At 32.5% G+C, this 57,671-nt stretch carries 44 protein-coding genes and 2 tRNA genes (1 of these 46 running past the window's edge); 19 read left to right on the top strand and 27 right to left on the bottom strand.

Annotated features, from left to right (window positions below; all coding sequences use genetic code 11):
- Positions 1–376: 376 nt before the first annotated feature.
- Positions 377–2,029: an alpha/beta fold hydrolase gene (locus tag F0000_RS13860; RefSeq protein ID WP_149625321.1), complete on the top strand. Its 1,653-nt coding sequence runs from the start codon at positions 377–379 to the stop codon at positions 2,027–2,029.
- A gap of 371 nt (positions 2,030–2,400) precedes the next feature.
- On the opposite strand, the gene F0000_RS13865 is transcribed toward F0000_RS13860, so the two are convergent.
- The 3 genes from F0000_RS13865 to F0000_RS27765 form a co-directional block, all read right to left on the bottom strand.
- Complete coding sequence (locus tag F0000_RS13865) at positions 2,401–3,723, bottom strand: serine hydrolase (protein WP_149625322.1); 1,323 nt, start codon at positions 3,721–3,723, stop codon at positions 2,401–2,403.
- 55 nt (positions 3,724–3,778) lie between these two features.
- Entirely contained in the window at positions 3,779–4,978 is a 1,200-nt protein-coding gene (locus tag F0000_RS13870; RefSeq protein ID WP_149625323.1) for a leucine-rich repeat domain-containing protein, read from the bottom strand.
- Between the two features lie 81 nt (positions 4,979–5,059).
- The gene (locus F0000_RS27765; protein ID WP_188112124.1) at positions 5,060–5,722 is read right to left on the bottom strand and encodes an AraC family transcriptional regulator; all 663 of its coding nucleotides are present in this window, start codon (positions 5,720–5,722) and stop codon (positions 5,060–5,062) included.
- Between the two features lie 1,174 nt (positions 5,723–6,896).
- On the opposite strand from F0000_RS27765, the gene F0000_RS13880 reads away from it, so the two are divergent.
- Together F0000_RS13880 and F0000_RS13885 are read left to right on the top strand one after the other, a co-directional pair.
- Positions 6,897–8,087 carry a histidinol-phosphate transaminase gene (locus F0000_RS13880; protein WP_149625325.1) on the top strand — a complete coding sequence of 397 codons (1,191 nt, stop codon included), beginning with the start codon at positions 6,897–6,899 and terminating at the stop codon, positions 8,085–8,087.
- A 4-nt stretch (positions 8,088–8,091) separates the two neighbouring features.
- Entirely contained in the window at positions 8,092–9,231 is a 1,140-nt protein-coding gene (locus F0000_RS13885; protein WP_149625326.1) for an AEC family transporter, read from the top strand.
- 602 nt (positions 9,232–9,833) lie between these two features.
- On the opposite strand, the gene bshB1 is transcribed toward F0000_RS13885, so the two are convergent.
- From bshB1 to F0000_RS13920, 7 genes are all read right to left on the bottom strand, one after another.
- A complete protein-coding gene (bshB1, locus tag F0000_RS13890) occupies positions 9,834–10,550 on the bottom strand; it encodes a bacillithiol biosynthesis deacetylase BshB1 (RefSeq protein WP_149625327.1) in 717 nt (238 codons plus the stop codon).
- A gap of 61 nt (positions 10,551–10,611) precedes the next feature.
- Positions 10,612–11,055, bottom strand: a complete 444-nt coding sequence (locus tag F0000_RS13895) for a hypothetical protein (protein ID WP_149625328.1) — start codon at positions 11,053–11,055, stop codon at positions 10,612–10,614.
- A gap of 34 nt (positions 11,056–11,089) precedes the next feature.
- Positions 11,090–12,343 carry a hypothetical protein gene (locus F0000_RS13900; RefSeq protein ID WP_149625329.1) on the bottom strand — a complete coding sequence of 418 codons (1,254 nt, stop codon included), beginning with the start codon at positions 12,341–12,343 and terminating at the stop codon, positions 11,090–11,092.
- 828 nt (positions 12,344–13,171) lie between these two features.
- A complete protein-coding gene (locus tag F0000_RS13905) occupies positions 13,172–13,609 on the bottom strand; it encodes a hypothetical protein (RefSeq protein WP_149625330.1) in 438 nt (145 codons plus the stop codon).
- 37 nt (positions 13,610–13,646) lie between these two features.
- Positions 13,647–14,912 (bottom strand): hypothetical protein, encoded by a 1,266-nt coding sequence (locus F0000_RS13910; protein ID WP_149625331.1) that lies wholly within the window; start codon positions 14,910–14,912, stop codon positions 13,647–13,649.
- A gap of 294 nt (positions 14,913–15,206) precedes the next feature.
- A complete protein-coding gene (locus F0000_RS13915; RefSeq protein ID WP_255452752.1) occupies positions 15,207–17,843 on the bottom strand; it encodes an AsmA-like C-terminal region-containing protein in 2,637 nt (878 codons plus the stop codon).
- 61 nt (positions 17,844–17,904) lie between these two features.
- Complete coding sequence (locus F0000_RS13920) at positions 17,905–18,627, bottom strand: queuosine precursor transporter (protein ID WP_149625332.1); 723 nt, start codon at positions 18,625–18,627, stop codon at positions 17,905–17,907.
- Between the two features lie 108 nt (positions 18,628–18,735).
- Between F0000_RS13920 and folK the strand changes: the two genes are divergently transcribed.
- Complete coding sequence (gene folK, locus F0000_RS13925; RefSeq protein ID WP_149625333.1) at positions 18,736–19,863, top strand: 2-amino-4-hydroxy-6-hydroxymethyldihydropteridine diphosphokinase; 1,128 nt, start codon at positions 18,736–18,738, stop codon at positions 19,861–19,863.
- Positions 19,864–19,943: 80 nt separating this feature from the next.
- On the opposite strand, the gene F0000_RS13930 is transcribed toward folK, so the two are convergent.
- Both F0000_RS13930 and F0000_RS13935 read right to left on the bottom strand, forming a co-directional pair.
- On the bottom strand, positions 19,944–20,498 hold the full coding sequence (locus tag F0000_RS13930; protein ID WP_149625334.1) for a hypothetical protein: 555 nt from the start codon (positions 20,496–20,498) through the stop codon (positions 19,944–19,946).
- Between the two features lie 294 nt (positions 20,499–20,792).
- Positions 20,793–21,332: an RNA methyltransferase gene (locus F0000_RS13935; protein ID WP_149625335.1), complete on the bottom strand. Its 540-nt coding sequence runs from the start codon at positions 21,330–21,332 to the stop codon at positions 20,793–20,795.
- 383 nt (positions 21,333–21,715) lie between these two features.
- Here F0000_RS13935 and mutS point away from each other — a divergent pair, with 383 nt between their 5' ends.
- From mutS to F0000_RS13970, 6 genes are all read left to right on the top strand, one after another.
- On the top strand, positions 21,716–24,307 hold the full coding sequence (mutS, locus tag F0000_RS13940; RefSeq protein WP_149625385.1) for a DNA mismatch repair protein MutS: 2,592 nt from the start codon (positions 21,716–21,718) through the stop codon (positions 24,305–24,307).
- Positions 24,308–24,404: 97 nt separating this feature from the next.
- A tRNA-Gly gene (locus F0000_RS13945) sits at positions 24,405–24,476 on the top strand.
- A gap of 19 nt (positions 24,477–24,495) precedes the next feature.
- A tRNA-Leu gene (locus F0000_RS13950) sits at positions 24,496–24,579 on the top strand.
- A 332-nt stretch (positions 24,580–24,911) separates the two neighbouring features.
- Positions 24,912–25,088 (top strand): transposase, encoded by a 177-nt coding sequence (locus F0000_RS28285; RefSeq protein ID WP_255452753.1) that lies wholly within the window; start codon positions 24,912–24,914, stop codon positions 25,086–25,088.
- Positions 25,089–26,313: 1,225 nt separating this feature from the next.
- A complete protein-coding gene (locus F0000_RS13965; protein ID WP_149625336.1) occupies positions 26,314–27,300 on the top strand; it encodes a ThuA domain-containing protein in 987 nt (328 codons plus the stop codon).
- 353 nt (positions 27,301–27,653) lie between these two features.
- A complete protein-coding gene (locus F0000_RS13970; RefSeq protein ID WP_149625337.1) occupies positions 27,654–30,908 on the top strand; it encodes a M4 family metallopeptidase in 3,255 nt (1,084 codons plus the stop codon).
- A 380-nt stretch (positions 30,909–31,288) separates the two neighbouring features.
- Here the strand turns inward: F0000_RS13970 and F0000_RS13975 are convergent, their stop codons facing one another.
- The 4 genes from F0000_RS13975 to F0000_RS13990 are packed head-to-tail and all read right to left on the bottom strand — an operon-like array spanning position 31,289 to position 37,855.
- Positions 31,289–33,073, bottom strand: coding sequence for a hypothetical protein (locus F0000_RS13975; protein ID WP_149625338.1), 1,785 nt, complete (start codon positions 33,071–33,073; stop codon positions 31,289–31,291).
- Between the two features lie 45 nt (positions 33,074–33,118).
- Entirely contained in the window at positions 33,119–34,342 is a 1,224-nt protein-coding gene (locus F0000_RS13980) for a DUF4249 domain-containing protein (protein WP_149625340.1), read from the bottom strand.
- 5 nt (positions 34,343–34,347) lie between these two features.
- Positions 34,348–37,098: a carboxypeptidase-like regulatory domain-containing protein gene (locus tag F0000_RS13985; protein ID WP_149625341.1), complete on the bottom strand. Its 2,751-nt coding sequence runs from the start codon at positions 37,096–37,098 to the stop codon at positions 34,348–34,350.
- A 4-nt stretch (positions 37,099–37,102) separates the two neighbouring features.
- Positions 37,103–37,855 (bottom strand): hypothetical protein, encoded by a 753-nt coding sequence (locus F0000_RS13990; protein ID WP_149625342.1) that lies wholly within the window; start codon positions 37,853–37,855, stop codon positions 37,103–37,105.
- A gap of 758 nt (positions 37,856–38,613) precedes the next feature.
- On the opposite strand from F0000_RS13990, the gene F0000_RS13995 reads away from it, so the two are divergent.
- Positions 38,614–38,835 carry a hypothetical protein gene (locus F0000_RS13995; protein WP_149625343.1) on the top strand — a complete coding sequence of 74 codons (222 nt, stop codon included), beginning with the start codon at positions 38,614–38,616 and terminating at the stop codon, positions 38,833–38,835.
- Positions 38,836–38,958: 123 nt separating this feature from the next.
- The gene (locus F0000_RS14000) at positions 38,959–40,083 is read left to right on the top strand and encodes a pentapeptide repeat-containing protein (protein WP_149625345.1); all 1,125 of its coding nucleotides are present in this window, start codon (positions 38,959–38,961) and stop codon (positions 40,081–40,083) included.
- Here F0000_RS14000 and F0000_RS14005 read toward each other — a convergent pair.
- A complete protein-coding gene (locus F0000_RS14005) occupies positions 40,064–40,525 on the bottom strand; it encodes a hypothetical protein (RefSeq protein ID WP_149625346.1) in 462 nt (153 codons plus the stop codon). The two genes, F0000_RS14000 and F0000_RS14005, sit on opposite strands and share 20 nt — an antisense overlap.
- Before the next feature lie 2 nt (positions 40,526–40,527).
- Positions 40,528–41,223, bottom strand: coding sequence for a methyltransferase domain-containing protein (locus tag F0000_RS14010; RefSeq protein ID WP_188112125.1), 696 nt, complete (start codon positions 41,221–41,223; stop codon positions 40,528–40,530).
- A 75-nt stretch (positions 41,224–41,298) separates the two neighbouring features.
- Between F0000_RS14010 and F0000_RS14015 the strand changes: the two genes are divergently transcribed.
- Positions 41,299–41,874, top strand: a complete 576-nt coding sequence (locus F0000_RS14015; RefSeq protein WP_149625349.1) for a nitroreductase — start codon at positions 41,299–41,301, stop codon at positions 41,872–41,874.
- 52 nt (positions 41,875–41,926) lie between these two features.
- Here F0000_RS14015 and F0000_RS14020 read toward each other — a convergent pair whose 3' ends face one another.
- From F0000_RS14020 to F0000_RS14035, 4 genes are read right to left on the bottom strand one after another with little or no spacing between them, the layout of a single operon-like run.
- Complete coding sequence (locus F0000_RS14020) at positions 41,927–42,283, bottom strand: hypothetical protein (protein WP_149625350.1); 357 nt, start codon at positions 42,281–42,283, stop codon at positions 41,927–41,929.
- A 49-nt stretch (positions 42,284–42,332) separates the two neighbouring features.
- On the bottom strand, positions 42,333–43,109 hold the full coding sequence (locus F0000_RS14025) for a TIGR03915 family putative DNA repair protein (RefSeq protein WP_149625351.1): 777 nt from the start codon (positions 43,107–43,109) through the stop codon (positions 42,333–42,335).
- Positions 43,110–43,123: 14 nt separating this feature from the next.
- Positions 43,124–44,386, bottom strand: coding sequence for a putative DNA modification/repair radical SAM protein (locus F0000_RS14030; RefSeq protein ID WP_149625352.1), 1,263 nt, complete (start codon positions 44,384–44,386; stop codon positions 43,124–43,126).
- Entirely contained in the window at positions 44,376–44,753 is a 378-nt protein-coding gene (locus tag F0000_RS14035; protein WP_149625353.1) for an endonuclease domain-containing protein, read from the bottom strand. The genes F0000_RS14030 and F0000_RS14035 overlap by 11 nt, the downstream gene beginning before the upstream one ends.
- Before the next feature lie 162 nt (positions 44,754–44,915).
- On the opposite strand from F0000_RS14035, the gene F0000_RS14040 reads away from it, so the two are divergent.
- On the top strand, positions 44,916–45,692 hold the full coding sequence (locus tag F0000_RS14040) for a LexA family transcriptional regulator (protein WP_149625354.1): 777 nt from the start codon (positions 44,916–44,918) through the stop codon (positions 45,690–45,692).
- 634 nt (positions 45,693–46,326) lie between these two features.
- Complete coding sequence (locus F0000_RS14045) at positions 46,327–46,932, top strand: hypothetical protein (RefSeq protein ID WP_149625355.1); 606 nt, start codon at positions 46,327–46,329, stop codon at positions 46,930–46,932.
- Between the two features lie 99 nt (positions 46,933–47,031).
- Here F0000_RS14045 and F0000_RS14050 read toward each other — a convergent pair whose 3' ends face one another.
- From F0000_RS14050 to F0000_RS14070, 5 genes are all read right to left on the bottom strand, one after another.
- Positions 47,032–48,027 carry an App1 family protein gene (locus F0000_RS14050; RefSeq protein WP_255452754.1) on the bottom strand — a complete coding sequence of 332 codons (996 nt, stop codon included), beginning with the start codon at positions 48,025–48,027 and terminating at the stop codon, positions 47,032–47,034.
- Positions 48,028–48,114: 87 nt separating this feature from the next.
- Positions 48,115–50,415 (bottom strand): sodium-translocating pyrophosphatase, encoded by a 2,301-nt coding sequence (locus F0000_RS14055; RefSeq protein WP_255452755.1) that lies wholly within the window; start codon positions 50,413–50,415, stop codon positions 48,115–48,117.
- Positions 50,416–50,525: 110 nt separating this feature from the next.
- Positions 50,526–51,056, bottom strand: coding sequence for an inorganic diphosphatase (locus F0000_RS14060; RefSeq protein ID WP_149625357.1), 531 nt, complete (start codon positions 51,054–51,056; stop codon positions 50,526–50,528).
- A gap of 222 nt (positions 51,057–51,278) precedes the next feature.
- Positions 51,279–53,774 (bottom strand): DUF5686 and carboxypeptidase-like regulatory domain-containing protein, encoded by a 2,496-nt coding sequence (locus tag F0000_RS14065; RefSeq protein ID WP_149625358.1) that lies wholly within the window; start codon positions 53,772–53,774, stop codon positions 51,279–51,281.
- Positions 53,775–53,906: 132 nt separating this feature from the next.
- Positions 53,907–54,884, bottom strand: a complete 978-nt coding sequence (locus tag F0000_RS14070) for a pyruvate dehydrogenase complex E1 component subunit beta (RefSeq protein ID WP_149625359.1) — start codon at positions 54,882–54,884, stop codon at positions 53,907–53,909.
- A 163-nt stretch (positions 54,885–55,047) separates the two neighbouring features.
- Here F0000_RS14070 and F0000_RS14075 point away from each other — a divergent pair, with 163 nt between their 5' ends.
- The 4 genes from F0000_RS14075 to F0000_RS14090 all read left to right on the top strand — a co-directional run.
- A complete protein-coding gene (locus F0000_RS14075; RefSeq protein ID WP_149625360.1) occupies positions 55,048–55,794 on the top strand; it encodes an electron transfer flavoprotein subunit beta/FixA family protein in 747 nt (248 codons plus the stop codon).
- A 54-nt stretch (positions 55,795–55,848) separates the two neighbouring features.
- On the top strand, positions 55,849–56,817 hold the full coding sequence (locus F0000_RS14080) for an electron transfer flavoprotein subunit alpha/FixB family protein (protein ID WP_149625361.1): 969 nt from the start codon (positions 55,849–55,851) through the stop codon (positions 56,815–56,817).
- A gap of 86 nt (positions 56,818–56,903) precedes the next feature.
- Positions 56,904–57,521: a bifunctional nuclease family protein gene (locus F0000_RS14085; RefSeq protein WP_149625362.1), complete on the top strand. Its 618-nt coding sequence runs from the start codon at positions 56,904–56,906 to the stop codon at positions 57,519–57,521.
- A 50-nt stretch (positions 57,522–57,571) separates the two neighbouring features.
- On the top strand, positions 57,572–57,671 hold the start of the coding sequence (locus F0000_RS14090) for a NupC/NupG family nucleoside CNT transporter (protein ID WP_149625363.1). It continues 1,607 nt past the right edge of the window; 100 of the gene's 1,707 nt are visible here — the first part of the coding sequence; its start codon is at positions 57,572–57,574; its stop codon lies beyond the right edge, outside the window.

Below are 57,671 nucleotides of genomic sequence, written 5' to 3' on the forward strand. Positions count from 1 at the left end.
TTTTCCTTTCTACTTCGTTTAAAAAATAAACCGTAGCTATAGCTATGCTTGATTTTTTTGCCTTGCATAAAGAAAAAATAATTCAATGAATTTATACGAATTTTTTAATCACAAATCGTATAATATCTTATTATCATCTTAAGATGATAAATAGAATTTAATAAATCAAAATTATATTTAAATGTTTGATATTAAGTATTTTGTAATTTTTGATACTCTTTTGCTACCCTCTTTTTTTTGCAATGTGGACTCCTTATACATTTCTTTGTTTAAGAAGGAGACGTCTAACTTTAGATAAGATTATTTACTATTTATAATTTTTACTCAAAAAAAGCATGATACTGTTTTATCAAATTAAAATAATAGGATATATTTTATGAAACCTGAAACCAAATATACTAAGAGTGGTCTGGTTAATATCGCTTATCAAGTTTTTGGTTCTGGTCCAGTAGACATTGTGTATATTCCTGGATGGGTATCTAATATCGATTGGATGTGGTTATGTCCTGAATTGGTTGATTTTTTTACGGAACTAGGTAAGTTTGCAAGGGTAATCCTTTTTGATAAAAGAGGAACAGGGCTTTCGGATAGGGTTGTAGAATTTGCTACTCTAGAAGAGCGAATGGAAGATATTACGGCAGTTATGGATGCTGTGGATTCTGAAAGAGCAGTTCTTTTTGGACACTCCGAGGGTGGAAGTGTCTCGGCGTTATTTAGCGCAACTTATCCTGATCGTGTTATTTCTTTAATCACCTTTGGTATTTTTGCAAAGAGGAGATATTCTAAAGACTATCCTTGGGCACCAACCGATCAGGAGCGTCAGGTGGTTTATGATATGATTGAGAATGATTGGGGCAGTGGAGAGATGAATTTAGCATCACTTGCGCCTTCTAAAGCAAAAGATAAAACTTTTATGGATTGGTTAGCTAGTTACTTTCGTTTAGGTGCTAGTCCCAGTGCGGCTTTGAAATTAACAAAAATGAATACTCAGGTTGATATCATAGACATTTTGGGATCTATAAAAGTACCTACTTTGTTATTACAACGTACAGATGATATTGATGTAAAAATTCAGGAAGGGCAATTTATTTCTGAACGTATTCCCGGATCAAAATTTTTAGAACTAGAAGGAAATGATCATCTATTTTGGGTAGGAGACACCGATGTTATTCTAGAAGCAATGGGAGCTTTTATACATAACATAGAGCCCGCACCGGTTTATGAGAAAAAACTATTTACTGTTATGGTTGGTCGTATTATTTCTTCTGGTATTAATAGTTCAGAACATCAGGAAATTATTAAAAAATACCTAAAACAATATAAAGGAAGCATCGCCGAATATACTCCACAAACATTTATAGCCACTTTTGAAGGCCCAAGTAAAGCTGTTTTTTGCGGCTCTGATTTAGTAAAAGCAATGAGAGATATTAATGCTCCATTATCACTTGGTATAGATATCAAGGAGTGTTTTGTACAGCATTGTATTTGTGAACAGACTGAAGATTTTGAAGCAACAATTTTTCAAAAACCGGTACCTAATCAAATAATACTAACGCAAACTGTAAAAAATTTGTTATTAGGATCAGGAGTAAGTCTTGCTCCACATAAAGCAAATTTTAAAACAGCATCTGATGAATGTATTTCGTTGTATACAGTCGTCGAAAATCTAAAATTGGATACGCTTCAAAATGCGGATCAACAGAGACTAGCGAAACACAATTCTTTTTTAGAAAAAGTACTTCAAAATATTTATAATCATTTGAGCAATGATTGTTTTGGTGTTACGACCTTATGTAGAGAGATAGGTGTTAGTGAACGTCAATTACAACGTAAACTTAAAGCGATCACCAATAAATCTCCTAATCAACTCATTTCTTCTGTGCGTTTACATCACGCAAAAGAATTACTCTTAGATCAGGAAAACACAGTAGCTGAGATAGCTTTTCAAACAGGCTTTTCTAGTCCTTCGTATTTTTCTAAATGTTTTAAAAAGGAATTTTTAGTAAGTCCATCAGAACTAGTGGGTTAAGTTGTGTTTGTGCCCGAGTCAATTATCAATCTATTTTAATTACTTAAGAAATCAAAACAAAAATTCTTTAACAGAATCAATGTAATCCAAAAAAACTTCTCAGAGACGAGAAGCTTTTTTTGTTGCAGCAGTAGAAACTTGAACTCTCATACGATTTGTGATTAAAAAATTCGTATAAATTCATTGAATTATTTTTTCTTTATGCAAGGCAAAAAAATCAAGCATAGCTATAGCTACGGTTTATTTTTTAAACGAAGTAGAAAGGAAAAAGAAACGATGAATATGCGAAATTTTTAGTTATAAATCGTATCACACCTCGTAATGCTACATATTATGTCCATAATCAGATATCTTATTTATCAAAGTTAATTCTATTTTACTCTTCTACCTTCATAAGACTTAACACAATATTGATAAAGAATAACGGTATTAAAGTTGTGTTCATAATCTTTCACAAATTCGACTTTCAATTCTTCATCAACTAAAAATACTTTTTCCGACTGTGCTACCAACTTAGTAGATTTTTGTCCTGGAATAACAAGTTTGAGTTTCCCGTTTTCCTCTTCGATATTGAAGGTGACATTTTCTTTTATTTCGAAAGTACCCGTATAGTTTTTTAGAAGGTCAGCCGAAATCTTATATTTCTCGGTAGGGACTAGTTTTTTACTTTTGATTTCGAAAATTTCTTCACCTTCATCTAAATAAGATGTTACTATTTTTTGATATACTTTAAAACCCTCGTCTGCATTGGTAAAAATGACCATTCCTTTTTTGGATTTGGGTAGCAGTACTACAAAGGTTTTGATACCATTTTCATTACCTGAATGCATAATAACCGACTCACCGTTAGATAATTCTGGTATAACTTCCCATCCTAAGCCATAAAAAAGATTTTCTTTGACCTTTACTTGAGGTGTCATCATATCGTTGAATAGTGATTCCGATATACTTGCTCCGTTCAAAATATAGGAGCAAACCTTAGTGTAATCTTCTATGGTGGTTAGCAATCCTGCTGCAGCGTTTAACTCTGTTCTTGGAGCATATTTGTATTCTTCATAATTTTTGTTGTGCGGATATACTACTTTATCCGTATCCCAACTGGGATTCCAAGTGAATGAAATATTTTTGAGCCCTAAAGGCTCAAAAAGTAAACCTTCTGCCAATTTTGGCAGACCTTCACCTGTTTTGTTTGTTATCGCTTTTCTAAGGTATTCATAACCTTCACCAGAATACAAATACTGACTACCAGGTTCAAAATTAAATGCCAATTTTTTTGATAGAGTCATATTTCTCCAATTCACAAAACCGGATTGATGGCTCAACACAAATCTGGCATTCAATTTTTTGAGATTGGTATCCACTTTTAAATCTGGGTCGAGATGATATTTATAAAGTGGTTCATCTAAAGACAAATCTCCTTGGGATATTATATTTAGGACTACGGTAGCAAATATAGGTTTGGTGAGAGAGGCTACGGTAAAAATACTCTCACGATTAGCGGGTACTCCGATTCTTTGCTCACCAAAAACTTTGGCGTATGAGACTTTTCCGTTTTTAATAATACCTACCGCAACGGCAGGAACTTTATACTCTTGTTGCCAGGTAGGTAATATTTTTTCTAAATCAAATGATATTTCTTTTTGTCCGAATGAGCAAATTGTAAACAAAAGAAAAAGATACGACGGTATTCTCATGGTAAGATATTTGGTTTTAATTAAGACGATTGATTTTAGATCGATTACGTGTATATTATTTTATTAATTTTTTACTTGGCGCTACTTGATAGATGGAATTTATCTCTATTTCCTTTGTTAGGATATTCTTGCGTTTTGATTTAATATTTTGGATTATTTTCTTATTCATATTGGCCAATTCAGTATTATTATCCAATGGATTGTTATGTAAGGAAACATCCGTGATACCTTCTAAATTGTGCAATGGCCATAGGTTATCTATATTATTGTAATCAAACATAACCCAATCAAGATTTCCCAAAGATGTAATAGGAACAATTGACTTTATTTGGTTCCTTGATAAGAATAATTTTTTTAGTTGACTCAGGTTTTTCAGCTCGTCAATATTGTCGATTTGATTTTCCCTTAAATCGAGCCATTCGATGTTGGTTAAGCCTTCAAGAAATTTCAATTCTTTAATTTGATTTTGTCTCAATACCAATACACCTATATTTTTGAGATTTGATAAAGGTTCAAATTTTTTTATCTTGGTATTCATAAGATTTACCTGAATGAGCTTAGTGAGGCTTTCGATAGCTGAAATATCCGAAATAGGGTTTTTTTCCAATATGAGAACCTCAAGTTTTTTTAGCTTCGATACAGCTTTTATATCTGCTACATTATTATCAGGTATCCAAATGCCTTTAAGCTGGACTAAGTCTTTTAATGGCTCTAAAGTCTCCAATTTATTGAAGGCCATATTAAAATGGGTTAATTTCTTCCAATTTTTTATTGCTGATATATCTCTAATTTGATTGAAATTTCCTGTTACGTTCTTGATGTTTTTTAATGTGTAAAGTGCATCAATATTGGAAACATTATTTCTGTCAAAGGAAAGTGTGTTTAAATTGATTAGACCGCTTATTGGCTTTATATCCTCAACTTTATTACCATTAATATTTAATATCTCCAGTTTGATAAGATTTGCAATCGGCTCTAAATTTGTGATGCTATTGTTATCCAACCTCAGATATGTGAGGTTTGTGGCATTTTCTATACCAACCAATGAAGTAATTCCTTTTTCTACTGCAACAAAACGAGTTAATGACTCCAGGTCAGACTGCAAAAGTTTGCCTGTGGGTTTATCCAAATAATTGCGTATTGCTAAATCGAGATAGAAATCCTCGATTGAGATTTGCTCATTTTTATTTTGCGCATAAACCAATGTTGTTAAACCTAATAACAGGCATATCAATAGTATTTTTGAAAATTGCATAAGTAACTGTTTTACCTCAAAAATCAACAATTGTTATGGTAAGTAAACACTAAGTTCTGGTAAAAAAAGTTTCAAATTATATTATGAAACTTTTTTCTCCTTTTCCAATTGTTTGATATATTCTTTGGGGGTCTGTGAGGAAAACTTGGAGAATGCTCTATAAAAGGTGGTTTTAGATTTAAAACCAGAATCTTCTGCAATGTATTCTAGTGTAAGACTCTTATGTAATCCTTTTCTAAGTTTATCTTTTACTTCTTCAATTCTATATTTATTAGTAAAATCATTAAAAGAAGTATCCAAATAACTGTTGAGTAATTTAGATAAAATACTAGGAGTGGTTTCCATTAGTTCTGCAAATGTTGATAAAGAAAAGTCAGCGCTTAGAAAAGGTTTTTTAGCCTTCATTATATGTAAGATTGATTTTACTTGCTCATCAGCGACAGCTTTGCTTACAGGCTGCTTTTTCAATTTAGGATTTGAATATGATAAATAACCTACCAAAGAAATGATATACAATACAACGCCATTATATATTTTAACCATCATGGTTAACGAAAAGCCCAACCAATCATCTACGGGTGAACTCTTCCAGTAGCCATAGATCTTACCCAGAAGAGTGGTAATTAATTCGAATAGCACTCCGACAAAAAATAGACCTAGCAAAGTCAGCATCCAGGTACGATATTTACCAGCTTCTTTTGAAATATTGATCGCTTCATAATTCCTTACTTGTAAGTATGACATAATTGTGTAACTAAAAAGCAATAGCAAAAGGATAATGTTATGTAGTAATTGAATCTCGAAATACCCATATCGCAAGATCCATACTCCCTTCATTTCAGGAGAAACAGTCAAACTGCCTATCCAAATCAGAATGTAGTACACCGTGAAAACAAGAGGTAAAATTAAATGGAGGAAACTTTTAAAATCAAACCGAAAAGAGTAACTCAAAAGAGATTTAAGATATAGATATAATAAAGGAAAGATAAAAATCACCAAATTGAATGGTAAAAATCTTAAATGATCATTTTTTTCCAATAATCCAGAATTCCCCAAGAAAGTAGGAACTAGAGAAATACCAACTACTAATAAAAGCCCTATAAGCAACTTATTTGGTGTTTGTTTCCAATTTCTGTTTCTGATTATGAGAAATATCATTATTGTACTCTGGAATAAACCAAAAAGGATTAAAGTAGCTGTAAGGTTTAAGTTCATAAAATTTCAACTTAATGTGATTAGGTTTTAACCGATACATCGGTTTTAATTACTTTTCATATGTTATAAAAATAACAGAATTTATAACATTAATATGTATATGAGATGAATAAGCGTATAATACGTTCATATAGTAGGGGTTTAAATTAAAAGTTGATGAAGTTCAAAAAAGGCACAGGACATAAACAAAAAAAGTCTCTTGTTTCCAAGAAGCTTTTTTTTACAGTGCGGGCAGGGAGACTCGAACTCCCACACCTCGAGGCGCTAGATTCTAAGTCTTGTATATATTGTACTAACGAAACATAAAATATCTCATTATGTGGTATCCTTGGCGAATCATAAACCCGAAAAGTCATTTAGTAATAAATCCTTGTCGTATGCTATGAAAAAAAGTGATGACTTAAAAGTTTTTCTAAGACAATAAAACCATTTTTGAACAATCTCTTTTAAGCATTACAAAATAAAATCTTAAAACTTCTTTTAGTTTATTGTAAATAATATAATCAAAAAGGTGTTTAGCTGTAAAAAATATATTATAAAAGTTAATTTAGTGTAAAAAATAAAGGCATTAATCGGTTTTATTTTTTTATGTTAATTCTTGTACATTACTCAAAATAAAAGCCTGATTTTTGAAATTTTAATCCTTTTATTATTAGAACTAATTAGTAATTTACCATAGCTAATTGTAATAAAAAAAGGTGCTATGACAACTACACAAATCGACAGAAGGGAATGGCTTAAAAAAGGATTTTTAACTTTTGGAGCAATGGCGTTGGTACCTTCAGAAATATGGTCAGATACAGTGACTGATGCGCAGAAAAATAATCGTAAGTTTCTATATCAAAATCCTGTGTTTGATGAGTTCACTCCTCCAGAGTTTCCTGATTTAAGTACGATAAAAGCACGTTTAGTATGGAATGAAAATCCATATGGTCCTTCTAAGAAAGCAGCGAAGGCTTTTCAGGAGAAAGTGTTCAAGGGTAATCACTATTCTTGGATGTCTTTAGGTGAATTAATAGAGAAAATTGCTAAGAGAGAAGGAGTTAAATCCAACCAAATCATGATGGGACCAGGTTCTTCTGATTTATTAGAAAAAACAGCATTGGTTCTTTTTCAAAACGGAGGGAATGTCGTGAGTGCGGATCCAAGTTATATGTCACTGGTAAGTGTAGCCAAGGCATTTGGAGGAAACTGGAAAGCTATAAAACTTACCAAAGATTATCAGCACGATTTGGAAGCTATGGAAGCTGCTATAGACGATCAAACTAAATTGGTATATATTACCAATCCTAATAATCCAACAGCAACCATTACAGATGTTGAAAAACTAAAGAATTTTTGCGCGCGTGTATCTGACAAAGTTCCGGTTTTTATAGATGAAGCTTATATAGAACTTACAAATAGTGGAGCAGCCAATAGTATGGCTTCTTTAGTTACAGAAGGTAAAAACATTTTAATTTCCAGAACATTTTCTAAAATTCATGGGATGGCGGGTTTACGAATTGGCTATATGTTAGGTTCTACTGCCTTACTAGAGAAAATTCAAAAAATCACTCGTGCCGGGATGGGAATCTCCGGTCCTACTATTGCTGCTGCAAATGCTAGTATGGATGATGCCGAATTTTTGGCTTCTACAAAACAAAAAATCATAGATGCAAAAACATATACCACTAATGTTCTCAAAGAAATGGGGATTACCCCTATGCCATCAGAAACCAATTTCTTGATATTTCCGATACAAATGGATGGTAATGAGTTCTTAAAAAAAATTTATGATAAAAAAGTAGTAGTACGTGCTTTTACATTTTGGGATCAAAACTGGTGCAGAGTAAGCATAGGTACTATGGAAGAAATGAAAATTTTTAGCGAATCAATTTCCGAAATCCTGGCATAAATTTATGGACGCAACGATTCAAAAAACAATATTATTTGGAATTTTTATCGTTATAGGATTCTTCTTAAAACGCAAATTCAATTCGAAAGCAGAAATACAAGGTTTAAAAAAAATAATTCTTAATCTTGCACTACCCGCTACCATTTTTATCGCCTTAATGGGGATAGACATAGATCCGGGATTAGTAGGATTTCCTTTGATGGCTTTAGGAATCAACCTACTTTTATTTTATATATTTCCACTTATTTTATTACTTGTTGGTTTTAAAAAAGATAGTTCTGATTACAGAACGATGCGCTTGATGATTCCATCACTGGCGCCAGGTTTATCTTGTTTCCCATTCATTTCAGAAATTTTAGGACAAGAATATCTTGCCAAAGCCGCAATGGCCGATTTAGGCAACAAAGTCTTTGTTTTAATTATACTGTATAGTATTGCAACACAATGGTATTTTAAACAAACTTCTAATAATAATAATAAAAAGGAAAAGGGTAAATTAAAAACCTTATTAATTACATTATTTTCGGAACCCGTAACCTTATTAATATTAGTAGCTTTAGCCTTGATGACTTTTGGATTTTCTTTTGAAACTTTACCCGCCATCGCCCAAGATACGATACAGAAATTAAGTCTATTAATGACACCATTGGTAATGATATTTATCGGTTTAGCTGTAAAAATTCGTAAAGATCAATGTATCAAACTACTTTCTATACTTATAATACGTGCAGGAGTTGTTATGCTTATAAGTGCAGGAGTCATATGGGTAATGCAGATTTCTGTTCGAGAAGATATTCTTTGGATGTTAGCTTTTTCATTGAGTGCTTGTAGCTTTTGGCCATATGCCCATATCGCTGGCATTAGTGAAAAAGAGAAAAAAGAACTTGGAAAAGAAAAAACATTTAAGAGTTCTACAGCTATCAATCTACTTGCTTTATCGTTTCCACTATCCACATTGATAATTATGACAGTGATGCTTAATCCTGATTTTATGATGATACCTTCTCATATTGTAGCTGTTGCCGTTGCGTGTCTGGGAATCGGTTCTGTTCTAGTTATATGGATTCGATTAAAAGAGATCAAAGGAATGCGTTCTAATAGCAAAGCAATCCGATTTAAATGGATGGATTATAAGAAGGTGTAATCAGTACAGTGCCATGTATTGATAAAACTTGATTTTTGAGAATTCACCAAAGACGAAGAACTCAAAATTTGTAAGTTGAACCTAGCTGTTTTTTATGAAATAGAAAACGATAAGATGAGGTTCATTCAATAATTCTGAGTGAAAACATCTCGCTACCTTACATATAGGATGGATAGCTAAAAATCATATACTTCTTATCAATCATACTATCTCTATATAATTTTACAACTAATTTGTAGTACATAAAAAAATTGACTCGATGACGCCGGACTATATTTATATAAATAAAATTAAAATTCCTATAGGCTCTAAACACAAAAGTATATTAACGAGAAAAATAAAACCTTGAAAAAAGTTAACATTTAACTGCCTATTTTTAGGATTTTATACGATTTACGGATGAGAATTTCGTAAAAAGAATGTCATTAGATGCGAAATTTTTATTCGTAAATCGTATTACTCGATAATCGAGATTTAAATGCTCCGAGGCTTGCCTCGAAATCAAAATGTTTTTTTTAATAAATGCCAGGCTTGCCCCGAGGTAATTTGCCAAGAAGAGTAATTAGAAAAGCCATGAAATACTTAAACTAAAATAGATAGTATCAAATTAAATCAAAAATAGAATCTACGGCAATATATCGTTCTGTAGTAAAAGCTTCTGCATATTGTATGCTCGCAACTCTTGCTAAATCATATGCTTTGAATTTGATACTTTCTTTATAGATCTCACTAGAGATAGGAATTTCAGGTTCTTTACTGTTGGGGTCATAGAATTGAGAACGATATGCTAAAATACTCTCCATCTTTTTATCCATATGAGCGCTAATATCTACTATAAAATCTGGTTTTATATCATACCATTGAATATAGTGATATACCTGCTTAGGTCTCCATGCTTTTTGTTTTACTCCATTAACTGTAGTTTCTATCTTATTTAACCCAGATAAAAAACAGGAATCACTTGCCAATTTACTACCTTTACCATGATCTACATGTCGATCATGTATTGCATTGCAGAGGACTATTTCTGGTCTGTATTTTCTGATGATTTTAATGACGTCAACTTGGTGTTTTTCATCATTGCTAAAAAAACCATCTCTAAAACCAAGATTTTCGCGTGTAGCGACATTTAATATTTCTGCTGCTCTTCTGGCTTCTGCATCTCTTATTTCCGGTGTTCCTCTTGTGCCCAATTCTCCTCTGGTTAAATCAAGAATCCCTACTTTTTTACCTAGAGAAACCTCCTTTGCTATAGTACCGCCACAGGCTAATTCTACATCATCAGGATGCGCACCTATAGCTAACATATCTAATTTCATTTACATTTTGTTTTTCTAATTGTTTACAGAAATAGGTAGTATAGTCCTAAACACTGGATGGTTATATATTTCCGTTGGCTCCCAGACGCATTTTTTTTATCATTTCTTCTAAGTAGAGGATGGTCCATATGATTTTATCAGTATCAGAATAGGGGGTAAGTTCTTTTATGGTGTTTGTAGTGTATTCAAAAGCTCTATCCGCAATTTCATTATTCTTTTCAACTATTTTTAAATTATCCGAATCTTCTTTAATACCTATGTCACTAAGGCTTGTTCCTGGTTTGTTTGATAAAGAAAGGTAGGGTAGTACTACAAAAATTTCACGTGTTCGCTCCAGATATAATTCAATTAGTTTTCCTTTATTAAGTTCTTGTAATTCATCAATGGTGTGAAATTGAGTAACTAACTTATCATTGCCAAATAGGATTCCTTTTTTCTTTCCCTGAGCATTCATAGTGCTTATTGAGAATATTAATAAGGTATATAGTAGTATAATTTTCTTCATGTGATTGATGTTTTTGATTGTTTAATTCTTTATTTTATTGCAGAACCATATAGTTGTTTCGTGCATTTTTTAAAGTAAAATCTGGATTTGATTTATTTAATGGATCATTAAAAAGCTCCTCTGATTGTTGAAATTCTTTAGTAAATCGATTGTATTTCAGTAGATTAAATGTGCTTCCTGTAATATTGTTTTTGGTAATTACGCCTTCTCCGTGAATATTAAAAAAGCTATTATCAAGTTTAAATGCCATATCTATCATTTTGATTGTAGAAAAAGACTTGTCTAATTGTACAACATCAGAGAAACCGGATATATTAGAATTATTTAAGTATAACTCACCTAGATTATTTATGGATATTGCAGCTCTGGAGTGGGTGTAGTTACTTTCGTCTACCAGGCTTATCAGTGTTGCTCCTGTGATATCGATGCCAGAAAGTTTTTCAGATTGTTTAAAACCAATTTTTTTATTATAACCATCTACTTCAATGGCATAGGAACCATTATTACTTGTGATATAAGGGTGTTTGATAGCTATGATATTAGTAAGTTCACCTTTAAATCCTTGTGTGAAATCAAAATCATCATCTCGTGATTTTAAGGATATTAAATTTTTTGAAGTAAACTCTCCCGCATGCCATTCAAAAGAATCATCTGCAGAATAGCTAATCATAATATTTTCAACTACCGATTTGTTTCCGAAGGCATACATAGAAAGGCCGTTGGTAGATTTACCGGCATACTCAATTCTAACATATCTTAAAACAGCAGTTTCTTCGTCTGGTTTGTCACCTCCAAAATTGGTATATAATGGATTAAACGCTCCTTTTATAATTGCAGCAGCTTCTTTGGTATTTGCTTTTCCGGATCCTATGATTGTTATTCCTCCCCAGTCACCACTTTTTCTAGCATTGGCAGATTTATTGGAGGTAAACACAATCGGAGATGTCTTACTACCATTTGCAATAAGTTTGGCTCCTTTGGTAATAATTAAATTGGTAGATTTTTCAGTATCTGCTTTTATTAGCGTTCCTTCCTGTATCGTTAATGAAGCTCCATTAATGACATACGTGTCACCAGACATCAAGTAGACAGTCTCATTTTTTAGATACGTATCTTCTTCGATAATATTAGGTAATATTTCATCGTGATTAGGATAGTTATTGCTATTTGGTTCAAAATTAGTCCAACCTCTGGCCCATTTAGTGTTATTGGTATTAAAAGCGGTTTGTGCTAATCCCGAAAATGAAACTATTAATAAAATTAAGGGAAGTATATTTTTCTTTCTCATGACTTTTATCTTTAGCTTATACGTGTGAATAAACTTTTATCATTTTATATGAAATATTATATTTTGAAAATATTATTTCTAATATAATAACACTAAATATGTCGATAATGTAAGAGAGAGATTACACTAGTAACTGTTTATTAACTTTTTTTTACTCAATAATCGAAATTTAAATGCTCCGTATTGCCTCGAAATCAAAATGCATTTTTCAATAAATGCCTTGTGTGCTTGCCCCGAGGTTTACTCAGTGAAATGCTGTAAGAATGAGTTATGAAGTTAATATTTATCCATTTTTGGGATTGTAATAATTGCAGAGAATCAATTGTGAGAATTTATTATCTAGTTAAAGATTAAAACCCTGCAATTTCATTGCAGTTACTTCGGGTTCTATAAATGTTTTAGTTTTGTTGCATGTCAAATTATCGTAAGAATTCACATTCAATAAGCAATTTGAGTTGTCATATCGTTTGGGTGGATATTAGAATAATGTGAATAAAGAATTTCATTCTTTTGTTTAAAGCTATGGTTTTCAGATCCATAGTGGTTTATTGTTTTGCTTGGTAAACTACTGATGTTACTATGACATATAGGTTTTTATACCGATATATCAGTTAATCATAATACCGAATGATTTACTCGATAATCGAGATTTAAATGCTCCGAGGCTTGCCTCGAGATCGAAATGATTTTTTTCTAATAAATGCCTCGTGGGCTTGCCCCGAGGTAGTTTATTTTTGTGTCATAATTGCGACAGCAAAACCTTATAAAAAAGATCGATATCTATGAAAAACATAATTTCTTAATGGAAATTTTTAAAATACAATCATTTTAAAAATTTCCATTTACTCCTATTCTTATCTTTTTAATGATTTCTTCAAAATATAAAATGGACCATATTATTTTTTCTGTATCTGCATATGGGATGAATTCTGAAATAAGGTTACTAGTGCTTTCAAACGCTTCTGTCGTAACTTCATGATGTTTATCTAATACTTTTAAGTTATCAGAACTTTCTTTAATTCCGATATCAGAAAGACTTACACCAGATTCATTGGTCAATGCCAAATATGGTAATAATGTAATAATTTCATTTGTTCTCTCTGTGTAGAGTTGAACGAGCTCTCCTTTTTTTAAGTCCTCTAATTCATCAATTGTATGGAATTTATCTGTCAATGTACTTTGATCAAAGAATACATTTTTTTTTGATTGTGCAAAACTAATGCTCATTATAAATACGGAGAATAGCGCTATAGTAATATATTTCATTTTAGAAGTATTAATTAATAAAAAGTGAATACCAAATTTACTGCATTACAGTATAACTATCAAGGGATTGTTTTAAAGTAAATGTTGGATTCTTTTTGTCCAGAGGGTCTGTGAATAAGTCTTCTGCACTTTTAAATTGTATTGTGAACATATTGTATTTAAGAATATTTCTAGTTCCTGTTTTTGGTTCATATTTAACCAAAACAGCTGTGTCATGAACATTGAAAATACTATTTTCTAATGAAAAAGATTTTTGGATATCCAGATATGTTTTAAAAGATTTATCAAATTTTACAACATTGGCAAAACCAGATATTCTGGAGTTGCTAAAATTTATCTTAGCTAAGTTTTTTGATGAAATAGCTGCATGTGTATGTTGGTAATTACTATGATCTGATAAATTGATCAGGGTAGCGTCTTTAACGATTACCTGTGACACAGATTCTTTGGAGAGCAACCCGGATTTTTTGTCATAACCATCTATTTCGATTGCATATGAACCGCTTATGTCTGTTATATATGGATGTCTGATAGCAATAATATTGTATAGCACACCTTTATACCCCAGGCTAAAATCAAAATCGTCATCTTTTGCCTTATACGAAATAAGATTATTCATATTTAAATTACCACCAATGCATTCAAAAGAATCATCCCCAGAATAACTAACCATTATATTGTTGATAATAGAACCTGATCCCAAAGCATAAAGGGACAATCCACTTAATTCTTTGGACGAACTATGTTTTTGTCCTGCATATTCAATTCGGACATACGTCATAATGGCAGTGCTTTCTTCACTGTTATTACCACCATATACAGAATATTGAGGGTTATAATCTCCTTCTATCACTCCAGTTCCTGATGGCGAATTGACCTTAGCAGATCCTGCTATTATAATTCCGCCCCAGTCTCCACTTTTTCTTCCTTTTGGAGAATTGTTAGAAGTAAATACAATTGGCTGACCTCTTAATCCTCTGGCTATAAGTTTGGATTCTTTAGCGATTACCAAACTAGTAGCTGTTTTATGATCACATCGTATAATTGATCCTTCCTGGATCGAGAGTGTGGCTCCGTTAGTTACATATACAATGCCTGATAGAAGATACACGGTATCATTTCTTAGGTATGTGTCTGTATCTATGATTGCAGGGAGTTGTTCTTCTGCAATTGGATAGGCTTCATGATTAGAATCATACTTTGTCCAGTCCATTGCCCATTTCATTTTGCCTTCATTATTTTGAGAAAATAATAGTATGGGTAAAAACAATAAAAGTGTTAGAGGAAAAACAGCTGATTTCATAATTATTTGATGACGAGGTTAATATTTCTGCAAACGAAATTATAGGTTATTAAGATTGTTTTTAATCAGTTGTAATTTTACGCAATAGTCGATCTAGTTTTAACGACGTTATTGAGTTAAAATTGTAGTTTTAATACAAAGAAAATTACAAGTAATATTTTTGTTGTTTTTTGAAATGGATAAACATTCTGATTTTAATATAATTACAGTTAGTTCCAATTGAATTCCATTTCTTTTAAGAAGTTTTTCCCCAGACTAATGTAATAAAAAAAATACACTTTTTATAAAACCACCTTAATTCTTAGGGTCTTTCGTGTCTTTTTTCTTCTTTTTTTTCAGAAATCCTCCTAAGATATCTTTTGCAGCGTCTTTAATTTTATCTTCAGGTTTCTCGGTATTTGTTTTTGTAGAATCTTTGTCTTTTTTAGATCCTCCTAATAAATCAGTTAGCACTTTGGTTCCTTCATTGACAATTTTGTCTTTGGCTTTACCTTTCTGTTTACTGATAATTTGTTGCGTTAATTGTTTTACAGCCTGTCCTGTGTTTAGGTTTATTTTAGGATTCGAAAAATTTCCTGAGATGCCTACAGGCATGGCAACAGTCATATCGTTGGCTTCTTTGTCACTAAGTTGAGAGAGAAGTCCGCTTACATCCTTTCCTAAATATTTTGCAGGAACATCTAATGCAACATTATAATCCATATTCATGTCAAAACTATGGCTACCACCTGCTTTGATTTTTATACCCTTAACATCAAACTCAAATGGTTTTACATTAATTTTCCCATCATCAAAACTAAGGGATGTTTTGATATTCTTTAGGTTTAATTTGTCTAGATTAATAAAATTAAGTTGCCCATCTAATTTGGATAATAGCGGGGTTTGCGATGTACTTACTTTGGCATTGAGTATTTCTGCTAAAGCATTTCCTTTAAGAGAAGTAAGTGCAGGAGTTAAGTCATCATTTAGATTTCCATTTAGATTTATTTGTGTCGTTAACGCTCCAGCCAGAGCTTTTGCAATAGGAGCAAGGCTCTGTAACAATTCTAAACTAGCAAAAGATTTTACAATGTTAATCTTGCTTAGATCTAAGTTCATACCAAAAGTAGGTGTTTCGGATTTGGTAGAAACTTTACCATTAAATGCGAGTCCACCATCAAATAGTTGAGAAGTTACGTTTTGTAAATAGGCAGTTTCATCATTTATTTTTACACTTCCTTTGGTGTTCCTTAGTTCCAGATTATCGTAGAGTACTTTTTTTGCATTAAAATTGAGAGTAGCGTCAAGAAATGAAGGGATTTTCAAAGCTTGCTCTTCAGTATGAGACTCATTGGTATTCTGTTCTTCATTTCCACTATCGGCAACCATAAAGTCAGCAACAGCAAATACATCAGAACTAACATCAAAATCTCCTTTGAGATCCTGTTTTGCAAAGAGGAATCCCATAAGGTTGCTAATTGTTCCGCCAGCCGTAAGATCTGATTTGCCTGTAGTAACAGTCATTTTATCCAGTGTGATAGTTTCTGGTTTAAAACTAACATTGGCCGTTGAAATTTCTATTTCATTGGGCAATTCGGGCGATGCATATTTGAACTGATCTAGACTAACCACTCCTGAGCTTTTTACATTTTGATATTGCTCTTTTTCTAAAGATTGCATATCAAAATGAGTGTTTATATCTGCTTTCAGAATTCCATTGAGTTTCTGTTCGAGTTCCAGAGGGTATGCCTTATCCAGATTTTCCAGATTTAGGGCTCCTTTTACGGCCATATCTACAATCATGTTTTTTGTGATATTACGTAGACTTCCTTTGGCAGCAAAAGTGTCCTGATCTATTCTAAAAGTTAAGTTTCCGATATTGATATACGTATCATCTATCAGACCTGTTTCATTCTTTATTTGGGTGTCTATAGTAATATTCTGTACACTTTTAGGAAGATCGGGATACTTAAAAGAAGCATTGCTAGAAGCAATTTGAATATCCATTTTTGGGATATAGGTATCATCTACTTTTCCTTTTATAATTCCATTAATAGAGAATTCTCCAGAGGTCTTAACACCACTAAGATTTTTGGCATATACTTCGGGAATTACCGCTAAGAAATTTTTGAAATCAGAGTCTGGCGTCTTAAAACTAATATCTACATCCGTGAATTTTTCATCTAATTGTACATAGCCGGCAAATGCCAGAGGTAATTGATTGATCAATGCTTTATTTTCTTTGAACGTATAGCGCTGATTTTCCAGATCAAGTTCTAATGCTGCGTCTAAATGTAGTGAGTGTTTGTCTAAGTATTTGGTATTGTCAAGGCTAAAAGATACCTCTGAGTGAGATTGTGTGTCAAGGATTATTTTATCTCCTGATAAAGAGCCGTCTCCACTATGATTAATATTGGTCATTGCCAGTATCGTTTTACTGATATCGTCCTGGAATAGTAATTTGCTATTATTAATTTCATAATGGCTTAATTCAAAAGTAAAAGAACCTCCTTCATCTTTTGTTACAGGCTCTGGAGTACTTGTATCTTTTTTTGTAATGTCAAAATTAGAATTGTTCAGAGAATCAGTCTTGATCGCAATGGTCGCTTCATCAACAATGAATTTTTTAACGCGAATAGGTTCTGATGCACCTTTAAACAATTCATTTATAGACATATCAAGGGATATCTTTTTTGCGTAGGCTAATGTGTCACCTTCAAAAGGAGTGTAATTGAGGAGAGAAAGCTCATTGATAACTACAGATGCTTGAGGAAAGCTTCTGATAAGGCTTATGTCAACATCGGCAAAATCTACTTTAGCATTTACGTGTTCATTCGCTAAGTATTTAATTTTTTCTTTTATGGTTCCTCCAAATAATAGAGGTATAGAAATAAGCGCGATTAGTAATACTAAAATCAGAATACCCAGTATTTTAAGGACTTTTTTGATCATGATGTGTGCTTTTATACAAAGTAACGATATACAGCGATAGATGTTACTATTGTTGAGTTAACTATTTGTTAGGTTTTAATTGTTCGAGTATTAGTTCCTCTCCTTGCATAAGTCTAAATCTGCGTCTTATTATAAAAACGCCCAGATATAACAAAGGAGTGTCTAGTGCCGCAATAAGTATTTTGAATAAAAAACCATTTTCTAATAATGTACCAAAACGTTGCCACTCTATAATACCTGTAACACATAATAACAAAAGTACGGTAGCAGTATCTATAAATTGCGAAAAAAAAGTAGAAAAATTATTTCTGATCCAGAGGTGTTTTCCTTTAGTGAGTCGTTTCCAGAAATGAAATACCTGAATATCTATATATTGAGCAAAAAGATAGGCTAGCATAGATGCTAGTACAGCAATAGCGGTAGCTCCAAAAACATTCTCGAATATTTCATCATTTACTGGTGACCAGCTGGTGGCTGGTACTATTGATGAAACGTAAATAATCAATAAAGAGAAGAGCGATGCAAAAATACCTGCTGTGACCACTTGATTTGCTTTTTGTTTTCCATATACTTCACTAATGAGATCAGTAATTAAGAACGTAATTGGATATGGAAGTATCCCAACAGAAATCTCAAAGGTATAGATCCCAAAAAAATCCCAGCGAAAAAATTTCTGAAAAATAAGATTAGATACTACTAATGAAGCAATAAATAGTGCGCCAAGGATAAAATAGAAACGATATGCAGTTATTTTATCGTTAAGGTTTAATGGAGTTTTATTCAAAATATATTAGTTAATAATACTTCATATAAAAACAGGATGAAGTGGTTTTGTTTTATTTAATTTGCTTTTAAAAATAAGTAGTTCTTTTCAGAATATAAATACCTAACATTGAAAACACCAAATCTTATACACATCTCATTAGGAAGCAATATAGGTAATCGCCTTGATTTTTTGCAAAAAGCGGTAGATGCAATATACAACACTTTAGGAGATGTTGTAAAGATTTCTGAAGTATATCAAACGCCAGCCTGGGGTTTTAGTAGTGACGATTTTTATAATGCGTGTATCCTTGTAAAAACATTCTATACCTCATTAGAAGTATTGGATCAACTTCTGACTATAGAAAATTCTTTGGGCAGAGATAGAGGTGATAAAAAGGGATATAAGGCAAGAACGATTGATCTGGATATCATTTTTTCATCAGAAGGAATCATCAAGACAGAAAAATTGATAGTTCCGCATCCAAGGATTCAGGAACGTATTTTTGTTTTGGCACCGTTAGCAGAGATTGCAGGAGAGGTCGTGCACCCAATATTAGGCGCTACGATACATAATTTGTTGCAAAACACATCGGATAGATCAAAATTTAATACGCTTGATGTTACAATATGCAACCCAAAAGAAAAGTATTCTTTTTCATCAATTCAGTATATAACGATAGAAGGTAATATAGGGGCAGGAAAAACAAGTTTATCAAAGCTTATAGCACAAGAGTTTAATGCTAAGTTGGTATTAGAGCGTTTTGCAGATAATCCTTTTTTACCCAAGTTTTATGAGGATATGGAGCGATATGCTTTTCCTCTGGAAATGTCATTTCTAGCGGATCGCTATCAACGATTACAAGATGATATTGCTCAGTTTGATTTATTTAAAGACTTTGTGATTAGTGATTATGATGTTTTCAAATCTTTGATTTTTGCCCAGGTAACACTACAGGAAGAAGAATATATATTGTATAAAAAAGTTTTTGATATTATGTATAGAGATCTACCTAAACCTGGATTATATGTCTATCTGTATCAAAACACAGAGCGCTTATTACAAAACATAAAAAAAAGAGGACGAGATTATGAACAGAAAATTCCTGCGTCATATCTGGATAACATCAATAAGGGATATCTGCAGTTTATCAAATCTCAAGCTCAGCTACGGGTAAAAATTATTGATATTTCTGAGAAGGATTTTATCGCTAATCGCTCTGATTATCTTTGGGTATTAGATCAAATTATTGTGTAAATAGAGTATTGCTGTTTTTTATTTGAATGTCTTTAAATAAAAAAAATTATACTTCTCATGACCTAATTTCTATACTGTTTTTATAACTCAAATGTTGTCGAAATTTGTTTCTCGAATTGCAAGCCATCTGAAGACTCTATGTATAAAGTGAAAGTGTATTCTTGATTCTCAAATTCTGCGATATTTAAAAAATCATTTAAAAAAGAAACTTCTATAATGTCATAGAAAAAAATGATATTGTCATTAATTGCTATAATCTCTGTTAAATTAGAATTAGCAGCAATTGTATCTCCGTTGTATATAAAACCTTTGTCCAGACTGATGCTAAAACTTTCTTCGTTTAACTCGTTTAAAAAAGTATCATTATCACAAGATGTAGCATAAGCAGATGTAGTTATGTCGAAATGAAAATTAGAAATAGGTGCATTTTCCGAGCTAAATGTTGCTATTATCACAAATTCATCAGTTACTATATCTGGATTTTCTTGGGGAGATTGTGTGTTAAGATCAAAAATTTGTAGTTGATTAAAACTTCGTATTTGAAAGACTTGCTCAGGACAACAACTATACAAAACAACGGACAACAACATAAATGATAGGTATATTTTTACAAAAACAGATGCATTATTTTTCATTATTTTTCATTTTTAAAATTCAATATTTTCTTACCGATCATCTGTTTTTTATTTTTTCACACTTTATTTAAATAATCTTTTCAAGGTATGTTTACCTGGTGATAGTGTATACAAAAAAACACATATATTAAGTGAAGATGTTCTTTATAAGTAATAATTACTCAGTTTTCGAAATGTATTATAAACTTGAAAACGATTCCCTTTGAAAAAAGTATACTAAGCAATCATAACGAATTGTAAATAGTTAAACTTTTAATAAAAAGATGTGTAAAAAAGAAAAAGGTTGCGTGGTAGTTATGATTTTAGTTTACAAAACAAATCCCAGATGACCACACCGGCACTTACCGAAATATTTAATGAATGCTTGCTTCCGTATTGAGGTATTTCGATAACATGATCACTGGCAGAAACAACTTCTTGTTGTACACCTTTTACTTCATTGCCAAAAATAATCGCATAGGTCTGATCGGGTTCTGGATCAAAATGGTCTAACATTATGGCGTTTTCAGCTTGTTCTAGAGAGATAGTTTTAATAGAATTAGATAGGAGTCTATTAACAAGAGTCAATGTATCTTCCTGATATTCCCAATCGACAGTATCTGTTGCGCCAAGTGCAGTTTTCTGAATGTCTTTATGAGGAGGAGTGGCAGTAATGCCACAGAGGTATATTTTTTTGATTAAAAAAGCATCAGCTGTTCTAAAAACAGCTCCAATATTATTCAGGCTGCGGATATTGTCTAGTATAATAATCAAAGGTGTTTTTTTTGCATCTTTAAATTCTGCAATGGTTTTGCGATCCAGTTCGCTGTTTTTTAGTTTTCTGTTTTTTTTCATCGCAACAAAAATATTATTTATTCATTCATTAAAAAAGAGTAATACGATTTGTGATTAAAAAATTCGTATAAATTCATTGAATTATTTTTTCTTTATGCAAGGCAAAAAAATCAAGCATAGCTATAGCTACGGTTTATTTTTTAAACGAAGTAGAAAGGAAAAAGAAACGATGAATATGCGAAATTTTTAGTTATAAATCGTATAAACCACTTCATTTTCATTGTATGATTCCTGACTTTTTTGACTAAAAATAGAATTGTGAATAAAAATGAATAACTACCATAATTCACATTTCAGAAAAAAATAGAGAATACTTACTTTAGCCATATTCGTAAAAAACTATCCCATTGGCAGCAAAGAAAGAAAAAAAAGTAACCCCATTAATGAAACAGTACAATGCTATTAAGGCTAAGTATCCTGATGCGTTGTTGTTGTTTAGAGTTGGAGATTTTTATGAGACTTTTGGAAAAGATGCTATTAGAACTGCTGCAATTCTTAATATTGTTCAGACAAAAAGAGGGAATGGTACAGATCAGGAAACAGCATTGGCAGGATTTCCTCATCATTCACTAAATACTTATTTGCCAAAACTAGTCAAAGCAGGAGAACGCGTAGCTATCTGTGATCAATTAGAAGATCCTAAGCAAACAAAAACTATTGTAAAAAGAGGAGTTACAGAATTAGTAACGCCTGGTGTGGCTCTTAATGACGAAGTATTACAGAGTAAAACGAATAATTTTTTATGTGCATTGCATTATGGAAAAAGAGAATTAGGAGTTGCGTTTTTGGATGTGTCTACAGGTGAGTTCTTAACTGCTCAAGGAGATATTGCTCATATGGATAAGCTGTTACGTAACTTTAGTCCAAGTGAAGTGCTGATCACAAAAGCTAAGAAAAAAGGTTTTCAGGATGATTTTGGTATGGATTTTCATACATTCTTTCTGGAAGATTGGGCTTTTAAAACAGATTATGCTCATGAAACATTAAATACGCATTTTGGGACTACTTCTTTAAAAGGTTTTGGTATTGATCATCTGGCAGAAGGTGTTATTGCTGCTGGAGTGATTCTTCATTACTTAGGAGAAACACAACATCATAAACTACAACATATTACCGGTATTCAGCGAATAGCAGAAGATCAATATATCTGGATGGATCGCTTTACAATTCGTAATCTGGAGCTTTATAATCCTAATGCTGCAAACGCAGTTACGTTACTGGATGTTATTGATAAAACAATATCTCCTATGGGAGGGCGAACCCTAAAACGATGGCTGGCATTGCCTCTTAAGAATATTAGTAATATTCAGAAGCGTCATGAGGTAGTACAATATTTTATCGATGATGAAACTTTACATCAAAAAATGCAACATCAGATAAAGCAAATTGGAGATATCGAACGTCTTATTTCTAAAATAGCTACGGGTAAAGTAAATCCAAGAGAAGTAATCCAGCTTAAAAATTCTTTGGAAGCAATTGTGCCTATAAAAGCGCAAGCAATCTCTAGTAATAATGAGGCATTAAAAGTGATAGGAGACACCTTGCATGATTGTGAGTTGTTACGAAATAAAATTAAAGAGACACTCAATGAAGAAGCTCCTGTAAATATTCTAAAAGGAAATACAATTGCCAATGGATATCTCGATGAACTGGATGAATTGAGATCCATCGCTTTTTCTGGGAAAGACTATTTGGATAAAATGTTGGAGCGAGAAACAGAAGCAACTGGGATTTCATCGTTAAAAATAGCATCTAATAATGTCTTTGGATATTACATAGAAGTGCGTAATACACATAAAGATAAAGTTCCAGATACTTGGGTGAGAAAACAGACATTGGTCAATGCAGAACGATATATTACCGAGGAATTAAAAGAATATGAGGCTAAAATATTAGGAGCAGAAGAGAAGATCCTTTTGTTGGAACAGCAATTATTTAGTGATTTAATTGTATGGATGAGCGAATACATCAAACCTGTACAGTTAAATGCAAGCCTGATAGGACAATTGGATTGTTTGTGTTCTTTTAGTCAGTTGGCTCAGGATAATCAATATGTGAGACCGGTTGTTGATGACACGCAGGATATAGAGATCAAAAATGGTCGCCATCCTGTAATAGAAAAACAATTACCTCCCGGAGAGCCTTATATAGCTAATGATGTTTCTTTGGATAGAGAACAACAACAGATTATAATGATCACTGGGCCTAATATGAGTGGTAAGTCTGCAATATTGAGACAAACAGCGTTGATTGTACTACTTGCCCAGATGGGGAGTTTTGTTCCGGCTGATCAGGCAAAAATTGGAGTCGTTGATAAAATATTTACAAGAGTAGGAGCAAGTGATAATATTTCTATGGGAGAATCTACCTTTATGGTAGAGATGAATGAAACAGCAAGTATCCTGAATAATATATCAGATCGCAGTCTGGTGTTATTAGATGAAATAGGTAGAGGAACGAGTACATATGATGGTATTTCGATTGCCTGGGCAATAAGTGAATTTTTACACGAACACCCAGCAAGACCTAAGACATTATTTGCTACACATTATCATGAACTTAATGAAATGTGTGAGACTTTTTATAGAATTAAAAACTATAATGTAGCTGTCAAAGAGCTAAAAGATAATGTGCTTTTCTTAAGAAAACTTGTTCCCGGAGGGAGTGAACATAGTTTTGGGATTCATGTGGCTAAAATGGCAGGAATGCCGCAACAAGTATTATATAGAGCAAATAAGATGCTTAAAAAACTCGAAAAGTCCCATAGTAGTGAAGAGTTAACAGATAAGATTAAAGGAATCCAGGAAGAGGATGAATTGCAGTTAAGTTTCTTTAATTTAGATGATCCTTTACTGGAGGGGATAAAAGAAGAAATATTACATATTGACATAGATACCTTAACACCGGTAGAAGCTTTGATGAAATTAAATGAGATTAAGCGTATGTTAACCAGGAAGAAAGCGCCTCATGTATAAAGTTTTTAATTCTTTTTTTAAAAAAGACTTTGCTATTACTAGAAATGTTTTAAATTTGCATCCGCAATAGCAATATTGTAACGTTCATATTACAACTGCGAAAGTAGCTCAGGGGTAGAGCATCACCTTGCCAAGGTGGGGGTCGCGGGTTCAAATCCCGTCTTTCGCTCTGAGATAAAATATACCAAGCTGAAGTGGTGGAATTGGTAGACACGTTGGACTTAAAATCCAATGTCCATTAGGACGTACGGGTTCAAGTCCCGTCTTCAGTACTAAACGGGATGATTCTATTTTTTAGGAATCGTCCCGTTTTTGTTTTATTTCGTTTTGTATAATAACAAAAGGATTACAGCAAACAATGAATGTGGATCAAGAGTATTTGTTGTGTTTATTCAAATGTTCTTGTGTTAGTCTAAAGAGGAAAAATTCTACATTTTTGACACCTCTAAACTGTGCTCTAAAGACTTTTATCTTTACATTAAAGAATTCTGCGAATGCATTTGTACTTCTTTATCGTTTTCAGATCCTTGAAGGTATGATCAAATCATTAGTTGAACACGATTTGCAAGTTATTAGTACTTGAAAAGATGTCCAGATTCTGGAAATGAATGTTCAAAAAGGCCATATTTACTTGGTCTGTTCAGTTCCTTCTAAAGTGTCCATTTCAGAATATATGGGTATTTTGAAGGGTAAAATAGCGATAAAGCTATTTAAGACTTATCCAAACCTTAAACAGAAACCTTATTGGGGTAATCATTTTTGGTCAAGAGGTTATTTGTGAGTACAGTTGGATTAGATGAAGATATGATTAAACGATATGCGAAGTATCAAGAACATCATGAATGAGTCTTATTACCCTTTGGGTCTAATCTGAAAATCAATGTAATAATTAATTCTCTTATGAAGGTTGTTAAGTTCAATATTTTCTTCTGATTTTGAAAATACCTGTATTGCATAAGAACTCTTGATATCTATGCTAACTAAAATTCATGAATCATATGGGATATAGATCACGATCAGACAAAAGTGCTATAAAATCAGGAAATGACTCTACTAGTATTTTTAATTCACTTTTGCATATTTTGTGGCTTAAAGAAATAGAATAATAAGATTACTAAGAGCGTTTTTTACACAAAGCATTATTGTTACCTTTTCGCTCATTGGTTATAATTATTTGTATTTATCTTGAATTTAATAAAGCTTGACAAGAATTTGATAATTCTAATTCATCCCAAGATAACATGCTGTGATGTTCAGTATTAATTACTGATTACCTGTTTTTTTCTTTCCAATCTTCAATTGTAAAATAGAATATTTTTATAGTGAATTAAAAAAAGTTCAAATCACTTCGATGAACTTATCTTGAGTAGTCGTTTTCAACCAAAAAGTTTGGCTTTTGTACTATAATGAAGTAGGTTTTTTTCAGCATAGCCATATGGTTAAAAAAACAAAATTAGCGTGCAACATGTAAATTTTGTAAGTCAAAGCATTACTCAAGATAAGTTCGATGAGAAAACTACTTCGAAGCAAGCCCAAGAGTATTTAAATCTCGATTATCGAGTAAAAACCAGAAAGAAAACCGATTGATCACTTTCCTAAAACCATTTTCTATATTCATTCTAAGTGAGCTCTATAGTTATGTTAATATAATTGTTAATTAAAGCTAATTTTATGTTAATTAATTTATCATTGCTTAAAGATTTTTAGCTCTTTTTTGTTTAGTTAATTTTAGTTAATTAAACTGTTAAAAATTCTAAAATGGAAATCGTAGTTTTAGATTAAATTTACTTTTGCCGCCAAATAACAATGGGGAATTTTTGTCTTAATAATATCTGTAATGTCCTATTTTTATTATTAAAACTTTAAAAAACACAATTATTAAATTCATTTATTTTGAATGCTTAAAATATGATAATACTCAATTTTATCCCAGAAAAATATTAGTATTTTAAAAACAATATTCTAAAAAAAACTTTAATAAATAGTAAACTATAAAATTTTATAAAATGATCAAAAAATTAACATTTTTAACAACATTTGTGTTATTTGCGATTTTATCACAAGCTCAGGATCGAGTGCTAATATTTCATAAAACAAATGGATTTAGGCATTCTGGAGGTATTAATGGAGCAATTGAATTAATTACAGATCTAGGAAATAGAAATGGTTGGGAAACAGATAATTCTAAAAATGCTTCTGTATTTACTGATGCCAATTTGAGAAAGTATGATGTAGTTGTTTGGGCCAATACTTCTGGAAATAATTTATTGAATGGTTCTCAACGTAGAGCTTTTGAAAAATTTATTTCTAATGGTGGAGGTTTTGTAGGAATCCATGCTGCAACAGATACTTATAGGAATAGAAGCTGGCCATTTTATAATGAATTAGTGGGAGCCATCGTTCAGAACAGACCTAATCATACAAGAAATAATTTGCAAGGAGAGATGAAAAAAATTGGAAGACATCCTATTACGGCGCATCTTGGGGCTTCCTGGACAAAGAAGGAAGAATGGTACTATTGGGACCTGAATGGAGGAAAGCTTTTCCCAGGAAACAACGTCCTTTTAGAAGTAAAGAAAACTGGTAATAAGTCATATGATAGAAAACGACCTATTACCTGGTATAAAAATTTTAGAGGAGGGCGATCATTTTATACTGCACTCGGACATAATAATTCAGACTATAAAATAAATAGTCCTTTTGGAATAATGTTAAAAAATGCAATTATATGGACAGGAAATCTGACTACAAACAAAGAAAATCTTAACATGTTCCATTCTGATAGTAAAAAAGACCTAAAGATAAATTCTGCATTTCCAAATCCTACCAAGAATTATATAAATATAAATGAATCGAATGATTGGGATCTTATGGATTTAAAAGGAACAATTATTAATTCAGGGTCTGGAGATCGTATTGATTTGTCAGGATATAAGTCAGGGATGTATTTATTGAAGTCTGATGAAACAATATTAAAAATAATAAAGGAATAATTTATATAACCAGCAGTAACTGTCATATCAATTACATACGAATTAATAATTGTAAAATTTTTACAATAAATCCTATTGTGATTTATAGAATTAGAATATAAAATAACCACTAATATTTCTAAAAATGATATACATAGAATTTTGAATTCTATTGGAGTGTATACATAGTTTATTTCTGCAGAGTATTTTGTAGATAATTAATTGTTTAAAAAAATAATGCTTTACAGAAATAAACTGATAGTTGCACAATTTATACATTTTACTTTTAGGGTGAAAGTGTTTTAAATTGTTTATTAAGTATTGAAAAAAGCCAAGCTCATTATGAGTTTTTAACCAACCGAAATTATTCAATTATGAAAAGAAAACTAACTCACAAAAACGTAATTACCAGTGCTATTATACTTGGTGTCATCCTGCTGATTGTACCAAAAACCTATGGACAGCATAAACAAGCTGTTAGGAATCAACTTTCAGCAAATTCGGGTATTCCCAGGTTTATCAATTTTGATGTTTCTCAAAAAAATAGTACAAATAGGATACAGGTTAGCGATACTGAGGTGTTAAAGCAGTATTTGCCACTCAATGAATCTGATTCCTATAAACTTGTAAGAACTTTTACCGATGCCTTAGGAATAACGCACAGTGTTTTTCAGCAGTATTATAATCAGATGGAAGTAGCTTTTGCTACCTATACAGTGCATAAAAAAGGAAAAATGTTGCAGAGTCTTACGGGTAATTTTGTTGAGGTAAGCCAGCAGACAATAAAATCACCATTGCTTACAGAAAAAAAAGCATTAGAGAAAGCGCTAAAGTTTATAGGAGCCAACACGTACAGCTGGGAGAGTGATAATGATTTTTTTAAAGAAGATGATTTAAAAAGAGTCCCCAAAGGTACACTTGTGATTTGTAAAGATTTTAATACCTCTAATGATGATACAGGATACCTTTCATATAAGTTCCGCATTGCTACAATAGAACCTATCGCTATGATAGATATATTTATTAATGCTGCTAATGGAAAATTACTATTATACAACTCACTCATAAACAATCATACTTGTAATGCTTTAGAATCAAATACTAAGGAGTCTGATAATATATCAAAAGTCGATGAGATTATTCCTGGTAATGCCGCTACGAGATATTATGGTGAGCAAAGTATAGAAACAGAGCAGGTATCAGATGGGTATCGTCTTTTTGATACTACTCGAGGAAATGGGATACATACAAAAAATGCAAATAAAACAACACAGCAAGAAATATTAGGAGGTTACAATTTTAGTGATGCTACAGATTTTATAGACAATGATAATCATTGGACGGCTGCAGAGTGGGATAATACGAATCTTGATAATGCGGCATTAGATGCGCATTGGGCAATGTCAAAAATCTATGATTATTATAAAGAGACTCACAATAGAAAAAGTTATGATAATAATGATTCACCTTTACAAAGTTTAGTACACGTAGGAGATGAATACAGAAATGCATTCTGGTACAATCAAACCATGTATTATGGTGATAGTGATGATCAGTCACCATTGACTACGATTGATATTGCTGCTCATGAGATGACCCACGGAGTTACTACCAATAGTGCTAATCTGATTTATTATTCAGAATCAGGAGCTTTGAATGAGGCAATGAGTGATATTTTTTCTGCTGCTGTACGTGTAAGTAAAACACCTGATGTATATCCCTGGAATCTGGTTATTGGTAGTTCTACAATAAGAGATATGTCGAATCCCAATAGTAAACAAGATCCGGACACTTATAAAGGAACTTATTGGGCAGGAGAAAGATTTCAAATAATAAATGGAGATAACAGAGGAGTACATACCAATAGTGGAGTCTTAAATTATTGGTTTTACCTTTTGTCTGAGGGAGGTCAGGGAACCAATGATGATGGTACTGCATATGATGTGAAAGCTATCGGAATAGCCAAAGCAGAAAAAATAGCATATCGTATGCTTACTGTCTATCTGGAGCCTACATCTGATTATATATTTGCAAAATCCGCTGGAATAAAATCTTCTGAAGATCTTTTTGGAATAAATACTTTTGAAACTCAACAGGTAAAAGAAGCCTTTAAGGCAGTAGGAGTGGATGAGTCTAAAGTAATAATTTGTGATCCCGTAAGTGCAGTTACACTTGATTTTGTTTCGGTAAGTGAGATATCTTGTAGTTGGAAATATCCTGGGAGTGAAATAAATGATTTTGATAATTTTGTAAATATACGATACCGCCCCGTTGGAGAAACAGCGTATTCATATAGTATTGTTGAATTTGGCTCATCATTTACCATTAAAAAGACGAATCCAGGAGATTATGAAATAGGGGTAAAAAGATCTTGTAATCCTGATTGGTTTACTGTTTTTGTAGATAAAGTAATACCCTGCGAAAATGTGTCTAATATTAATGTTCTCAATATAGAAGATAGAAAAGCGACGATATCCTGGGATGCCGTCTCTGGAGCAGAAAATTACGCTGTTTATGATGGGGAGGTAACCACAATAACTAAAGAAACCCATGCTGCCGTTTCCTATTTTCCACATACAGGGGAGCAAAAAATAACTGTACAAGCTAATTGTAGTCCTCAAACCACATCACTTTTCTTTGCGGCTATAGATCCGCCAGTTATAAAAATTACTTCACCAATTAATAATGAAGAGGTAAGAGGTTCATTTGATGTAGCATTCAGTTTAGAAAATATAAATTTTGATTTCGGAACGAATAACTCACAAAATAAAAAATCAGGAATTAACTATTATATAGATGATGAAATAGTTGGATTTTGGGATTCTAAAGAAGAACCAATTACACTATCCTCTTTAACTCCTGGAAGGCATACAATTAGACTTGTGTTGATTAGTTTTGATGAAGAATATCACAATACTCCTCAAGCTACCGATTCTGTGGATGTTACTGTTCTCGAGGAAAATAATTGTGATTTTTCTCCTCAAATAACACCACTGGCATCTGTTAATGAGCAGTATGAGAATGCATTTGTTATCGGTAACGGACCAGCGTTTAATAACCTTAAAGACTTTACAATCAATTGGGACTTAATCAACAAAAAATTGTATCAGTTTTCTATATTGACTACAGACGGAGTTCCTAATTGGTGGAATGATCTACTACCTAATATAACACACTCCTTAGATCTTTCAAACCCCAAAATTAACATCCAAAATTCTGGGATAGAAAAACTAGATGGAGAATATACTATTACAAAAGATGATGACTATCTTATTTTGATTTCCGAAACGGATAATTTCACTATTGTTTTTAGTAATAGTAATGAATTACCCTGTAATGAAGAGCGTAGTTTATTATCTGCAGTTAATCATACAAAAAAAGATGTAGAATTAATAGTTACCACCTATCCGAACCCTGTAGGTACAGTCCTTAATATTCTGCCACCGTCAGGAATTACTGAAGGCGTGATCAATATTTATGATATACAGGGAAGAAAGGTAAAAACAAAACCTTTTAAAAATGAATCAATAATTACTATTGATGTAAATGGGCGCATGAAAAATGGAGTTTATTATCTGGAAGTAGTTTCTGAAAAAAATAAGTTTACTTCATTAGTCATTAAGAAGTAATACCAGTTCTTTGATGAAATTTGTCCAGATGAGACTTTTGTAGGAAATAGAAAAAGTCAAGATGAGTTCATGGTAGGCATAAAGGAATAGATTAAATAGAAGACCGCCTAAAAGTTTTTTTAGGTGGTCTTTTGCTTTGATACTATTTCTAATTTAAAACTACTCATTCAGATTTCTCTTTTTCATTCCCTTTTATTTCACATATAGGGAAATAATAAATGTGAACCCATCATTATACCGGTTCTTAGATGAAATTACCATAAAGTGAATCAAATTATTTCTTAATTCGAAGTATGAAATAAAAACAAATGATTTTGGACAGTAATTTCATTGGAGGATGGTATTATTAGATAATATCGGTTCGTAAAATGATAGGATCATTACTCAACCTTAAAATATTTTCTCATAGAAATAGGCAAACCACTATCCGTAAAACCTTCTAAAGAGATTTCATACTCGCCGATAATATCCGAAGTAAAAAAGCGTACAGTTTTTTTATCATTTTCTAATGTGATGGCCGGCTCCCATAATAGTTGATATCTATAATCAGGAATGCGATCATAAGACGTATCATTTGCGTTATATATTTGTTGAAAATACTTTTTCTCAGCTTTGGGACTGGATAATTTAGTGTTGAAAAAATAATCTTTATTTAAGTTCTTCTGATAGATTCTGTCTATTGTTTCGATACTTAAAATACCTTCAAAGATCATAGATCCTAAAAAATATCGATCTCTTATAAAATGTATACTCTTTACTTTTCTGGCGTCATACTCCATAATCTGCTCGTGTTCTTGTATAAGGATACCATCAACAATCAGTAAAGGAGTAAGATCTTTATTTTTTAAACTTGGATAATTTCCATTAATGATAAATATCTGATCTCCGTTTTTATTTTTTCTAGTACCTACACCATTCACGATTTCTGTTACGGTTTCCTTTATGGTAGGAAATCTAGTGAAATCGTCTAATTCATAACTTTCTTTTTGAGCACCATAAAAAGCTTTGTAGATTTTGGGTTCCTGAATAGAATCCGGTTTTAGATTAAAAAAAATATTATCGATTTGATTATAGATGCTTTTAGAGATGATAGTTTCTTTTTGTTGTCTGGTAATTTTAAAGTTGTAAAAATCAAGGCTTGGATATTCAATTTTCGGGAATTGATGTATTTTGATACGATATTCTTTTTTATGCTTCCCTAATACTTGGATAAGAGCACTAGTAGTGTTGTGTCTTTTATCTAAATTAAAAATGAATTTTCCGTTTTTATCTGTAGATACTATTTTTACATCATCCGCGGTGCCTGGTACTGATAAGGCAATTTTTACAGAGGATACAGGAAATGTAGTGTCTCTGGGAGTTATAGTGCCGTAGATCAATTCTCCTCTCATCTCTGGTAAAAAAAATGAAGAGCCTACCGTTTTTTTTTGGTTTAAAGGAATGTTTTCTAATTGAAAAAAATCAATCGATGTTATCATATTTGAAGTAGAAAAATCACTTTTTTTTCTGACAGAAATAGATAAGTTTCCAGTTATGGGAGTGGATAAAGTATTGAAGATTTCTATAGATACCGGACTTCTTTTTTTGTAGATCTCTTTATGTAAGGTTAATGCAATGCCGTTTTTTGGTTTCCTGATAACTGTTTGCTCAATATGTATAGGGTTTTGGGCTATTGCGCCAATAGAATCTAAAGTTTTGTTTTCTAATAGGATAGGTTTTTGATTGCCTTGATAAGGGTTTAAAATACTTATATCTCCCTGAAAAAACATGCTGTTTGGAGCATTGAGCATCCATTGGGTGTATCCAATTAATTTATAATTCCCGGATGGAACATCGACCGGTAGAAAAAAATCGCCTTGTGCTAAACCGTTTTTAAGCTGAACCTTATGTTTGAATATGGATTGTTTCTTTTGATCTATAAGTTCTATATAGGCAATTTTGCTAATATCGCTTAAGAGATTGTTTTTGTTATTAAAACAGTAAACACGATAATATAAATAGGAACCCGAAAATAGAAGAGAGGTATTATAATGAATAAAAATTTTTTCCTTAGGTATAGTGAGATATCCAGCAACTTCTTTTTCATTTTTAAAAGTAGATTGACGCTGTCCCCAAAGACTGGTAATGAAAAAAAATAACGAGTAAATTAAGAATTTTTTAAACATTGAGATATGTTGTTATAACTGTAAATTGTTTATCATAAGAAAAAATTAATCAACCCAATACACTGGTGGAGTACTTTCTCCAAGTGCTGTACAGTCACCACATTGACGACTTACAAAAGCTATCGGTCCAAAGGGTGATGGTTCACGTAATAATACAAATGTATCAAGCTCAAATAATATTAATTGTAATCGTTCAAAAATATCTCTTGGTGGAAGCAGGAGGTCAGAAGGTATAATCTCAGCACAAGTTGGTTCATATTTTGGCGCAAACCTGTCAAAAATGTCAGAGCGATCCAGGAAAATTCTTTTTGATGATACCGAGGAAATATCAAAAATACCTAACACCAGTTCATTGGGGTTGTTTTCTGACCGAATATTCCCAGTGATAAACCCTGGCTGTATTTGCTGGAATAAGCTTTCTGATTCAGAAAAATCTTCTAGTGTTTGATAAAACCCGTGAGCAGCTCTGGATTGCACAAATTGTCTAAGCAGAATACTATAGCGTTCTGCAATTTCAATGTTATCCGCAGGAATAAAACGTACCTGAAAGCCTGTTAATCTATCCTCATCAAGTGAAGCAGTGTTAGTAATCTGTAATGTTTTAGATATAATCTCCTTATAACATACACGTGTGCCCAAGGGTCTGTAACCGAATTCATATTGCGTTTTATTATTAATAAATTCAACTCCAATCACGTCTTTATGGATCCATAATGGTGCGGTGATCCTGTATGTCTCTTCATACTCATATCCATAGAATATAGCACTAGCTGTTGGGTCAAAAGTATCTACAAAAATAGCCAGACCATCAATACCGTCTTCATTAGTAATATGCTTGCCATAGACATTATCAATAGGAGATTGGTTGGGAACTGTTGTTTTTTCTGATCGATAAGACCGACCATCTGTAGTAGTAATAAGTAATTCATATTCTACGCCTAGAGCAGCACTAAATTCATTTTCAGAAATATAAATTCCTGCTTCATTTTGTGTAAAAATATAGTCATTACCCATATTGTCTCTAATGACAACAGTAGCTCCCATTTCTATAGAGGGCCCTTCTTCTTCAAACCGAAAGGTTCTGCTTAATAGAATTTCCTGATGTTTTAATTCATCCGTTATTCTGGCATTGATGACTAAAATGCTTTCAAACCCTTCGGTTTCAAATTCAATTTCTTCAACACAACTGGAAACTACAATAGCTGATAATAGTGCTAAAAGAATATGGGTTATTTTTTTGCCGAGAAGAGAGAACTTAATATACTTCATAGCTCTTAGAATTTAAAATTATAAGTAATCGATGGAACAGGTACAGAAAATATAGAGCTTTGAAAAGCCTTGACTTCTCCATCGGTAGTTACAAAAAATACAGAAAGAGGATTGTTACGCCCTAGTACATTATAAACCGATATGGTAACAAAACTATGTGCTAATTTCTTGCGCTTATGAGTTCCTTCTATATTCAGTCCTATATCTAATCTATAAAAATCAGGAATTCTAAATTCATTTCTATTACTAAATACAGTAAATTCTGAATCATTGAAATCAAAATTGCCTATGGGAACGGTAACAGGTCTACCGGTTTGATATACAAAATTAGTAGATAGACTAAAACGTTTGGTGAATTTATAATTAGTAACCAGACTAAAATCGTGTGGTTTGTCGAAATTAGAAGGAAAAAAATTACCACCATTCACTCTTTCTTCATTAAAAGGACTGTCTAATTGTATCAGTGAGCGTGCATAGGTATACCCCAGCCATCCATATAATTTTCCTTTCTGCTTTTTGAGCAAAAATTCTACTCCGTAGGATTTTCCGTTTCCCTGTAAAACTTCGGTTTCTATATTTTCGTTAAGTAATATATCAGCACCGGTCTTAAAATCGAGAATATTTTTAGATTTTTTATAAAAACCTTCAAGACTTACTTCATAGGCAGCATCATCCAGATTTTTATAGAGTCCTAAAGAATACTGCTGAGCACTTTGAGGTTTAATGTTAAGATCCGAAAGTTTCCAGGTGTCTACGGGAGAAGCAGTGGTATTATTGGATAATACGTGGATGTATTGAAAAGTCTTGTTATAAGCGGCTTTTAGTGAAAAATCTTGTCCAAGTAAATAACGCCCGGATATTCTATATTCCGGCCCTCCATATGTTTTGATTACCTCATTTTTGTCAAAAGATAAAGTTTCCCTAATCGTGCTTTCATCTCTAGGAACGCCATCTTCATATATATTCTGTGTGCCTTCTCCCAAAGTATTGAAAACAGAAAACCGAATACCAGCATCAAAAGTTAATTTTTTATTGAGATCCATTTTTCCTGAAAGAAAAGCTGCCGATTCCAGACCACGTTCTTTTTCTATAGTTCGAGGGGTTAAAATAGATTCATTTATTGGTAGAATTTCTCCAGGTTCTACTGTATACAATTTACTCGATAGCCCATAATCAAATTTAAGGCGGTCACTATAATTGTACTTGAATTGCAATTTCAACAAAGTTTCGTTAATACGATATCCAAGTTTGAAATCATCATCTGATTGACCATCAAATTCTATATCAAATGTATATTCACTATTTGTTATAGCTATTTTTCCCGTATTTTTATCGTTGAATCTGTACTTCCATATAAGAGATAATGCGCGATTATTATAGATGTACAAAGAATCTGAAGTGATACTAAAATCATCTCTACTTACATATGCTGTTGCCTCGATTTTTGATTTCTTACTGATCTGATGATTGTATTTTGCGATGGCATCATAAAAGGAGGCTTCACTGTTTTTTAAAGATTCTTCATCCAGAGAGTTTAAAACCCAATTTGCATATGCTGCTCTTCCCCCGATCATTAGTCCAGATTTTCCCTTGACTATCGGTGTTTCCAGAAGTAAATTTCCTGTAATAGGACCTATCGAAGCTTCTCCTTTAAATTTATTAATATTCGCACTTTTGGTCTTTAAGTCAAAAACAGAGGATAATCGCCCGCCATATGATGCCGGGATACCATTTTTATAAATACTTACATCCCCTATAGCAAATGGATTTAGTGCAGAAAATATTCCAAAAAAGTGCTGAGGATTGTACACCACAGCGTCATCTAATAAGATGAGGTTCTGGTCAGATTTACCACCTCTTACATTGTATCCCAGTGCTCCTTCTCCAGCAGTTGTAATACCCGGTATAGAAGCGGCGACTTTTAGAACATCACGTTCTCCAAGGACTAATGGGATGTTCTTGGATTCTTCAACATCTACTGTTATTTTAGTGACAACATCTTCGATGTTTTTTTTAGCTTCTGCATTCAGGATAACTTCGTCTAATAATTGTATGTTTTCGATGAGATTAAAATCTAACGAACCTTTGTTGTAGATAATGACTCTTTTTTTTTGGCGTTCCATTCTTTCAGAAACAACTTCTATAAGGTAAGTGCCTGCTGTTAACTGAATTTCATAAAAGCCTTTGCTGCTGCTCTTTATACCTGCATCATTCCCATTAACTACAATTATTGCATTAGCAATAGGCTTATTGGTTTGTAGGTTTTTAATATTCCCAGACAAAGCAAAAGATTGACCAGAAGTTTTTTCAGAAGCTTTTCCGATACGAATCGTTTGTATATTAGGGGATTTTTTATGATTTCTAAAAACAGGAGAAATATTCTTGTTAATTTTTGTGACGGATGTATCGTTCTCCGGATCTTTCCCAAAAAAACCTTCAGGGAGTTTGTCATAAATAATAGTATTGGGAGATAGTATTATAGCATTCTTGTCTAAAACATGAAAATTGAGGACTGTGTTTTTTAACAGATCTTCTAGTAAAGCTTTGATTGTAATATCCTGATGATTTCCAGAGATATTTTGGTAAGGGGTCAGCCATGATTTCTGAAAATAAAATGTATATGTTGTTTTTTCTTCGATTTGATATAAAATAGATTCTAAATCAGATGTGTCATAAGATATACTTATGAGCGATTCGTTTTCTTGTGCCGTTACAATTTGAATGCAAAAGAAAAAAAAGAGTATATATCTGATCATAGTATTAAAATTCATTTTTTGATACTGATGGTGTAATGATTTGATCGAATAATCTTATCAGGAAAAGGTCGTGTTCTTTTTTTAGTAACCTCTTATGAGTTTTATAAAACTTTCTGATTTTCTCTTTTGCTTCAGGAAAAATTTTAATGATATCTGATTTTGACTTGATGTTTTTATACATTCCTTCATAAAATAAGATATATTTTGTGACACCCAGATATTCATAGTATAATCGATTACTTTCGGATGTCTCAATATGCTTTGATTTTGATTTCTTTTGCCTTTTTAATACCATCAACTCATCTGATTCCAGAAGGACTTGATGAAATCCAGAGACAAAGTGGGTGTTGGTTTTTATACTTTCGAGCCTAATGAACTTAAAATTATTGATTACAAATGACTCAACTTTGTCAGAAACTAATTGTATTATCGATGGAGCCGAAGGCGAATTTAGTTTTACTATTAATGCATCGATTTCCTGATTATATTTCATATTTATATCATAATATGTCTGCCCATCATAAGTGATAGAACCTTTTAACGGGTCATTTGAATAAAAATAAGGGTGCTTGTCTTCAAAAATTTTGTTAGCATCTAGATTTACAAATTGCTTTCCATTGTTTAGCCCTGTATGTTCTAGTCCAATTACCTGATCAAACCAGACATAGAACATTGAGTCATTCTCTCTTGTTTGACCAGCTAGAATACTAGGTGCTACCGAAAAAACAAAGATGATTTTTTTTAAAAAGCTTTTCATTCCTTACCTTAAAATATAGAATTTGATAAACATTAGGGTTTTCTAAAAACCTAACATTTATTTATTAGTTATATATATTCAATGGATTCAGTATATAATTCTGAATATTGAATTTTTCTTGTTCAATAGTTGTTTTTTTTAATATAATCATTTATAAGTTTTGAATATATAAAAACGGAAATTTCAATAATCTACTTAAAAAATATTTGAAAATGGTTTTTCCCTAATTTTGAGCAACGTTTAATTAAAATATCTAAAAGAATTATAATTAAATACTTTATTTTTTTAAAATTATCCACTTGTTCCATGGATGCCATTATGCTTCTTAACATATTGACTGTTTAGTTTATCTGTATGAAAATTCTTCAAATCACTCAAAAAAAAGCATGTTTTTATTTTTTAGGCACTTTTTTGTAGACCACAACCTTACTTTAATTAGATATTTCTTAAACTTAGTTAGGATTAAAATAAAATATAATTAAATTTTTGTTAAATTAAATTTTATGACTTTATTATCTCTGAAAGAATGAAAATAATTAATGAAGTAAAAACTCAAAAGGAGTAAAAATTTATAATAGTAATGGGTTTTACTTAAAAAAAACGCTCTTTAATTTTATAAAAACTCATTACGGGATTAAAATCGATTAAAGTTGCTTTTAGTCGAAAACTAATGATTTAAATAGATCCTATTTTCCTTTATGAAAATGTAGAATTCTAATTTCAATGTAAGTTATAGAACTATACCTAAAATTGAAGATATGAATGATGAATTAAATATTGAGGATTTAAGACTGATTATACATAATCTTATTACTTTTATAGTAGTTGAGGGTAAGGTATATGTAAAAAACAATAAGAAGCACGAATATGTAACTAAATATGTATACTTATTGGCAAAAGTTATACATCAAATCGATGAAGAAGAGCAGATATCTATTGTCAAAGAAATTGCAGATGATATTTCTAAATATATCGAGTAAGAGATCTCAAAATTTCTATTGTATATAAAGGCTTTTTAAAACTAAAAAGACTTTCTTTTTTTATTTGGGTTTAGTTATATACTTTTAATATCTTAAAATGTAAAAAAACCAAATCTTTATATAGTGACTGAGCAAGAGCATATTAAGCAATTAGAATTAGAGAATAAGAAACTTCAGGAGCAGTTAGCATTAATAAAAAAAAAGAAAGAGAAAAGAAAGAGTGTTGGTTTTTGGCTGCTTAAGAAATCAAGTATTCCTTTATTGGGTATTCGGTTAAAAAAAAGTATAAGTAATGCTATTCAGGAATACAAGACAACAAAATCCGTCTCTGTAGATACTGTCTCTGATGTTTCTTCTAATATTATCTGGCGTATCACCAGAATTGGTGTTTTTGGATTCTTTATTACATTAATACCATCATTAATTCTATTTGTTCAGACTTGGCTGGTTATTAATCAAAATGTTTTAGTAGGAAATCAGAATACTTTAATCGAAGCAGAACGTCGGTCTTCATTAGTTTTTATTATGGATAATCTACTTTCTGATCTTAGTGAAGAATTAAAGTATAAAGGATCTAGCGAACGAAATATAAGTCCGGTTCTGGAAGCCAGAATAGCAACACTGTCAAGAGCGATGAAGCCTTATAAATATGAAGAAGATGGAGAACTTATTGATAAAGAAATAAGTCCGGAGAAGGGGCAGCTCTTATTTAGTTTAATTCGGAGCGATTTGGCAGATCAGTCATATCGGGAAATTCTGGATGCTTCTGATTTTAGTTATACATATTTTAAAGATATATTTTTAGGAAGAGGTGTCAATCTAAAATATATAAACTTAAACCATTCGAATCTATACGAAGTAAATTTGCCGGCAGTAAACTTAGAAAGAAGTGAACTAAAAAATGCGAATATGCAAAAAATCAATCTCTCTGATGGAATACTTATACGCGCTAATCTTACCCATGCCAATCTTACCCATGCAGAATTATTAAGTATTAACCTTACCAATGCCAATTTGTTCGGGGCAAATTTAACCGAAGCTGATCTCACAGAAGCTACCTTATGGGGAACCAAATTAGAAGAAGCAATATTGACAGATGTTATATTAGATAATGCAATTGTACATAGAGAAGATTGGATATCTTATGTTGCTGATTCTTTAGATTTAAAAGGAGCAGAGGTGCTAGGAGATAAGTATTATATTAAGAAACAGGGAAAACAGCAGTTCATTATTGTTGCAAAGAAGTGATTTTTTTTGCTTTTTGTTTCTTAAAAATAAGGCTATGTATTTTTTCAACCAACCAATTACCTGCCGGAAAATACAATGCAAAAAATAATGCCATTCCCAAACTAAAATTCTGCGGATTGAACAGTTTATCTAACATATTATCAGGATATACATATGAGGTTTGTAACCAATATCCGAGGAATTCCAGAATCCCCATGGCGACCAATCCATATGCATATTGATTAAAGAATGTATTCCCTCGTAACAAAAGAGAAATTGGAACCATATATAATATATAGCAAGTAATCACCTGCCACCAATATGTGAATTTGGCAATTTCCATGGTTGCTCCGAACTGATTCATTCCTAATCCCCATAAAAAATATACAATTATGTATATTAGTATCAAATTGGCAGGAGTGTTTTTTAGTTTCCTTACAAGTGGTAGTAGGATTTTCTTCATAATTACAGATCAATTTTTGTTACGGTTCTAAACCAGGGTTTTTTTAAAACAACAAATTTTTTAACCTCACTTTTCAGTAAAATATCTTTCAATTCCTGTATAGAAAAGGCTCTTTTTATGGCTAATAAACCATCTTTTTTTGCTGTTTGTGAAATGGGCAAGATAAAACTAGAAAATTTAAATAAATAATAAGCCATCTTACTTCTATATAGTTCACTAAATATTATATGATCTACTTTTTTTGTTTTTTTTAGAAAATGGATAAGCGCATCATCCCTAAAATGATACATAAAGTGGCTACTAATTAATATGTCACATTGAGGAACCGTGAAATTTTCATCAAGAATATTTTTTGCAATAAAATGAATATTCTCATAATGGTTGTATTTTGATGTAGCATACTTTATACTTTGTTTATTACCATCAATACCTGTAAACGAAGCTTTAATGCCTTTTTTATGAAGTTTATAGGCTATTGTATGGATACTGTCTCCGCCTCCACAACCCAGATCTACAATATGAACAGATGCTTTTTCTGAATGGAGGCAATACGCTAGTATACTTTTATATAATTGCTTATGATTACCAAAAAGTTTGTTAATCAATCGCAGACTGGAAAGAGTTTTTTGTAATGTAATACCAGATAATGAAAGATCATCCAGCTGTTCTTTTGTATGTAATCTTATTTGTGAATTCAAAAACCTGTAGTTAAAGATTAATTAGTCTCAATATTAATAATAACTTTACAGTGAAAAGTAAATTACATGATTTGTATGGGTGAAGAATATTTGAATAAAATTATAAAAAACAGAAGATCTGTTTTTCCGTCACAGTATAATAATACTCCTGTTTCTAAAAAATTTATTGAACTTTTATTAGAAAATGCAAACTACGCGCCTACACATCGATTAACAGAGCCGTGGCGTTTTAAGATTGTTAGAGGAGAAACAAAGAATAACTTAGGTGATTTTTTGTCTGATACCTACACAGATATTACTCCAGAGGATCATTTTTCTCCTTTTAAACATAAAAAGATTCAGGATAAATGTAATTCTGCTGATGTGATAATTGTTATTTGTTTTCAGAAAGATCTTAAAGAGCGGGTTCCAGAATGGGAAGAAATCGCTGCTACAGCCATGGCAGTACAAAATATGTGGCTAACATGTAGTGTCCATCAGATTGGGTGTTATTGGAGTAGTCCACTACTTATAAAGTATATGGGTGATTTTTTTGATTTTGAAGAAGGCGAGCGATGTTTAGGCTTTTTTTATATCGGAAATTACAATAAAGAGGAAGAATTGACGGCTAAAAGAAAGCCTATAAATGAAAAGGTACAATGGTTGGATTAAAAAAAGCCATCAATATTGATGGCTTTTACATATTCTAGAGATAGTATCTCCATTAGTGTTTCTTCTTCAATGCGTCCTTAGCGGCATCTGTAACTTTTTCTGCACCTTCTTTAGCCGCATCTACAGCATCACCAGCAGTTTCTTTAACAGCTTCCACTGCTTCTCCTGTTGCTTCTTTAGCCGCATCTACTGCATCACCTGTAGCTTCTACTGCGTCGTCAGCAGCTTCTTTAGCCGCATCTACAGCTTCATTGGTAGCTTCTGCAGCTTCATTGCCAGCTTCTTTTAATGCTTCTCCAACTTCTTCTACAGCTTCAGAAGCAGTGTCTTCTTCTTTTTTGGTATCTCTACAAGAAGTAACAGATACAGCGAGCGTTAGAGCAATTGCTCCTAAAAATAATTTTTTCATAATTGATAGTTATTTGGTTGTTTTTAAACGACAAATTTAACCTTTTATTTTAGATCTTATTTTTTTCTGTAAGGTATTTCCAATAACGCCTGGGAATATGCTGAAGGTGAAGTTTCGTATTTTTTCTGGATTTTATGTTTACATTTTTAAAATACGTATGCCATAACTCCTGAAATTGCTGCTCATTTGGTGCAAGATTTTCGGAAGATATTTTTGAGTTTACTTTTGAGAAAAAATCTAATTGAACCGTATCGATAGTTGTCAAATCGTAATACATTCCATACGCTCGCTTGATGTCATAAATTAACCATCTTTGATCTGCATACCGATCTTTAAAGTGGTTCATAATAAGTGGTAAAACATTAAAATCTGGTTCTATAATTGCCACGTAGATGTTGTCTTTAGTAAGCTGAAAACGGACAAACGCCTCCATTCTATGTTTTTCTCTACTTACCATTTTGGCTACCTGACTTATTTTAAGAATATTCTTGTTACTAAAATCAATATTTTTAGCGCTTGGTGATCTCAGAAAGATATTTTGCAGGTAGCATAAAAGAGTATTTTCAACACCTTTTATTTCACTTAGAAAAGCTTTAAAAAAATCTTGTTGCTCATTAGAAGTTGTTTTTGCTGTAAATCCAACCCATACCCTTTTTGCTTTATGCTCTTCTGTAATGACATCGTGGGTTACTGTGAACAATTGGTTGTTAGGGAATGATTTATTTCGGATTATTGGATGTTTTATTTTTTGCTCGTAGATTAAAAAAACAGTGCTTAAGAACCCATCAAAACTTCCGTCATATAGCAAAATCGTTTGTGGGTGCATGAGATAAATTGATATTAAGAAAAAAGACTGAGTTGCTGATTAAAATAGTTGTTGTACTTACTCTTAGAAGTTTTTAATATTTTGTTTTTTAGGGCTATAGGAGATAGTTCTCCAGTGTAGAATTCCCTCGAATTACAGGTGATAAAATACTGAGCTCTATTCAGAGAGATTCCTATGGCTTTTAGATGCGTCCAATCCAGATTTCTGAATTTTCTGGCTTGCAGTATTTTGTAAACAGATTGCATACCAATTCCAGGAACTCTTGCCAGTATTTTTTTATCAGCAGTATTAATATCTATCGGAAAAAGATTTAAGTTACGTAATGCCCATCCCAATTTAGGATCAATATCTAAATCGAGATTTTTATGCGAGTCATTTAAGATTTCTTGAACAGAAAAACCATAAAATCTCAACAACCAATCTGTTTGGTATAAACGATTTTCTCTAAGCACAGGTACTGCTGTACCCAAAGAAGGAAGGCGATCATCCATCAAAACAGGGATGTAGCCGGAATAATATACTCTTCGCATATTAAATTTTTTGTAATAATATGCGGCAGAACACATGATATCACGATCGCTTTCTCCTGTAGCACCAATTATCATTTGGGTACTTTGACCAGCGGGTGCATATCTGGGAGTACTCTTAATGATTTTCTGTTCGGATTTATATTTAATGATTTCATTTTTCACTTTTTCCATTGGTTTTATGAAATCTTCGTGTTTTTTATCCGGAGCTAATAATTTTAATCCAGAGATAGTAGGAATTTCTATATTAACACTCAATCGATCCGCATATAATCCAGCTTCTCGCATTAACTCATCGCTAGTGCCTGGAATTGATTTTAAATGAATATATCCATTAAATTTTTCTTCTAATCTAAGTTTCTTGGCAACGGCAACTAGTCGTTCCATGGTGTAATCAGAATTTTTAAAAATACCAGAGCTTAAAAACAATCCTTCTATATAGTTTCTTCTATAGAAGTTAATTGTGATATCTACAACTTCCTGAATTTTGAAGGCAGCTCTTTTGATATCGTTACTTTTTCTGGTAACACAATAGGCACAGTCGTAGATACAGTGATTGGTAAGGAGAATTTTTAAAAGAGATACACATCGACCATCTTCTGTATAACTATGACATATTCCCATTCCCGTATTATTGCCCAAACCTCTATGATGGTTTGATCGTTTGCCTCCACTGCTGGCACAGGATACATCGTATTTTGCAGCATCTGCAAGAATAGATAGTTTTTCGCGAATTCTGTTAAATGACATAGGTGTTTTCTGAAAGTTTAATTTGATGCTTTAGTGATCTAAAAACTTCTTCTATGTCCACAAGAATTTGATGGTCTGTAAACTTTAGGACTACTATCCCTAATGAGTGGATGTGTAGTTTTTTGAGCATATCTTGATTGTATACATCAGAGAATTCGTGAGCATATCCATCTATGTCTATAGCTATTTTTAATTTTGGACAATAGAAATCAAACGTATAATTATCAATGTTATAATTTCTGAGAAAATGAAACCCCTTCGTTATTAGTCTTTTATGTAGTTTTTCGATTACAGTAATAGAGTTATTTAAGGAATGTTTGATTATTTTTTCGGGTTCAGGTTGATGTAAGATGATTTGAGATGTCATATTGGTCGGTTTAACATGTAATTTTTCCAAATTTATGGAATAATTCCATATAAATAAAAATCAAATACTGTTAAAATTGGAATTTTTCCAAATTGTTTTATCTTTGCTACGGAATTATCCCAAATCATTTAAAGTGGAAATAAATAAATAGTAAGTTGTTGTATGGATAATTTAGCTAACCAAACCATTCAGCGTTTTAAACAAGTTCGCGAGGAAAATCATTTTACACAATCTGATTTTGCTAGGATTTTACAAATAAAAAATTCTACAGCGGATATTGAAAGGGGAAAAACTAAAATTTCTGGAAAGGTAGTCTCGAGATTGCTTCAGGAATTTGGTGTGAATCCTCTATGGCTGTTTGGAGAAAGTAATCAAAAGAAAATACAATTGGATCAGGGAGATGTGGCTCCAAAAGTTATTACTGTAGATTCTCAGAATAATGAAAATATTGTTTTGGTAAATGTGAAAGCAGCTGCGGGATACCCGCATAATATCCAAGATGTTGGCTGGTATCAGCAATTACCTGCATTTGATATCCCATTACCAGAGTATCGTAATGCTACATATCGTGGTTTTCAGGTAGAAGGAGAAAGTATGTTGCCTGTTTTGGAACCCAAAGAATGGGTTATTGGGAAAGCGGTTAATAATTTATCCGAACTTTCTGGTAATGCAATTTATGTAATCGTGCTTCATGATAGTGTTGTGGTTAAAAAGATCAGGAAGATTGAAGATCCTACAGCAGTTTCATTAGTTTCATTAAACGCTGAATTTTTACCATATAGCATTCAGATTCATCAGATTGTCGAGCTTTGGGAAGTAAATAGTAAATTGAGTTTTAATATTGATGCCAATTCTGATTCGGCAAGTATCAAACAATTGCAAGATGCTATGATAGCGCTTACATCAGAGGTCAGAAGTTTAAAAGATGTAAATGTATGATATATTAACCCGTTGTGTATTTAGACATTTTGGATATAAGATTCGTCAGTTCACTTGCTTCGACTTTAGTAGAAGTGTATTGAGAGTAGAATTTGAGTCCAAAAAAGCTATTCTCGACACATTTTGTCTTCACTTCATTTAGATAAAACACTCTAATTGACGCTTTTTTTTGATATAATTATTTCTAAATGAACAACTGGTTATATTAATCTTTACACGCATTTTATAATTGTAAAAAGCATGCAGATTTAAGGGAATATGTGATTGTCCATTTCTGAGTTCTGCAGATTCTACGCCAATACAACTTGCGGTCGAGAGTTGAGTCCAGGTATAATTTTTTTAGTTATCTCAGTTGTCAAGCTCTAAAAGAAAAGTATTCTTTTTTTTAGAATTTCTTCATCAACCAATCGTCAAGATTACACAGTAATTGGTATACTTATTTGCGGTTACTAAGTTTGTATTGTATTCTATATAAATATCTAGTCTTCATCGAGGTTTTTTTGGTAACGTCTTAGTTTTTTCAAAAAAAAATGGTAGGGTTATTTCTTATTAAATTGTTTTAGGATAGTGTAATTGATTTTATACGTTGGTCAAAAAAATGATAATTAAATATAATAAAAATTAAATTTTAAAAATGAAAAAATACACGATCATTACTAGTCTGTTAATATTATTTGTATGCTCAATGAATTGTATGTGGGCGCAAACAGCTAAAGGAACTAATGAATTGAAAATTGGGTATGGAATAGCTACAACTAATGATATAATAAATATAACATCTGAGGCAGTCATTTATACACTGACATTAGGGAATTCTACATTTTTAGAAAAGAATAGTTATGGAGCAGTATTTATTAGTTATAAACGGGCAATCGCAAATAACCTACTGTTGGGAGTTGCTTTTACGTATCAAAATTCAGATGGAGATGTGATAACCGGAAGATCAAAAATTGGAGATTTTGAAGAAGAATATTATACAATAGCTTTAGAATCAGATTATCATTATATCTCCAAGGATATTTTTAAAATGTATTCCGGTTTAGGAATAGGATATACTATAAGAAATGAAGATTTTAGAGCAACAGATGCTAATTTCAGTAATGAATCAATGAATTCTAATCATTTTAATTTTCAAATAACAGGAATTGGAGTTCGGGTTGGTAAAGCACTATCTGGCTATGCAGAAGCAGGTTTCGGGTATAGAGGTGTTCTTAATCTAGGAGTTTCTTATCAATTTTAATAAAATTTTGTTTATGATTTGAACAAGTATCACTTAGAGGATTTCGATTTTTTGAGTGATACTTTTTAGATTTACAGGGGATAGATTCCATAAGGTTTTTTAGAGAATATCAAACTTTCTGGCATGTTCTTCGGCTTCTATTGTTGTTCTAACCAATAGAATTGGAGTAGACTTAAATGAACTAATTATTTTTTGGATACGTTTTTCTTTCCTTTTGTGATTAACACTTCTTAAGTAAATAGCTAAAATCCTATTTGGATGGTCTTTTGCAATTTTTGTATAGATATCTGCATCTTTTTCTCCGCTATCACCGATTAATACAAATTTTAGTTTTGGATATAATTGCAATAGATTTAAAATCTCGGATTGCTTATGTGGGGATTTAGGTTTTGGAGTTTTATCAAAAGGAGTTCTGAAATCCCTGAGAAGAATTGGACCTTCTGGAAAACCATGTTTGCAAAGAAAGGCATTGAGATAATCATATAAATTCCAGGGACTATTACTTACATAAAATACAGGATTTGAAGCGTGTTTATTTTTTCCAGATTGTAGTTTTTTATAAAACTTTACAGTTCCTTCCAGAGGTAACCTTCTGTCAAAATTTTTGAAAAAAGTATTAGCGATGACTCTCCATTTGAATAATGAAGCAACTCCGGTATGTAGGATAGTGTCGTCAATATCGCTTATAATTCCATAACTAGCCTCTTGAGACGGGACTAACATTTTTCCTGAAAAAGCATTAGAGTTAGTGATATTTTTTTTAAATATGTTTTTGTAGGAAATCGTATAATGTACCCATCCTTTATCATCAATTAGGTGGCTCTCTATTGTTGTTTTTTTATCGAAGAAATAGTAGCCTTCAGTATCTGTTTTTGTGGTAAATGATTTTCCTTCAGGAAGATGTAGTGTAATTTCCTCATTGGGGATTTCATCACTTTCAAATTGTTTATAAATATTATGTAAAGTTTTTAGTGTTCCGGTATTTCCACTAAAATCTATATTCTCATCTTTTAATGCTCTGCCTATAGCACGTAATCTCGTATTGGTGCCATACCCTAAATAAGAGTTGATTCGTAAGGATTTTTTTTTAAACATAATTAGTGATAATCTATAAAGATAAAAAACCTCGCATACGAGCGAGGTTTTTTGTTTGAAATTTCATAGGTTAATAATCGATCATTTTTATTGTGCGATAATTTCTTCTGACATCGTATTTTTTTTCATTCTTTTTAAACTTTTATTACTTAAGGGTTTCTGTGGTTTAAAAATAGTATTTTCTTTGTTTTGAGTTGTTGCAACTGCAGTTTCTGAAGTATGCCCTCCTAATATAGGCGCAATAACAAGTCCTATAAGACAGGTGAGTTTAATTAAAATATTCATAGATGGACCAGAAGTATCTTTAAAAGGATCACCAACAGTATCTCCAGTAACAGCTGCTTTGTGAGCTTCAGAGCCTTTATAAGTCATTTCTCCGTTAATTTCTACACCTGCTTCAAATGACTTTTTGGCATTATCCCAGGCACCGCCAGCATTGTTTTGAAAAATGGCCCATAATACACCACTTACAGTTACTCCGGCCATATATCCTCCAAGCATTTCGGCAATTGCTAATTTTTCCATTCCGAATAATAAGGGAATAAAAGCGATTACTAATGGAAATCCAATAGTTAATAGACCTGGGAGCATCATTTCTTTTAGAGAAGCCTTGGTTGAAATAGCAACACATTTATCATATTCAGGTTTTCCTGTACCTTCCATAATCCCTGGAATATCTCTAAACTGACGGCGTACTTCCTGTACCATTTCCATAGCAGCTTTACCTACAGCATTCATTGCTAAAGCAGAGAATACGACGGGTATCATACCTCCTACGAATAGCATAGCTAAAACAGGGGCTTTAAAAATATTAATACCATTGATTCCAGTAAAAGTTACATAAGCAGCAAATAGTGCTAGTGATGTCAATGCAGCAGAAGCAATTGCAAAACCTTTTCCTGTGGCAGCAGTTGTATTGCCTACAGAGTCCAAAATATCAGTACGTTCCCTTACAATAGGTTCTTGCTCGCTCATTTCTGCAATACCACCCGCGTTGTCTGAGATCGGTCCAAAAGCATCTATTGCTAGTTGCATTGCAGTAGTAGCCATCATGGCAGAAGCGGCTAGTGCAACTCCATAAAACCCTGCAAAAGCATAGGATGCCCAAATGGCTCCTGCAAATAATAAAACAGAAGGAAAGGTAGAGATCATCCCGGTTGCTAGTCCTGCGATAATATTGGTTCCGGCACCTGTACTGGATTGTTGAACAATTTTGAGAATTGGTGATTTTCCTAAGCCTGTGTAGTATTCTGTAACAGATGAGATAACTGCTCCTACGAGTAAGCCTACCAAAGTAGCATAAAAAACTCTCATTGAAGAAATTTCTAGTAAGCCTTCACCAAAGAATTCCATTTTCATTGTTCCCGGAAGCATCCATTTACATAAGGCAAAACACCCAACCGCTACCAGAATGATGGATGTCCAGTTTCCGACATTTAGAGCTCCCATTACCTGAGCTTCTTTTGCTTCATTACTTTTGATTTTGACCAGCATTGTACCTATTATAGAAATGATAATGCCCACACCTGCTATTGCCATGGGTAATAGAATAGGTCCGATACCTCCAAAAGCATCGGTAATAGTACCTCCCATATCCTTGATTACGTAATTTCCCAATACCATAGCTGCAAGTACTGTGGCTACATAAGATCCAAATAAATCGGCTCCCATACCAGCAACATCACCTACATTATCACCTACATTATCCGCAATAGTAGCTGGGTTACGAGGGTCATCTTCAGGGATACCTGCTTCTACCTTACCTACAAGGTCAGCACCTACGTCTGCAGCTTTAGTATAAATACCACCACCTACACGGGCGAATAAAGCAATAGATTCTGCACCCAAAGAAAACCCGGCTAGGGTTTCCAGTACAATAGTCATCTTTTCTGTAGAAACCCATTCACCTCCCATAAAGAAGTTATAAAAAATGATAAAAAAAGCTGTTAAACCTAAGACAGCTAATCCTGCAACTCCAAGCCCCATTACAGTGCCGCCTCCAAAAGATATTTTAAGCGCATTTGGCAAACTAGTACGAGCTGCCTGTGTAGTTCTAACATTTGTTTTTGTTGCAATTTTCATTCCTATGTTTCCTGCATATGCAGAGAATACAGCACCAAAGACAAAGGCAACTACAATCAACCAATGCGTGGTATCTACTACAATAGAAACGATAAATAATAAGACACTTACGATGACTACAAATATGGCAAGTAACTTATACTCTGCGCTTAAAAAAGCTAGGGCTCCTTCATAAATATGATCTGAAATTTCTTTCATTTTACCATCCCCTGGATCCTGTTTCATTACCCAAGATTTTTTAACTAGCATATAAATTAGCCCTAGTAATGCCAAAACAATTGGCATATAAATCATATTTGATTCCATTAAGTGAATTTTTAGTTAATCAGTTTTTAAATGTAGTAAAATTCATCAAATATAAAAAGCGCAATACTTACTTAAAAATACTGCGCTTTTGTAGGTTTTAGGCTAATTATTTAGTATATACTAAAAAGTCCTTCCGGTTTGTTTTCGATATCTTCAAAACGTTTAACACTCGTTTTTATAATTTCTCTTGCTTCTTCAATATTACCCCATCCACCTACAGCTACTTTTTTCTTTTCTAAATCCTTGTACACTTTAAAAAAGTGTTCTATTTCTGCAATCAAATGTGGATTCAATTCCTTAAGATCTGCTATTTTATTTGCAATTGGATCCGAAATAGGAACACATATGATTTTTTCGTCAGGACCTTTTTCATCAGTCATATGAAAAACACCAATAGGCTTTACCTCCATAACACAGCCAGGAAATGTGGGTTCTGTAACTAATACCAAAACATCAAGAGGATCTCCGTCTAATGCAAGGGTTTCAGGAATAAATCCATAGTCTGCCGGATACATCATTGATGAAAAAATCATACGATCGTATCTGATCTTTTTTATGTCAAAATCATATTCATATTTATTACGACTTCCTTTCGGTATTTCGATTAGTACATCGAAACTTTCGCGAGTTGATGCGCTCATATTTTATTCTTGTTTTTATAGGCGGCAAATATAAGTATTACAAGGGGGGAGTTAAAATTTAGAACCAAGAATTATTATGTTTTTATAAAAGATTAAGGATAAGTTAACCAAGAATGTTTTTCAATAAAACAATGTGGAATGAAGATTAATATAATCTTATAAGTAATGATCATTTTTTAGCCTTGTTGTTTTGGCTATCAGATACGATCTTATAAACGATTCTTAGAAATAAAATCCAAAAGACCCGGTAACCCCAAACTTACGAGCATCAGGGTTGTCAAAGTAATTTCCTCTAAAATGAAAATCGATTCTAAAGATTTTAAATATATTTCCTACACCTACACTATATTCCCAGTATACCTCATCATCCGGAGCGATAAGTATTTCATTCGAGGGTTCACTAAGGAGTAAATTTTCTTCTGATAACTCACCCCAGACACCTCTAATGCCTACTAATTCTCTAAGATTTAGTTTTCTCAACAATGGAATTCTAGAAAATATTCTACCATTGAAATTATGTTCCATATGTAAGGCCGCATATGTATCTGTTACAAATTCATAAAAATTTAATAAGGGAAACGTATTTTGAATAGATAGGTATGTTTGATTACCTGGTACCACACTTAATAAGCCTAAAGGAACTTCACCAAATGTTTTTCCCAATTCCAGGGAACTATTTAAGACTCCAAATCCTCCAATATTCCAGGGTTGTCTATAAAAAAATTGAACTTTTTGATATTCAAAATCACTTTCTAGAATATGGTCAAGACCAGCTGAATAATTAAGGAATAATTGAGCAAAATCACCATCATTTACTGTGATTCTATCTACACCATAACCCGTTGTCTTTCGTCTAGGATAATAGGCAAGCGTAGTTGATATTTCTGCCTGTTTAATTTCTGATTTCTGAACGCCTGTATCAGGATCAATAAAGTCTAAACTAAATAAATTACTATCCGCAGGTTTCAAGGTTCTAAAAGAGCCTGTTACTCCTATTGTAAAGTTCTTTCTTGGTTCTATTTGCATAGAAAATGCAGATAGATTTATAGAAGTTAGCCTAGTGTTATCACCGGTAGATACAATAGAAGAAGAGGCAAGACTTCTACCTTCTACATCATTAGTATTCGTAAGGCTGGCTCCTAGTTGTTCTACATCACGTCTATTCCCGGCTGATACTATCAATCTTGATTTGCGATCCACCAAATATTTTCCAGAAATTCCATATTTGAATTTATTGTCATTAAATCCATAGGCTCCATATCCTTCTATCCTCCATCGATCATTGGCGGTAAAATAAGTTCTACCTCCAGCTCTAAGTCTAAATCCTTCAATTGAGTTATATCCAATAGTAGAAAAAAGAGGGCCAAAATCCCATCCATTAAACTCGACATATCCAGTAGCTAATATTGTACCTATATTATATAAACGTTTGAAGGCTTTTACAGTTTTGAGTGTGTCAAGAAGTTTATATACCTTTTGTTCATCTTTGTTTAATTTTTCCATTCTGGCATTCGACCAAAATGCATCTTCTCTATTATAAATATCCTGATTATACGGGTCTACCTGACTTTGATAAAACTTTCTGTCTTTCTTTTGGTCAAATTTGTAATTGTCGTATAAAGTGGTTCTTTTTCCATAAACTCCTCTTGATTTTTCTTTTTTATTAAAAGAGAAATCAGATTGGAAATAATCTTTGGTGATCAAAAATATGGAATCATTCAGGACATCAAACTCTTGTTCGATATACAAATCTTTTACCCAGTTGATATTCGCACTTTTGGTAACTTCCAGATTGATTTCTTTGATAGCCCAGGTAGAATCATTTACCCAAAAATCGCCTTTAAATGTTAATTCATTTTTTCGTCTGGGATAGTAGATAATATTATAACACCATTTGTTTCCGATGTATGCACTATCAGATAATACATAATTATACACATTAATACCAGTTCTGGATAAGGGGCTGGTAAAACTTTTGTCAAAAAACTTTAGGTAATTGTCATATATATCATAATCAGAATATAAATCTTTTACAAACGCAATTAGCGTTTGATTATCACTGAATCCTGCATTTTTATTTCCTTTTAAAACTTCTTTGAGTTCATTAAGCTCATTATCTCCGTACACTTTAGAAATAGCCTCGTTAAGAAATATTGGTAAATAGGTTTTTCCTGTGATCCTGGAGGTGTCTATATCTTCAAATATAAACTCCATTCCATTGAAAATTTTGCTATTTACCAGAGCACTGTCTATAGTATTAAGGTCAAATTCTAGTTTTTCGTACTTGTCGTAATTATATTGCTTGAATTTTTTAACACCATTTTCTCTTCGATTTTCCCAAATCTTTCTTAGAATATCTATGGCAGGATTATTTTTTTTAGAAGTTTTTCCTTTATAAATAACAACTTCATCCAAAGAAGCGGCTTCTTCTTCCAAAATAACCTCCATATTATAGGTAGTTCGCTGATTAAGTTTGATAGTCTTGTTTTCAAACCCAATAAAAGAGACTTTGATACTACTATAATTATCATCAGATTCCATATAGAACTTACCGTTTTCATCAGTAATTGTTCCTATAGTAGAATTAACATAAACAATATTCGCAAATGGAATAGGTTGTTTATAACTATCATATACATAACCGCTAACCTTTGTTTGTGCAAAAAGAAAAGAACTGCTAAAAGCAATGCATAAAACCCCTAAAACCCAATATCTCATCTAATATTTTTAAATAAAGTAATAATAATGATGTAAAGCTCAGTTCATCCTTGCAATTTTCGAGCCAATTTTAGGAAAAAATAAAATAAGCACAGAAATTATGTAATAGTATACAAAGTAAAGGGGTTCTTGTTATTTATACATTACTTTTTTGACAGCTTTAACAACATCTTCACTGTTTGGTAACCATTGTTCTAATAAAACAGGAGAATATGGTGTTGGAGTGTCTGCAGTATTAATTTTTATAATTGGAGCATCCAGATAATCAAACATATTGGATTGAACCTGATATGTGATTTCTGAAGCAATATTCGCAAGAGGCCAAGCTTCTTCTAGAATTACTAATCTGTTGGTTTTCTTTACAGAAGTAAAGATAGCATCCAGATCAAGAGGTCGTACCGTTCTTAAATCTATTATTTCACAAGATATATTTTCTTTTGCAAGCGCATCAGCAGCTTTGTATGCTTCTTTGATGATTTTTCCAAAAGAAACTACAGTTACATCACTACCTTCTCTTTTAATCTCGGCAACTCCAAGAGGGATTGTAAATTCTCCTTCAGGAACTTCTCCTTTATCTCCATACATTTGCTCGCTCTCCATAAAAATAACAGGATCGTTATCACGAATAGCTGATTTTAAAAGACCTTTTGCATCTTTTGGGTTTGATGGAATAACTACTTTAAGCCCAGGTGTATTGGCAAACCAGTTCTCAAAAGCCTGTGAGTGTGTTGCCCCCAGTTGTCCTGCAGAGGCAGTAGGTCCTCTAAAAACAATAGGTATATTAAACTGACCACCACTCATCTGACGCATTTTTGCAGCGTTATTTATAATTTGATCTATACCTACAAGTGAGAAATTAAATGTCATAAATTCTATGATTGGGCGATTGCCATTCATGGCACTACCTACACCAATACCTGCAAACCCTAACTCAGAAATAGGAGTATCGATAACTCTGTCAGAGCCAAACTCGTCAAGCATTCCTTTACTAGCTTTGTAAGCTCCATTGTATTCTGCCACTTCTTCACCCATTAAATAAATGGATTCGTCACGGCGCATTTCTTCGCTCATTGCTTCGCAAATTGCTTCTCTGAATTGTATCGTTTTCATTTATAAATAATTATTTTTGTGCTACAAGAATGGCAAAAATAGCAATTAATACCCTTTGCCAATCATGGAATATTGAAAAATTTACTATGCATGCATAGTAAATTCGACATTTTATTTGTACTTTCGCTTTTATTGTTAAATTCTCAAAAAATACCTATATAAAATGAAGATATTAGTTTGTATAAGCCATGTACCAGACACAACTTCTAAAATTAATTTTACAGAAAGTGATACCAAGTTTGATACTAATGGAGTACAGTTTGTTATAAATCCTAATGATGAGTTTGGTTTAACCCGCGCTATGTGGTTTAAAGAGAAACAGGGAGCCTCTGTAGATGTTGTAAATGTTGGTGGAGCAGAAACTGAGGCTACCTTACGTAAAGCCCTGGCAATTGGAGCAGATACTGCTATTAGAATAAATACGGAGGCTACAGATGGTTTTTATGTAGCTAAACAATTAGCAAAAGTTGTACAGGACGGAAGTTATGATCTTGTCATTGCGGGAAGAGAATCTATTGATTATAATGGAGGGATGGTGCCTGGAATGCTGGCAGCACTTACCGGAGCAAGTTTTATAAATACGTGTATAGGTCTGGAAGTAGCGGGGGATACTGCGACAGCGATTCGAGAAATTGATGGAGGGAAAGAAACGTCAACGGCAAAATTACCCTTAATTATAGGTGGTCAAAAAGGACTGGTAGAAGAAAGTGATCTCCGCATTCCTAATATGAGAGGTATTATGATGGCACGTAAGAAACCGCTTAATGTGATAGAACCCATCGAATCTGATCAGGGAACTAAAACAATTAAATTTGAAAAACCTGCTCCAAAAGGAGAAGTAACCTTGGTTTCTCCTGATAATGTAGGTGAGTTAGTTACGTTATTACATAACGAAGCTAAAGCAATATAATAATATAAATGAATGCCTATTTAGAATAGGTTCAATACAAAAAAAATAGTATATATGTCAGTTTTAGTATACACAGAAAGTGAATCAGGTAAATTTAAGAAAGCTGCTTTTGAAGTAGCATCTTATGCAAAAGAAGTTGCTAATATGCTTGGAACAACCGTTACTGCTGTTAGTATAAATGCGGATAATAGTAATGAACTAGGAGATTATGGTGTAGATAAAGTGTTAGAAATTAAAAATGATAAGCTTTCTGCCTTTAATGCAAAAGCATATGCAGATTCGATAAAACAAGCTGCAGAAAAAGAAGATGCAAAAGTAGTAGTAATTAGTTCTAGTGCTGATAGTAAATTCTTAGCTTCTATATTAGCAGTATATCTTACTGCTGGATATGCTTCTAATGTGGTGGCTCTGCCAGAAAGTACTTCTCCTTTTGCAGTAAAGAGAACAGCTTTTACTAATAAAGCATTTAGTATCACAGAAATTTCTACAGATATAAAAGTTATAGGGTTATCTAATAACGCTTTTGGGCTTAGAGAAGTATCTGGATCAGCTACGGCAGAAAGTTTTGAGCCATCATTATCAGAAGATGATTTTGCGGTAGAGGTAGTCTCTGTAGATAAAGCAACAGATAAAGTTTCTATTGCTGATGCCGAAGTGGTGGTATCAGGAGGTCGTGGTCTTAAAGGGCCAGAGAATTGGTCTATGATAGAAGATCTTGCAGAAGTACTTGGGGCGGCAACAGCCTGTTCTAAGCCTGTTAGTGATATGGGATGGAGGCCTCATAGTGAGCACGTAGGACAAACAGGAAAGCCTGTTGCTTCTAATTTGTATATTGCTGTAGGGATTTCTGGAGCAATTCAACACCTTGCAGGGATCAATTCCAGTAAAGTAAAAGTGGTTATTAATAATGACCCGGAAGCACCGTTCTTTAAAGCTGCTGATTACGGAATTGTAGGAGATGCCTTTGAGGTGGTGCCGCAACTAATCGAAAAATTAAAGGAATTTAAGGCTAATAACGCATAATTTTCATAAATTGTGCCCAATAAAGGGCTGTTTGAACTCAGGTAAAAGTCCATTTGTTCAAACAGCCTTTTTTATTGAATACTACTATGAGTTTAGTTCGCTTGAACATTAAAGGGATATCTTACAGTCAAACGCAAAATGGAGCGTATGCATTGATTTTGAGTGAGATGGAGGGGGAGAGAAAACTCCCCATCGTTATCGGCGCTTTTGAAGCACAATCAATTGCTATTGCTTTAGAAAAAGAAATAAAACCTCCACGACCACTAACACACGATCTGTTTAAAAATTTTGCAGATAGATTCGATATTGTTGTGAAACAAGTGATTATTCACAAGCTGGTAGATGGCGTTTTTTATTCTAGTATTATCTGCGAGCGCGATAAGATTGAAGAAATAATAGATGCCAGAACGAGTGATGCTATTGCTTTGGCACTAAGATTTCAGGCACCTATATTTACTTATAAAAACATTTTAGATCAAGCAGGTATTTATCTTAAAGTAAATCCTAAAAAAGATGATGACAACGCTCCTGAAAGTTTATTGGTAGATGAATTGATTTCTGATGAAGTAGAAATGGTGGGAAAAGAAACTAGTTATCAGGATTTATCTATAGATGAACTAGGACGTATGTTAGAACAAGCTGTTAATAATGAAGATTACGAGCTTGCTGCAAGAATTAGAGATGAAATTTCTAAACGAGGATAGTTCCCTAACTTACTATAACCATAGAAAGTATAAATAATATTTCCATATTTATGAAAAAAGGGCTACTGTTTTCTCTGTTTTTACTATTTGTGTTTGCCAAAGTTTTGTCTCAATCAATTGAGAAAAAGTGGGTTTTAGAACGCGTAAAAG

Origin of the sequence: Aquimarina sp. RZ0 (assembly GCF_008370685.1) — a bacterium.
Lineage (GTDB): Bacteria > Bacteroidota > Bacteroidia > Flavobacteriales > Flavobacteriaceae > Aquimarina.

What these genes read in the sequence shown, in the direction of transcription:
- F0000_RS14075 (WP_149625360.1), top strand. Translation starts at nt 55,048, where the DNA reads ATGAAGATATTAGTTTGTATAAGCCATGTACCAGACACAACTTCTAAA.
- F0000_RS14025 (WP_149625351.1), bottom strand. Translation starts at nt 43,109, where the DNA reads ATGCACCCACAAACGATTTTGCTATATGACGGAAGTTTTGATGGGTTC.
- F0000_RS13895 (WP_149625328.1), bottom strand. Translation starts at nt 11,055, where the DNA reads ATGAAGAAAATTATACTACTATATACCTTATTAATATTCTCAATAAGC.
- F0000_RS14065 (WP_149625358.1), bottom strand. Translation starts at nt 53,774, where the DNA reads ATGAGATATTGGGTTTTAGGGGTTTTATGCATTGCTTTTAGCAGTTCT.
- F0000_RS14035 (WP_149625353.1), bottom strand. Translation starts at nt 44,753, where the DNA reads ATGACATCTCAAATCATCTTACATCAACCTGAACCCGAAAAAATAATC.
- F0000_RS13870 (WP_149625323.1), bottom strand. Translation starts at nt 4,978, where the DNA reads ATGCAATTTTCAAAAATACTATTGATATGCCTGTTATTAGGTTTAACA.
- F0000_RS13990 (WP_149625342.1), bottom strand. Translation starts at nt 37,855, where the DNA reads ATGAAAAGCTTTTTAAAAAAAATCATCTTTGTTTTTTCGGTAGCACCT.
- mutS (WP_149625385.1), top strand. Translation starts at nt 21,716, where the DNA reads ATGAAACAGTACAATGCTATTAAGGCTAAGTATCCTGATGCGTTGTTG.
- F0000_RS13910 (WP_149625331.1), bottom strand. Translation starts at nt 14,912, where the DNA reads ATGAAATCAGCTGTTTTTCCTCTAACACTTTTATTGTTTTTACCCATA.
- F0000_RS13995 (WP_149625343.1), top strand. Translation starts at nt 38,614, where the DNA reads ATGAATGATGAATTAAATATTGAGGATTTAAGACTGATTATACATAAT.
- F0000_RS14015 (WP_149625349.1), top strand. Translation starts at nt 41,299, where the DNA reads ATGGGTGAAGAATATTTGAATAAAATTATAAAAAACAGAAGATCTGTT.
- F0000_RS13975 (WP_149625338.1), bottom strand. Translation starts at nt 33,073, where the DNA reads ATGTTTAAAAAATTCTTAATTTACTCGTTATTTTTTTTCATTACCAGT.
- F0000_RS28285 (WP_255452753.1), top strand. Translation starts at nt 24,912, where the DNA reads ATGAATGTTCAAAAAGGCCATATTTACTTGGTCTGTTCAGTTCCTTCT.
- F0000_RS13965 (WP_149625336.1), top strand. Translation starts at nt 26,314, where the DNA reads ATGATCAAAAAATTAACATTTTTAACAACATTTGTGTTATTTGCGATT.
- F0000_RS13905 (WP_149625330.1), bottom strand. Translation starts at nt 13,609, where the DNA reads ATGAAATATATTACTATAGCGCTATTCTCCGTATTTATAATGAGCATT.
- F0000_RS14030 (WP_149625352.1), bottom strand. Translation starts at nt 44,386, where the DNA reads ATGTCATTTAACAGAATTCGCGAAAAACTATCTATTCTTGCAGATGCT.
- F0000_RS14045 (WP_149625355.1), top strand. Translation starts at nt 46,327, where the DNA reads ATGAAAAAATACACGATCATTACTAGTCTGTTAATATTATTTGTATGC.
- F0000_RS14040 (WP_149625354.1), top strand. Translation starts at nt 44,916, where the DNA reads ATGGATAATTTAGCTAACCAAACCATTCAGCGTTTTAAACAAGTTCGC.
- F0000_RS14050 (WP_255452754.1), bottom strand. Translation starts at nt 48,027, where the DNA reads ATGTTTAAAAAAAAATCCTTACGAATCAACTCTTATTTAGGGTATGGC.
- F0000_RS13985 (WP_149625341.1), bottom strand. Translation starts at nt 37,098, where the DNA reads ATGATCAGATATATACTCTTTTTTTTCTTTTGCATTCAAATTGTAACG.
- F0000_RS13885 (WP_149625326.1), top strand. Translation starts at nt 8,092, where the DNA reads ATGGACGCAACGATTCAAAAAACAATATTATTTGGAATTTTTATCGTT.
- F0000_RS27765 (WP_188112124.1), bottom strand. Translation starts at nt 5,722, where the DNA reads ATGTCATACTTACAAGTAAGGAATTATGAAGCGATCAATATTTCAAAA.
- F0000_RS13915 (WP_255452752.1), bottom strand. Translation starts at nt 17,843, where the DNA reads ATGATCAAAAAAGTCCTTAAAATACTGGGTATTCTGATTTTAGTATTA.
- F0000_RS13900 (WP_149625329.1), bottom strand. Translation starts at nt 12,343, where the DNA reads ATGAGAAAGAAAAATATACTTCCCTTAATTTTATTAATAGTTTCATTT.
- bshB1 (WP_149625327.1), bottom strand. Translation starts at nt 10,550, where the DNA reads ATGAAATTAGATATGTTAGCTATAGGTGCGCATCCTGATGATGTAGAA.
- F0000_RS14005 (WP_149625346.1), bottom strand. Translation starts at nt 40,525, where the DNA reads ATGAAGAAAATCCTACTACCACTTGTAAGGAAACTAAAAAACACTCCT.
- F0000_RS14020 (WP_149625350.1), bottom strand. Translation starts at nt 42,283, where the DNA reads ATGAAAAAATTATTTTTAGGAGCAATTGCTCTAACGCTCGCTGTATCT.
- F0000_RS14080 (WP_149625361.1), top strand. Translation starts at nt 55,849, where the DNA reads ATGTCAGTTTTAGTATACACAGAAAGTGAATCAGGTAAATTTAAGAAA.
- F0000_RS13935 (WP_149625335.1), bottom strand. Translation starts at nt 21,332, where the DNA reads ATGAAAAAAAACAGAAAACTAAAAAACAGCGAACTGGATCGCAAAACC.
- F0000_RS14070 (WP_149625359.1), bottom strand. Translation starts at nt 54,884, where the DNA reads ATGAAAACGATACAATTCAGAGAAGCAATTTGCGAAGCAATGAGCGAA.
- F0000_RS13980 (WP_149625340.1), bottom strand. Translation starts at nt 34,342, where the DNA reads ATGAAGTATATTAAGTTCTCTCTTCTCGGCAAAAAAATAACCCATATT.
- F0000_RS13860 (WP_149625321.1), top strand. Translation starts at nt 377, where the DNA reads ATGAAACCTGAAACCAAATATACTAAGAGTGGTCTGGTTAATATCGCT.
- F0000_RS13865 (WP_149625322.1), bottom strand. Translation starts at nt 3,723, where the DNA reads ATGAGAATACCGTCGTATCTTTTTCTTTTGTTTACAATTTGCTCATTC.
- F0000_RS13930 (WP_149625334.1), bottom strand. Translation starts at nt 20,498, where the DNA reads ATGAAAAATAATGCATCTGTTTTTGTAAAAATATACCTATCATTTATG.
- F0000_RS14060 (WP_149625357.1), bottom strand. Translation starts at nt 51,056, where the DNA reads ATGAGCGCATCAACTCGCGAAAGTTTCGATGTACTAATCGAAATACCG.
- F0000_RS13970 (WP_149625337.1), top strand. Translation starts at nt 27,654, where the DNA reads ATGAAAAGAAAACTAACTCACAAAAACGTAATTACCAGTGCTATTATA.
- F0000_RS14055 (WP_255452755.1), bottom strand. Translation starts at nt 50,415, where the DNA reads ATGGAATCAAATATGATTTATATGCCAATTGTTTTGGCATTACTAGGG.
- F0000_RS13880 (WP_149625325.1), top strand. Translation starts at nt 6,897, where the DNA reads ATGACAACTACACAAATCGACAGAAGGGAATGGCTTAAAAAAGGATTT.
- F0000_RS14085 (WP_149625362.1), top strand. Translation starts at nt 56,904, where the DNA reads ATGAGTTTAGTTCGCTTGAACATTAAAGGGATATCTTACAGTCAAACG.